We start from the raw sequence: 44705 nt of genomic DNA on the forward strand, positions 1-44705 counted from the left end.
CATATCCGATAACATTGCCAACGTGAATACGGTGGGCTACAAAAAGAAGGAAGCGACCTTCGAGGACTTGCTGAACAACTTGAAGAGACAGCCCGATGCATTCAATCAGCCGGGGCGTCTGACGCCGCTTCACTTCTCGCAAGGTTGGGGCGCCAGAATGACGATGGTGGAACCCAATTTGTCGCAAGGGCCGATGAAGGGTACGGACAATCTGACGGACTTGGCGATTGAGGGCAACGCGTTGTTCGAGGTGGAGGTAGACGGCGCGGGAACGCGCGCATACACGCGCAACGGGGCTTTCCAGTTGACGATGGGCGCAAACGGTGATACGATTTTGGCAACAGAAGACGGTTATCCGGTAGTGGCGAATATACCGGATGCCGACGGGAATATGGTAGAGGGCAATATCGTCATGCCTGATGGTTACTCCCTCCGTGTGGAAGCCGACGGAACGGTGCGGGGAGTGTCTTCGGGCGATACGATTACGTTAGGCAGCATCAAGCTGCTGCAGCCCTCTCGGCCCGCGGCTCTCACTCCGGTGGCAGATAATTTGTTTACGATAGCAGACGGAATTAATGTTGAGGATGTCGTTCAGGAAATTATTCCTGATTCCGAGAATCGCATTGCATTGCGACAGGGCTATTTAGAGCAATCCAACGTCCAGCTTACGGATGAGTTGACCGAGCTTATCAACGTTCAACGCGCCTATCAGCTAGCTGCAAGAGCATTATCATCCAGCGACCAGATGATGGGAATTGCCAACACGATGCGCGCGTAGACCAGGATGAAGGTGATATGTATGACTGATGATCGCGTGGATGCTGAGAAGGATGTCGATACCCGTAATCATCAAGGGGTTATAGCGGAATCAGAGGAAGATGAGGATACGGATCGTCGTCTCCCTACTTGGGCCAGAGTCATATTATGGTTGCTCAGGAAGAGTATAGTGCCCATTATTATGGTCATCATGCTTGCTCTGGGGCTGTATGTCGGATATGTCTATATGGGCAAGATGCCGGAAGGCGATGTGTTCCAGTGGTCAACCTGGAAGCATATGTACGACTTAGTATTTACCGACTCGTAACAATTGGAAGGGGCTGCTCCCGGTCTGAATGACCGGGAACAGCCCCTTCGTTATGTGACCCGTCCCTCAAGACTTAGGCACTTCGCTCTTCCTGATGAATAAGGCGACGACGAGTGCGATGATGGCGAAGATGAGGCCGAATTTGAACGATTCGCTTACCCCCGCGCTGATGGATGGCGCGAATAACGGATTCGTGATCTCGATCGGCGTTCCCGCGGGATGGCCGGCATCTTCCAGGAATCGGTTCTGACCAGACGTCATAATGCCGAAGAAGATGGCAATGCCCAGTGCGCCGGACACTTGCTGAAGCGTATTGTTGATAGCCGTGCCATGTGGGTAATGCGAGCGCGACAACCCGTTAAGACCGTTCGTCTGAGCCGGCATAATAATCATCGACAGAGAGATGCTCATCAGGCAGTGGAACAGAATAATCATGGACTTGCTTGTCTCCAGATCAATGCGGGTGAATAGCCACATGACCAGAACGAGCAGCGCAGCGCCCGGAATAACTAGCGCGCGAGGTCCGAACTTGTCGAACAGCTTACCGGTAACAGGGGACAGGAAGCCGTTCAATATGCCGCCCGGAAGCAGGACGAGACCCGCCGCGAATGCAGTCATGAACATCCCTTGCTGCATAAGAATAGGCAGGAGCAGCAGGGTGGAGAAGAGGGACATCATAACAATGATAATGAGGACGGTAGCGAGAGCGAACATGGGCTTCTTGAAGACGCGGAAGTCAAGCATGGGCTCCTTCGAACGGAGTTGCACCAGTACGAAGAGCAGCAAGCATACGATACCGGCAATGACAGTCAGGTACACTTCCGGGCTTGTCCAATCCTTATCCGGCTTGCCAAGCGTGCTGAAGCCGTATACGATGCCACCGAATGCGACAGTGGATAGAAGGACGGACAGCACATCGATGCGCGGCTTCGTTACGTCCGTCACATTCTTCATGTAGATCCAGGCCGTTACAATGGACAATGCGGCGAATGGCAGCACGATCCAGAACAGCCAGCGCCAATCTAGCGACTCCAGGATTAGCCCCGATAGCGTAGGTCCGATCGCGGGTGCGAACATGATGACCAAGCCGATGCTGCCCATCGCCGCGCCTCTATTCTCCGGCGGGTACAAGACCAGAATGGTGTTCATCATGACGGGAAGCATGAGCCCCGTACCAAGCGCCTGGATGATTCGTCCACCCAGAAGGATGGAGAAGTCTGGCGATATGGCGCATACGAGAGTGCCTAGCGTGAACAAGCTTAAGGCTCCGATGAACATCTGGCGAGTTGTGAGCCAGCCGATAAGCAGCGCCGATATCGGTACTAATATGCCTACGACAAGCATATAGCTCGTAGATAGCCACTGAACCGTCGTATAGGCTACTTGGAAGTCTTCCATCAGCCGAACGTACGCGACGTTCAGCAGTGTTTCATTCAAGATGGAGAAGAATGCTCCTATAACTAATGCGATTAGAATCGGCAGCCGTTTCAAGTTCTCTGTTGCGTTTGGGGACCCGGCGGCCGCAGAAGTGCTGTTCAATTGATTTTCCTCCCTAATTGTGAATAGTCTTATTTCTCTTCTGCCACCGATGAGACATCAGAAGCAATTCCATGCAGCAGGATCGTCAGGCTGTTGCGGAATAAATTTTGTGCTTCTTCATAGTCCATGAGTAGCGCGATTTCCGAGAGACCTCGGAACAAGCTTTCCAGCGTAAGGGCCATGGCCTGGGGATCCATGTTCTTGAATTCTCCATTATCGATTCCCTGCTGAAAGAATTCTCTGTAGTAAGCTCGGTCCTCTTCGGTCTTTTTATGAATTCTCTCTGTCACATAGCTGTTTTTACCCTTTGTCTCACCGAGAAATTCCCCGGCGGCCTTATGTAAGGGATGGTGAAATCCGGCTTTGATTCCTGCTTCCGTCATTCCGTACAGTTGTTCAATAAGTGTGCCATAGCGTGATTTTTGCTGTGTCCAATGCGCCTTCCACTCACAATCGTGCTCATCCATCAAGTGCAGGAATAGCCCTTCCTTGCTTTTGAAATGATAATAAATATTTGATTTGCTGCTGCCAGTAGCAGTCGCAAGCTCCTCAATCGAGGTTGCCGTATACCCCTTTCTGGCGAACAGCTCCTTGGCAGCGGCCAGAATTTGCTGCTTTGTTTCTTCCGCCTGTGCTTGTTTTTTGCTCAATATGGACCAACTCCGTTCACTTAACTGACCGAACGTTCAGTCAGTATTATAGCAGTTTGATTCTGGCAGGGCAACGGGGTTAGTTTTCATTTTCCATACGGTGGTTTATAATAGTTGGGAAACTGCGGGAGTGTGGCTCATGCGAAGCTGTCTGTCAGCGCAGAAAGAGGCTTGACCAGGAATTCATGGCAGAAGTCCTTTCGCGTCAAGCCTCCTTATCTTAACCTCCATAAACTGCAGTTTTTATGAAGGGTATCTATAGTTTGGCTTATTTCCTTGCTTTTTATACTTGTGAATGAACAACTGTCGGAAAACACGCCATAGAAAGGAGCATATTTGATATGCAGCTAGACATTAATGAAATTCAGGAGATTATCCCCCACCGCCCTCCGTTTTTGCTTGTTGACCGTATTTTGGAGGTAGAGCCTGGAGTACGGGCGGTCGGTCTGAAAAACGTGACGATGAACGAACCTTATTTTGTGGGCCACTTCCCGGGATATCCCGTTATGCCGGGCGTTCTGATTGTGGAGGCACTGGCTCAAGTCGGGTCGGTGGCTATGCTTATGGTGGAAGCGAACAAGGGCAAGATCGGCTTCTTCGCAGGTATTGACGGCTTTCGCTTCCGCGACCAGGTGAAACCGGGAGACACACTGACCCTGGAAGTGGAAATTACCCGATTGAAAGGGCCGATTGGCAAGGGCAAGGCAACGGCCACAGTGGCAGGGAAAGTCGTGGCGGAAGGCGAGCTCATGTTCGCTCTGCAAAATCCGTCTTAATCAAGGACTTGGATAGATAATTGAAGGGGTGGAATGGATGACACAGTTGACGTTGGAACAAGCGATGGCCAGATTCGAGGAATGGATGAACGATCCGCTTATTGACGATGCTACAAAAGAGGAATTGCGCGGTATCGCCGGACAAGAAAAAGAAATCGTCGATCGTTTCTATCGCGAGTTGGCATTCGGCACAGGTGGTCTGCGAGGGGTGATGGGAGCGGGGACGAACCGCTTGAATGCTTATACAGTGGGCAAGGCTACGCAAGGCTTGGCGGATTGGCTGCTGGCTCGCGGTGGCGTCGGCTCGAAGCCGCTGTCGGTCGTCATTGCCCATGATTCGCGCAATCTGTCGCCGGAGTTCGCTTTGGATACGGCATTGGTGCTCGCAGGCAACGGCATTCGCGCTTGCTTGTTCCATTCGCTTCGGCCGACGCCGCAGCTCTCCTATGCGGTGCGCGCCTTGCAAGCGGACGGCGGCATTGTCATCACTGCCAGTCATAATCCTCCGGAGTATAACGGCTACAAGGTATACGGTTCCGACGGTTGCCAGCTTGTGCCGGAAGACGCGAACGGCGTCATTGCCGCAATTGGCGCGGTGGCGGGATTGGATCAAGTGAAGCGAATGAATCGCGAGTCGGCGGAGCAGCAGGGGCTGCATATATGGCTGGACGAGTCTGCCGATCGCGACTACGTTGAGACGGTAGCGGCGCAGAGTCTGAATAGTGATCTGATTGGCAGCGACGCATTGAAAGACTTCCATGTCGTATTCACTCCACTGCACGGGTCAGGCAATATGCCGGTCAGAGAGGTGCTGAAGGCAGTCGGCTTCCATCATGTACATATTGTAGAAGAGCAAGAACAGCCTGATGGTTATTTCAGCACGGTGAAGTCACCCAACCCAGAGGAGCGCGAAGCATTCGCGATGGCTATCGATCTGGCCAAGGAAGTGAATGCCGACATTATTATCGGAACCGATCCCGACGCCGATCGCATGGGAGCGGTCGCGCGCAATCGGGATGGAGAATATATTCCCTTATCCGGCAACCAATCCGGCGCTATCATCGTCCATTATTTGTTGAGCCAGCTCCAGGAGCGGGGCGCACTGCCTGACAACGGTGTAGTCATCAAGACGATCGTAACCAGCGAGATGGGCGGCGACATCGCCCGCGCTTACGGCGCGGACGTAGAGAATACGCTGACCGGCTTCAAGTATATCGGCGAGAAGATGACCCGCTACGAGAAGACAGGCGAGAAGTCGTTCTTGTTCGGCTACGAAGAAAGCTACGGCTACTTGACGGGCACTTATGCTCGCGATAAAGACGCAGTTGTTGCGGCTATGCTCATATGCGAAGCGGCGGCTTACTACAGCAGCAAGGGCAAGACGCTGCACGATGTGCTGCATGAGCTGTATGAACGGTTCGGCTTCTATATGGAGGCGCTGGAGTCCCGCACGTTGAAGGGGATTGACGGCATCGCCCAGATTGGCTCCATTATGGAAGATTGGCGGACTGGAGCGCCGACCGAGATTAACGGCGTGAAGGTGAAGGAAATGCAGGATTATGCAGGCGGATTGAACGGCCTTCGTCCGGAGAACGTGCTGAAGTTCATGCTGGAGGACGGCTCCTGGTTCTGTCTGCGTCCTTCCGGTACGGAGCCCAAGATTAAAGTTTACTTTGCAGTGAAGAGAGAGTCCGCAGAAGCATCCGCAGAAGCGATGCAGCAGCTCAAGGCTGCCGTCATGTCGCGGGTGGACGGTATCTCATAAGCGGCGGCCGCCATCAGGCGGCTATTGCCGTTCATGCACGAAGAACGGAGGAAATGAAGTGTTGAATCGTTGGCATCAGTGGAATCGGCAAGCGAAGTTATGGCTCTCGATTGTTACGCTGATTGGCGTTATTGCGGCGTTGCCGCTGGGTGTCCAGAGAATGACAATGGAGAAGTCCGCCCAGAATGTGGAATACGTATTCGATTACCGGGACATTGTAGAAGCGTCTGATCTGCAGCCGCGCCCTCGGCAATTCGTAGAGGATCGCTTGAGAATGCTCAAGGAAGCGGGAGTGACCTCCATGGCGGTCTATGAGAGCTCACTCAAGGAATTGATGCAAGCTGGAAGACTGACTTACTACAATGAGAAAGAAGCCGCACTGCTGCAAGGCAAGCTTGCGGACGAGCGCTCACATAACACGTACATCCTGTTCAGCGGACAACGGGAAGCGGAGCAGATCGGTCCCGTTGTTAGAGATGCCTTCGACCGGATGGGCGTATCTCACCGCGAGTGGTTATTCGATGGACGCGAGGGGCTTATTGTCGAAGAATCGACAGCGGCAGCCGGACTGAAGACGATGGACTTCGATCCCATGGCGCTTGAAGCGATTCATGAAGCGGGATTCCATATCGTTGCGAGGTTCTCCGACCGTGTCGTGCCGTATGACCCGGAGCGGACGGAAGAGCAGCTGGCGCGTCTTCATGAGTATGGTGTTACTCGTCTTCTGTTCGATGGGGAGAAGGTGAAGGGGTTCAGCGATCAGACGGCTAGCAAGAGTCTCGATCACTTCGCGTCGCTGCTGAACAAGTATGAGATCGGCCTGACGACGATTGAGAATTTGAAGCGTCCGCAGCAAGGTCTTAATAAATTGGCTTATTTAACGAACTATAATATAGCAAGGCTATATTCGCTGTCGCCGGAGGATAGCATCGAGATGACGCAGGAAGGCGTGGTGGACCGCTTCCTGCTGGCGGCGAAGGATCGGAACATTCGGATGTTCTTCCTGAATGCGATGACGCTCGGCAATGCGGATACCGGAACGCTGGATCAATCGGTGGACAAGCTGGCGGAGATTATGATCGGCGAGCGCGGCGTGGTGCAGACGCTGGCTGACAATGGCTTCCCGGCTGGACCTGCTCAGCCGTTCCACTATGAGAAGCCTGCGTGGGAGAAGCCTGTGCGCGGCCTGGCGGCGCTCGGCGCTGTCGCAATTATTGCACTGCTGATTGGCGCCTATCTGCCCGCTCTGCTCATCCCCGTGTTCGGAATCGGACTTGTGGGATCGGCAGGCTTGTATGTGCTGAACAGCTCTCTTATGGAGCAAGCGCTGGCGCTCGGCGCTGCTGTCAGTGCGCCTACGCTGGGATTGATTTGGGTAATGAACCGTATATACGCTCGGACGATCGGCGAACGTCGCATGGTTGGCGGCGAGGACTGGACAATTAGCGGAAGCGCCGAAGAGCCGCGCGGGACCAGGTGGATTTTCCCCGATATGCCGATCGGTAAGCGCATCGGTCTGGCCTTGAACTGGTTTCTAGTCGCGACATGCATATCGCTGTGCGCGGTGCCGCTAGTCTTCGGCCTGTTGAACAATATTACGTACAGCCTGGTGCTGGAGCAGTTCCGTGGTGTGAGCGTGCTTCATCTGGCGCCGATATTCCTGATCGCCGTTTATGTGTTTCTCTATGAGGGTAGTAGTACGAAAGGCGTGCTGAAGCGGGCGACGGCCCTATTGTCTCAACCGATCACGGTTATGTGGGTATTGCTAGCTGCCGTTCTTGGCGCGGTGGGCTTCTACTATTTGTCCCGAACGGGCAATGCCGGACAGGTGTCCCAGATTGAGCTGCTGATCCGCGGTTGGCTGGAATCGACATTCGGCGTTCGTCCGCGCTTCAAGGAATTTGTGCTGGGTCATCCGCCTCTGCTGCTGGGCTTGTTCCTGGCGTTGCGCTACCGGGCTGGCTGGCTGCTTATCATTATAGGCGCGGTAGGCCAGCTGACGATGGTTGGCACGTTCACGCATATTCATTCCCCGCTTGAGATGTCCATTGCGCGCACACTGCTTGGACTGGGCGGAGGCTTGCTGATTGGATTTATTCTTATCGTTGTATGGATCGCACTGGAAGGGGCATGGCGCAGATGGGCTTGGCCAATGATTCAGAAGTATTCCGCATCGTAATATCGGGCTACTACGGCTTTCGCAATAGCGGTGACGAAGCGGTACTGCGGTCGATTCTGCTGGCGCTGGAGGCGGAAGGCGCCGTTCAGGGGGTCCGAATCGCGCCGATCGTGCTGAGCATCGATCCCGCCTGGACGAAGGCGATGTACGGCGTGGAGTCTGTGCATCGGATGCGTCCGGCGGAGGTGCTGCGGGCGATGCGCGGCAGCGACGGCCTCATTAGCGGCGGCGGAAGCTTGCTGCAGGATGCCACGAGCGCGAAGACGATTCCGTATTATGCCGGAATCATGAAGCTTGCCCAGCTGCTGGGCAAGCCGACATTCGTCTACGCGCAGGGCATCGGCCCGGTGAATCGCCGCTATATGAACCCGCTGATCCGCCATGTGATGCGGCGCAGCAGCTATGTGTCGGTGCGGGACGCCGCATCCGCCGAGCTGCTCTCGGCGATGGGCGTCCCGCAGGACCGGATCGAGGTCGTACCCGATCCGGTGATGGGACTGCCGCTGCCGGAGGGCTCGGCAGCGGAGCGCGGCGCCGCCGAGACGCCGCCGGTCGTCGGCGTCTCGCTGCGCCGCTGGCGCCAGGACGGCGCCGATATGGGGCGCGCCGCCGAGGCGTTGCTGGCGCTGTCACAGCGCAGAGCTGTGCGGCTGCGCTTCCTGCCGTTCCACACCCCGGACGACCGCGAGCTGTCGCAGTCGGTGATGGAACGGCTCCGCGGCAAGCTCGGCGAGGGCAGCTCCGCCGAGCTTGCCGCTCCCGGCGATGACCCGCAGCAGATGCTGCTGGAGGTGAGTCGCTGCGACATGCTGCTAGGCATGCGTCTGCATGCCCTTATCTACGCGGCGAATCAATCCGTTCCGATGCTGGGACTATCCTACGATCCCAAGATCGATCAGTTCCTGCAGCGGATCGGACTGTCGCCGATCGGCACGACGGAGTCGCTTGATGCGGAACGATTCGCCGATGCCGCCTGCGCCTTGTTGGACGACCCTGTCGGTTGGCGCGATGCACATGGGACGAAGATTAGGCGATTAATCGAGCAATCTCAACAACCTGCGCAACAAATTGTGTCCAAGTTGCGTCATAATAGATCGAGGTGATTTCCCTCATGTCGAAAGAGATTCCAACAGTATCCATATTCGGCGTGCCGTTCTCCAAGATGAATATGGAGGAGACGGTCGGCTATATAACAACAAGAATTCAAGAGGGGAGCCAGACGCATGTCATTACCGCTAATCCTATCATGGTGATGGCGGCGGTGGACAATCCCCAATTCGCAACTGTGCTGAATAGCGCCGATATTGTCGTGCCGGATGGAGCTGGCGTCGTATGGGCGGCCAACTATTGCGGCAATCCCGTCGCCGAGCGCGTCACCGGCTTCGATATGATGCACCGGCTGCTGGAGCAAGCGGAGAAGCATAAGTGGAAGGTGTATCTGCTGGGCACGTCGGACGAGATCATCGGCGCTGCGGCGGAGAAGCTTCAGTTGCAGTACCCGCAGGCAACCATCGTCGGTTACCGCAATGGCTTCTTCGCCCCATCCCAGGATGAAGAAATTGTGGAGGAGATTCGGTCGCTATCGCCTCATCTGCTGTTCATTGCGCGCGGCATGGATAAGGAAGAGTGGAACGTCCGATTCAAGGAGAAGCTTGGCGTACCATTCATAATGGGGGTGGGAGGCAGCTTCGATGTCGTATCCGGCAAGCTTAAGCGAGCTCCGATGCTTGTGCAGAAGCTGCGAATCGAATGGCTCTACAGACTGCTTCAAGAGCCGTCTCGATACAAAAGGATGCTTGCGCTGCCGAAATTCGTCATGAAAGTGATCCGCGAGCGAGAAAACGTGACAAAAACTCGTCCTTAACGGGGAAAACTGCCTCTTTTCCATGAAAATAGGTTGAAAATGGGGTTGGAAATTGTTCATGCAACAGAGTATAATTCTCTCGGTAGCAAACGTTGCTAATGTCCGTCCTTGCGGATGGGCATAAGAACACGTGACGCAGAGAAGGATAAGCAGAGACCACCAGCTTGCGGAAGCGCGTAACGAATGATGGTGAAATCATGCTGCTTATGTTTAGGAAAAAGGAGAGTTGTTCATACATGCCAACAGGCCTTTTGCTTTATTCCATTGGATTTGTAGCTGCACTCATACTGGCGCTTGTCATGACGCCTCTAATCAAAAAGCTGGCATTCAAAGTAGGGGCTATCGATAAGCCGAACCATCGCAAAGTTCATACGCGCGTTATGCCAAGGCTGGGCGGTCTTGCGATATACATCGCTTTCGTGGGCGCGTTCCTGATCCTGCAGCCGTTCATTCCGGAAGGGCTGCTAAGACCCTGGGATATCGATATGATTAACGCCTTGCTAGTAGGCGGCACGATCATCATTATTCTGGGGGCGCTCGACGATCGGTTCGAACTATCAGCCAAGGTGAAATTTCTCGGCCAGCTGCTGGCGGCGTGCGTCGTCGTCTTCGGCTTCGACATTCACATTAATCTGGTCAATGTGCCGTTCGGCGAGACGATGCAGCCGATCGCGGAGTGGATCGGTATTCCGCTCACACTGCTCTGGATTGTCGGCGTAACGAATGCCATCAATCTGATTGACGGCCTGGACGGTCTGGCGGCTGGTGTATCCGGCATCGCGATCGCGACGATTGCAGTCATGGCCGCCTTCATGGGCTATCAGCCCGTTATTCTGCTCAGCACATTGCTGCTTGGGGGCATAATCGGTTTCCTTGTATTCAACTTCCATCCGGCGAAGATCTTCATGGGCGACTCGGGCTCGCTATTCCTGGGATTCAGCCTGGCGACTCTGTCCATGCTGGGCTTCAAGCAAGTGACAATCGTATCCTTCGTTACGCCGCTGCTGATTATCGGCGTGCCGTTGTCGGATACGTTCTTCGCTATCGTCCGCCGCTGGGTGAACAAGAAGCCGTTGTTCGCGCCGGACAAGGAGCATCTGCATCATCGCCTGCAGGATCTCGGCTTCAGCCATCGCCGTACGGTGCTGATCATATGGGGAGTGGCCGCCATGTTCGGCGTGCTCGCCATCTTCCAATCCGTCGTCGTACAATCAACTGCGGCGAACTGGATCACATTCGCCGTCATCTGTCTGCTCATGTTCTTCCTGCAGATTGGTGCGGAGATAACGGGCATCGTGGATAAGACACGGAGGCCGCTTATCAATTTCCTGGGCCGATTGGGGCTTCGCATTACGAAAGTGAACGCGCAATCGCGCGGCAAGTAATCGTACGAATAACATGCTGCCTCGTATCCTTTCAAGGATACGGGGTTTTTTCTTTTTGTCTTTTCTAATCTGTATAAACATATTCGCGGCTAAGACCGATATAAAGGGTACGGAACTTTTTCGCGGTCGGTGCGTCTGAGAACATGAGAGATGCTGTCGACTTGGGAGGCAAGGGAGGAACGATTATCAGCTTGACTGGTTCACTTACAGCTGTCATGGAGAGATTCGGAGCGACTAGGCATAGAGGAGGAATATCGTTGTGAGAAGAGCTTTAGCCGTACTGTTGACTTTCGTATTAATGATTACATTGCTGCCCGTATACAGCACGCCGCAAACAGCGTCGGCAGCAGGGGCTTATTTTTTGTTCCCTAATGAAAACGACACAAGAGCAAACGCAAGAATTGTATCCTCACGTACGATTCAGTTGCAAGGTACGATTAACGGCGTAGTTGGAAATTCAATCAGTTACAATGTCAAGCAAGTTACAGCTGTCGGCTTGGAAGACGATCTTAATTCAACAGAAGAGATTACAACAGGCATACAAACGACAGGGGATAATAATATTACGGTCAGCAGTGTTATTCTGTTTCCAGGTATGAATAAAATAACGTTCAAAGGAATTGCTGGCGCTTCTACGGTGTCAGAGTCCATTTATATTGAATACCGAGACAGTCCGATGCTGTATGATTTAAAGGTGACATTCGAGAACCGGGATTACGATATGCTGGAGAGTCAGCCTACCATGCTATACTCGACAGCGCCTAATGTTCAGAATGAAGGGTATATCGTCATAACGGGCAAAGCTCCCAATGCGTCGAAGGTTAACGTAGATATTAACGGAAGATCCTATGATTTCAACGTTTCTACTGCGGAGAACAACAATCGATTCAGCACATCGCAGCTGACAATCGATAAAGGGATTAACAACATCACCTTTAAAGTATTCAATGGCGGTCAAATCGTTGAGACGACTCGTCAGGTGGCGTTCTACAATGGCGAAGTCACTTACTATAATATGAAACTCAAGGACTCCGACGATAAAACTACAGAGCTGAAGCCGGGTGTTGATTTCTCAACTGGCAGCGCTGCGGGATTGCAAGTGACGGGAACGGCTATCATTCCATTGCCGCTGCATGACCTGAACAATGACCCGAACGTCACGATCGATTACACGGATGCGGTAGCCTTCCAATCTGCGCTTGAGCAATTACTGGCAGCAGAGGTGCAAGGCGGCACTGGAGAAATAGCGCCGATAGCGGGGTCTGTAACATATGCCCCTGCTGTAATAGAAGCAAATACGAAATTTATTACGGTACAGTTTGCATACAATCTGCCTACCTTGGCTTTCGATGTGAAGAAGCAAATACGGTTTAAAGCGCCGAATCTGACCCAGTTTAACCGTACGGGTTGGACGGACTTCACATTGCGAGATAATAGCAAGGCCTACATACACGATATCAACTACTTGTCGGGATTCGATTCCACGATGACAGAAGACATTGATACCGACAATGTGGAAGCCAATAACGATAGCCGTATCTTAAGTCTGCAGGGAACAGATATTCCCGCGAGCGGTGTTGACGTGTATTCTGTTCCAATGGGGATTGAATTGTTAATCGGCAATTACGATTCCATTACGGGCTCAATTAATGGAGGCTTCGCTAACTTAAAAGGGATTGTTGAACTCGATACGATGCCGACTTCGACATTAGTGTCTTACAAAATGGTGATGTCGCAAGGCAATACGGCCACGCCATTAACACAAGTAGTAACACGAACGGTTAACAACGAGCCAATTTCATTTGTTCGCGTATTTCTCGAGATTCAGAAGCTTCCTAAGTCAGGTACGAATGAATTACTATTTAATTTGCTTCATGCGGACGCGTCTACTGCCGTACATGAGATTATTGCGAGGCTCTTGTATGGCCCTTATATGAAATTCGATACCGTAGTCAACGGTATGGATGTAAAGTTCGATACGGTAAACGAAACGTCAGAAAGCTTATTGAATAAGCTTGGTAATTTGAGCGGTCAATTATTCAATGTTGTCAATGACAGCGAGATACGTTATGAGCCTGTTACGACTCCCTCCCCGTTGAGTCAAACCGTGTTCATGTACGTGAATAATGTAGAAGTTCCGTTAGAGCAAGTAGGGACGTCCAAAATGACATTCCAGCCTAAAGGAATCGGTACCGACGCTGTGAAAGAGCAATTAACAGGTATTTTGAATAAAGCGGGCACCAATACCATTAAATTTGTATTTCGATCGGACAGCAATAACTATGAAGCGACATTGAAATTGAACATTGTGCCAACGAATTTGCCAGTCATTCCGGCACCAGATACCGATGGCATTTATCCGTATATTGGAGTATGGCCGCCTCAGCCGAATGATCCTCGATTTACGAAGTCCGGCACCGTATTTACAACGAAAGAAGCCGATTTTAATGTATACGGAACCTTCGATTTTGTAGATCTTGGCGACGAAACGCAGTTCGAGAATAATTTGACCAATCTTGAAAATCGGAATAACTATATTGTAACTATTAGTTCGCCTAACTGGGCGACAAGTGTGGAATGGGATTTGAACAAGGAGTTCCAGCCTGTTTTTGCCGACCGCACGGATGCCGGCATTGTGCAGAATTCGGGTAATTCGCCTATTACCCCTTTCGCAGATATCAGCTTCTATTATGATGTGGATAAAGAAAGCTTCTTCTTTGATATTAAAGGCCAGAAGATGCCGGAGGACGGCAGCACGATGGTGTATGTCATTTCCGTATTCAATGCAGGGGAGTACGGACCAAGAGCGACATACCGGTTGGAAGTGAATCCGATATCCATTCCTTATTCCATCAAATCTCCAATTAGCGAACAACGAATCACGAATAAAAATTTCGTGGAAGTGATTATTAGCTCGCCTGGGGCGGACTCCATTATTGTGGATAAGGAGATAGCGGAGAAAGTGACATTCCGTGATTACACGTCCAATGGAGAAGTGCTGACAGAGGCATTCCGCGCTGTCGTGAAGGATCTGCGTCCTAATCGTGAGACCGAGATTGATTTCACCATACAACGTGGAGAAGATACGATTGATCAAGTACTAACGGTAAAATACGTACCGACGAATATTCCTGGCGCGCAAATGCTGGAGACGATGTCCAAGAAGCATAAGCTGTTCAATAGCGCATTGGAGCTGGAATTCAGTAAGAGCACACAATTAATAAGACCAGGATATAATGACCCGACCCAACACGCTACTCAGGTGTATAATGGGAACGAAATTCTATTCGCGATTGCGAATCCGGATGACGGAATCGTAGATCGTCATCAGTACGAAGGACAACCGCCGAACTATTCGGCTAACAGCCAAGCGGAGGGCAATCTACACATTGGCTATCGGTTCCAGGATCAAGCCAGACAATTTATTAAAGCAAGTCCGTTATTCTGGATAGATGCGGGTCTTGCAGATGATCCAGATCCGACTTCTGGGGGGTACGATCCCATTACAAGCGGAATCGATCCATTCCCATTCCCTAATCTGGTCGGGAAATATGAAGGCTCGTTCGCCAGCCGCTGGAACCAATTCGGCAGAGAGCTTATTCCGAGCGAACCGGGCGAACTGACGATCACTTACGATTCCAATATCGTGCAGAGCGCCGGGACGACGATTACAGTGTTCCGCTTCGATCCTTTCAACAGCACGTGGGAGAATATTGGCGGCGTTGTGAATGACAAGAAGCGAACCGTTACGGTGCCGTTCACGAAGTTCGGCTACTACGTGGCCGTCAAGCTGACACGCGGCTTCAATGATATTACGGATCATCCATATGCTCGAGAGGCGATGGAAGCCATCTTCTCCAAGGGCATTATGAATGCTGTCGATCCCATCGGTATGTTCGGTGGAGACCGCTACGTCACCCGCGGCGAGTTCACGCGCATGATCGTCAGGGCGATGGATCTGCCGTTGAATTACACAGGCGAGGCGCACTTTACTTACTATCCAGAGACGATTACGAATGCGAACAATGCCAGTGCGATCTATGATTATCGCTATATCGAGACGGCGGCAAGAGCGGGAATCGTCAACGGCAAGCGTCCAGGCTTCTTCGATGAAGATGTCGAGCTGACGCGTCAGGAAGCAGCCACGATAATGGCCAGGGCGCTGCAGCTGAAGCTGGAGACGGATTCCGATAAGGCGAAGAAGGCGCTGGACAAAGTGTTCAAGGATTCCGGCAGCTTCGACTTCTATTCCATCCCTTCGGTAATCGCGATTCAGAAGAAGGGCTTCATCCAGGGCAAGCTCATCAATCCGGATGAACCGAAGGAAGGCTCGGTGTTCGAACCGAGAGCGAGGTTGCTTCGCAGCGACGCAGCCATTATAATGGCAAGAGTCATGAATGATATGAAGAAGCTTCCGCCAATCTACAATTAAGCATAGGCGTTAGCAGGGGTGCGACAGCAGCGGCGATTCCGGTGTTGCCGGCCCCTGTTTTTAACGATTAGATACGGTGTGGGGGGCTTGTACTAGATTCATAGGTGTAACATTATCCATGGAAAAAGTTTTGCATCGACGTGACGCCATGAGACAAGCTATACTAATCAAGGGAAAGTAGGAGAATATCCTTCATGAGAAAATACTTAGAAAATTTTTTCTGAGATAACGCAACTTTTCCTTGCAACCAACGTTTAAATACATGACGTTAGCACAATGCGGCATACATAATGGCTCACAGAGCCGGTCTGGGAATGAAATGGAATGAATTCTCAACTTCCTCTTTACGGTAGGGGTAGCCCATTGTATAATGTTATAGTGATGCGACCAATCTAGCATCTATTCTTTCATGGTTTACGAGTTTCTACTACATGAGCTTACTAAGGGTTAACCATGTACGTAGACATCATTTATACATTAGTGCTCTACTCTGGGAAGGGGGTGAATCGGCTATGGGGGAAACGAGCAATTCATTATCCAAACAAAACTCTCAACAACCGAAGCAATTTAGAGGAGGAGAAAAAAAGGTTATGAAGAAAAGTTTATCTCTGTTAGTTGCGATCTGCATGGTCTTCTCCATGTTCGCAACTGTAGTCTCCGCTGCAGAAACTGAAGTTACTGCAGGCGAATATTTGAACGAGCTTGGCGTCATTCAGGGTAACCAAGAAGGCGATCTGAAAGAAGATCAAACTTGGAAGCGTCAAGACATGGTCGTACTTCTTTCCCGTCTGATGGGTGAAGAAGCTGAAGCGGAAGGTACTGAGAAGTCTCACGGCTTCGAGGACGTAACTGACGCTTACTACGACGGTTACATCTCTTGGGCAGTAGAAAAAGGTCTGGTTAACGGCAAATCCGAAACTAAATTCGGTTTCGGCGATGAGCTGGAAACTCGCGACTTCTTGGCACTGCTGATCCGTGTACTTAATCCAGAAGCGAAATACGAAGAAGTAGAAGAAGATGCGATTGCTTGGGGCTTCGCAACTGAAGATACTGACTTCGACGCTAACGCACTTCGCGGCGAGACTTACACTGGCATCGTAGCTGCTCTGAAAACTGAAGTAGGCGAAAACGGCGAGACTCTGGAAGAAATTCTTGGTCTGGTTGAAGGCCCAGCAGTTGACGCTGAGCAAGCAGGCGTTAAGAAAATCTCCGTAAAGTTCAACAAACCTGTTGACGAGTCCAAAGTGGAGTTCGCTGTTAAAAACGGTGTTTCTGCACGTGACGTAGTAAAAGCTACTTTCTCCGAAGACAAGAAAGCTGCTGAACTTGAACTTTCTTCCAAGCTGCGTGCTGGCAATACTACAGTAACAGTTACTGGCGTTGGTTCTGACGATCTTGTATCTGAGTTCACTGCTGAAGATGAGAAAGTTACTGAAATCAAGTTCACAAGCGACAAGCTGGCTCTTGGTACTGTAACAGGATCTCAAACAAACGAAGCTGACTACTCCAAAGTAAGTGTTGGCTACAAAATCATTAACCAGTTCGAAGAAGATGTAACGAATACAAGCGGCGGTTCGTTGACTTTCCAAGTTGGCAAATCCGGCGTAACTGCATCGCCTAGCAATGGCGTTTTGACGCTGACATCTGGCGGTCAAACAAGCAATTTCTTCTTCGGCGAAACAGTATATGTAAATGCAATTCTGAACATGAGCTCTTATGGTGTAACGGCTTCCCAAACATTCACAGTTGATCGTCAAGCGATGGTTGACAGCGTAGAAATTTTGGAAGTGTATAACCAAGACGGCAAGGAATTGATGACTAATTCTACATTCCCTGACTTCTTTGTTCTAGTTGACGCAAAAGACCAATACGGCAACGCTGTGACACTTGATCAATTCAAATCCGGCGTATTCGCATCTGTTGACAATCCTATGTTGTTCATGATTGACAAAGATCAAGCTGTTGATGGCCAAGGTCCGAACAATGACAAGATTGGTATTCCTTTGACAGCGCCACAGAATGGAACTCTTGTGTTCGAAGGTACAAACACAGTTCGCGTTCAAACATTGTTTGGCGGTAAAGTAGACACGGTTGAGGTTCCAGTTAAAAAGGCTGCTACTTTGACAACTTTCACTCTGGAAGCTCCTGATAAAACTGTATCTGCTGGTCAGACTGTGAAGATTCCTTTCACTGCATACGATCAAAATGGTGAACAGCTGAAGAAGTATAGTGCTCTGAATGGTAAGGTTACCCTTAATGCAACTGCTGGTACTATCAGCATGGAACAAAACTATTCCACTAAAGAAGCTTATATTGAGTGGACTGCTCCAGGCGCAAAAGGATTTGTTGTATTGACTTCTTTTGTAACTGGCACGCCTAACAACTCTCAGCTTCAAATTAACGTTGAAGACGCAGGCGTTGCTGAATCTGTTTCCAAGTTGGATGTTAATAAAACAATGATGGTTGACGCTACTGTGAAAGTAGAGCCTAAACACATCATCGTAAAAGACCAATTTGGACGTGACATGAAGCTTGCTGACTTGCTGGGTACTGGTGGTGTATACAAAGCAGTTGTATCTGCTGCAGACGGTACAGCAAATGTAGTAACTGGCTTCGGTACACTGAATGTAAGTGGCGATTCCCTTACTCTGGTAGCAGCTGATAAAGGTAGCGAGCGTGTTAAAGTTGAATTGATCAAGATTGGAACAGGCGGCGCTGCTGACAAAGTGGTTTCTACACTTGAAAACTTCACATTCAAAGTAGTTGATAGCTCTGCAATCGACTCTTACGAAGTAACTGCTATTGATATGATCAGCAATAAAACAGCTAACCATAACAAAACAGTTGAAGTTAAAGGTAAAATCAGCAACAGTGAGTCTGTAACACTTCCTAAATCTGCTTATACTGTTACCGTTACTGCTCCATTGACTTATGATCAAGGATCGAATAAGATTTCTGCTACTGCTGCAACTGTAGCAGGTTCCACTTATAGCTGGAGTAATGACGGTAAGTTACATGGCACTTTCAATGTTACTATTCTGGCAACAGGCGAAAGCATTGTAAACGACATTACTGTAACTGACGAGGCTTTGGTGCCTAAGACATTCAAACAAAAGGATGCAGGCAGCCTGAAAGCAGCTGATGGAGTAGTTCAAGGGCCATCTGCAAATGTTGCAAGCCTTAGCGATGTATTTGCTACTGTAGAAGTTAAGGATCAATTCGGTGTGGTTATGACTGCAGCTGATCTGGGTCAATTCACTGCTACAGTAACTAATCTTGATAATGTAGCAGGTTCAGACATGGTTGTTAACAACAATGGCGGAACTGTACAAACTGTTACGGTTGCCAATGTTCAAGAAGGTGACAGCTATTCTGTAGTGTTTATCTCCAGATCGAGCGGAGAGAGATACTCAGTTAAAGTTGTAGCTAACAGCTAATTGTAAGTTATATCCAAGAACCTCCCGATTTATCGGGAGGTTCTTTTTTAGCTATTTCACCGCGAACTTGAAACAATTTGGGGATTGGAGCGTCTAATTATGTAACGATACTTTCAAAGGAGAGACGATACATGAAAAGAACGATAAAAGTGTCGGCATCGATTATGATTGCTTCCAGCGTAGCGATATCGACCGTGAATGTACCGCTGGCCTTAGCCGATCAAGCAAAGCCAGCTACGACGCAAGCGCAGACAAACAAGATGACAGCCTTTAAAGGTGCGGATTTTAAAACGTTTAAGCTCTCTTCAAATAGTTATATTAAAATAAAGGATATCTACTTCCAATATAGCAGCAGTCAAAAACGAGTGTTTTATACGTTAACTGTACATAATGGCGACAATACGAGCATCAATTTCATGGATTATTGGGTCGAACTGTATTCAGGTTCAGGTGCTAAATATCCTGTTAAGCAACTGAGTGGTGAGAATAAATCGACGATTGTGTCGGCAAAAACGTCGAGAGACTTTGTATTTTACTCTGATATTAATTCCTCATTGAGCTATTCCGATTTGCTGTTCAAGGTTGTGAAGTGGGACTTCTCCTTGCCGAATTACACGCGAGTCATTGGGCAATCAAAAGTAACAAAATATGCAAATGCTGTACCGCAAAACGCTTATTATGTCGATACGCGAGATAATCACAAAATCAAGACATTTTTGAACTCTGGTTCGAAATTCACGATGGGGGATTACAATCAAATCCAGATTGCATTCCAAATGGAAAACCAGGGGATGTATGAATATGTGCTTCCGGAGTATCAATTTTACTTAAGAACGAGCAAAGGGCTGGTCGTGAAGCTTGCAGCTGAGAAACTGGGAGAACCTAATCTGGCGGCAGGGGAAAAAGCTGCTTATTCCTTGCGCACGTCACTTAAAAAATCGATAGATTTAACAAACTCGCAAATTCTAGTCTCAACGATAGAATCGGAAAGTAAAGTGGAAATGCCGATTGGCATTTACAATATTCGATGGGGCCAACAGAGCGATTTTGTTGTTGATGAAAAAGCTGCGGCAAAGCTTACGGTCAATAGCATTCCTGTAGAGGCTTCCATAGTAAATATTTATAATTATCAAAATGGATCACAAAATGAAATTATTTTGACGACAAGTTGGTTAAATAAAGGGCAGGAAGCTGTTGAACTTCCCGGTTATAAATACGAACTGATGACTGCTGACGGAACCAGATATCCGATATCGGCAGGTGATACGGAATCTGCGTCGCAATTAGTCCCAGGTGTCGAACAAGAGCTAAGTCTGCAAGCTGCTATTCCTGATAAGGTGAAGGAAGGACTAACATTGCTCGTCAAGCAGCCAAAAAGTGAAACGAATTCGTACGAGTATGTCTTAGCTGCCTTTAAACTATCCAAGCTAGAGGAAATGGAAGGTGTAACGAAAAAATCATATAAATCCGATAAAGGATTATATGAGGTCGACATTGAAAAGGTAGAAAGATTGCCGTGGGGGAACCAGGATATTCTCAATATACATGTCGATGTTGAAAATATCGGGAAAGAATATCAAGCTATTCCCCAGTTGAATGCGATCTTGCGCTTGAATGGCCTGCTAATCAACAAAGAGAATGTACAGCTTATTGAGTTAAACAGTGAAGGTATTATCGGACCGCAGAATTCAGCACGTTATGTCATTACAACGAAGGTGCCTTATACGTATCAACTCAGTGAAGTGAGTGTTAATCTGTCTGACCAGGTGAATGACAATTCGAAGCAAACCATCGGTTTGTTCAAATTTGATGAGGTGAACGAATTAGAGGAAGTTGGTCCACTAGACAAGTATAAGATTGATTCTATGGGGAGAAGAGCATCAGTTGACTTCATGAACTATTTCTTGTTCGAGGGCAAAGATAACGATATGTTATATGCCGAGTTCAACTACACGAATGAAGAAACACGTTACAGCACACTTCCAGCACTGAAAGCTTATTTTAAATCAGGAGACGGACAATTCATCGATGCGGAGCTGGCTAACGTAAAGACACGTATCAAGCCGGATGGCAGTGGGATCATTTCGGTCATGGCTCCAGTGCCTAAAACATTCGTAGACGAAGGGGACACCCAATTATTGATTGGTGAAGCCGTTCAAGACGGAAAATACAGTACTGCGGAAGGGACGCCAGACAGCTTCATCTCCGTCAAAGCATTCAACCTGCCGAAGATTGATAATCCGGTGCAAGATGTTTTACATGATCTGAAGCTGGAGCCGTATGAGTTTACTCTTCATAAGCTCAATACGATGTTAATCGATGTGTCTAATGTAAAGCTGCAATTTAACTATACTTTGTTCCAATCTGGAGCTTATGATGTGAATGAACAAGAGAAGAAGCTTTACTTTGAGGTAACGAACGGATCGCATTCATATGGTACTTCAGTCACGATCGAACCTGAATCAGGTGAAGGATTAGAGGTTGGAAGGGATAAAGAGCTCATTGTTCCTATTCAAGGTACACAACTTGCCAACATGATGTACGGTGGGTATAGCGTGAGTATTTATGAAGAGATTGACGGTTATAAGCGCCTGCTTGGAACGAAAAGATATGGTCAATTCCAAATCTCAAATAATTAGGTATTAAGAGAAGGAGTACGAGAGAGCGGTGAAAGGAAAACTAGTAAAAATCGCATCAGTTACTACTGTTTTAGGCGCAGGTATTTGGATCGGGTCTTTATGGCCTTCAATTGTAGAAGGCGATGGCAGCTCGCTAATTCCAGGTTCCGCCGAAGATCCTGTTGTGACGAAGAGCTATGTGGATGAGCAGATCGCGAAGCTGAAGGGCAGCTCGTCGAACAGCGGCAATTCTAATGGCGGCAACAACACGAACACAAGCGGTGGTAATACCGCCAGCATAAAGCTTGAAGTCGTTAAAGTACCCGCCGGACAGATCCTGATGGCGGATGCCGGAACTGAGGTTGTTGTCCGTGTAGGCGACGCAGTCGCTTACAGCTCCGATACGAACGGCATCTCCGACGTAACGGAGGGCAAGGACATTAAGAGCGGATTGCCCGTTCCCAGGAATCATCTGATCTGGTTCCCGCGTGAGGGCAGAGGCATTCAAGCAGCTGAAGGCTATGCAGAGCCTTTGACTGTGCTGGTGAAGGGCCCTTACACGATTAGCGAGTGATGTGTCATATTTTGCCCGGATTGACAATAGGTTATACGCTTGAAAGCACCGGCGTGGAGAAACATTATAGATGTAATCTTATCTTCACGGAGGTGCTTCAGGATGAGTCGTTCCAATCAGAAGGTCGTTCCGGGCTGCAAGGCAGCCCTTGATCAAATGAAATATGAAATCGCTGCAGAGCTGGGTCTCATGAGCAGCAGCTATGCAGGAAGTGGCGCGGATACGGAGTTCGGAGGCGAACTGGGTGCTGCGGCATCCGGAACAACTTCAGGTCATGTCAACTGGTCGGCAATTTCTACCCGCCAGGCAGGTTCAGTTGGAGGAGAGATCACCAAGCGACTCATTGCGCAGGCCGAGCAAGCGATGGGTGCGGGGTTTTCGCTGTAGCTGGAATAAGCGGTATCCATTGACACTAAGCGACATTTTCGGTATCATGTGTTTTGTACTAATATCGGCCATATATATCAATGTGAAACGTGCTTGTGCCGCCATAGGACGGTGTAAGCCGTTTCTGTTTGTTGTAGGGTAATTTTATAGGTTATTGGAGGTTGATACGGATGTCGGTTAAAGGACGCCACTTATTCACATCTGAGTCAGTTACAGAAGGCCATCCGGATAAGATCTGCGACCAGATCTCCGATGCGGTTCTGGACGCATTTCTCGAGGCAGATCCCAATGCGCGCGTTGCGTGTGAAGTATCTGTAGCGACAGGTCTCGTGCTTGTTATTGGTGAGATCAGCAGCAAAGCGGATTTTATTGATATCTCTGCGATTGCTCGCCGCAAAATCAAAGAAATCGGGTATACACGCGCAAAGTATGGCTTCGATTCCAGCACATGCGCTGTGCTGACCTCGTTGAACGAGCAGTCTGCGGATATCGCCCAAGGCGTTAACGCAGCTCTGGAGTCGCGAGACGGCAAGGATATCAAGCAAGAAAACGAAGATATCGGTGCAGGAGACCAAGGCTTGATGTTCGGCTTCGCAACGAACGAGACGCCTGAATTGATGCCATTGCCTATCGCGTTGTCTCATCGCATCGCAAGACGCTTGTCAGAAGTCCGGAAGGATGATACTTTAGATTACTTACGCCCGGATGGCAAGACGCAAGTAACGATTGAATATGTGGATGGCAAGCCGGTCCGTGTCGACACCATTGTCGTATCTACTCAGCATGCAGAAGAAGTAACGCTTGAGCAGATTCAGAAGGATATTATGGAGCAAGTCATTCTCCCTGTCGTTCCTCAAGAATGGCTGGATCATGAAACGAAATACTTCATCAATCCGACTGGACGCTTCGTGATCGGCGGACCGCAAGGCGATGCAGGTCTGACGGGTCGCAAAATCATTGTCGACACGTATGGCGGCTATGCGCGTCATGGCGGCGGCGCCTTCTCCGGCAAGGATCCGACGAAGGTTGACCGTTCCGCTGCTTACGCAGCTCGCTACGTAGCGAAGAATATCGTGGCAGCGGGTCTTGCGGACAAGTGTGAGATTCAGCTTGCATACGCGATCGGCGTTGCTCAGCCTGTCTCCATTAACGTAGATACGTATGGTACGGGCAAGGTAGCCGAAGAGACGCTCGTCGAGATCATTAAGAGCAACTTCGATCTTCGTCCTGCGGGCATTATCAAAATGCTGGATCTTCGTCGTCCGATATACTCGCAAACTGCGGCGTATGGTCACTTCGGCCGTACCGATATCGACCTGCCGTGGGAGCGTGTGGACAAAGCGGATAAGCTGAAAGCGGACGCTGGATTGTAAGTTTATCATTGTTCAAATAAACGCAACATAAACGCCGTTTCTTCCGTCATTTGCCATGATGGGAGAAACGGTGTTTTTTATATTGCCGTTGTAGGGCTAATGAAGCAAAATCAACAAGAACCTAAATTTTTGAAGCTTTGAGACCGAAAAAGAAGGTACGAGTGTAATTTTTGAGGAGTGAAAAATGATGTATCGTATCCGGAAGCTGTCAATCATCATTGCTTTAATTATGGTACTTCAGTTAGGCCTGTATGGATGGTCGGCACCGACAGGCATATCGGCGGCTACTGGAGGGCCAGTGGCGTCAGGTTATTCACCGGCGGATAATCTGACAAGTGTACCGCTTAATTCGGATCTGAAGATAACGTTCGACGAGAAGGTGAAGAAGGGGCCTCATATAGCCCATATCGCCATCTACCAGTCCGGAACGAATAAATTGGTAGAAAGCATTAGCGTGACTTCGAGCCAAGTGTGGATCAACTCTTCGGATCAGCGCGAGGTGACGATCAACCCTTATCTGAGTGGAACGAGCGGCAAATTGGAGCTGAATACGGATTATTATGTGCTGATTGATGCTGGCGCATTCCTGAATGTATCCAACAGCGCTGCATATGCCGGTATTCAGAACGCTACGACATGGAACTTCCGAACGGTCGCTCAAGAAGATAACCAACGCCCGTCCCATGTGACGCGGCTGCCGGAAGGCAACAATGTGTCGATCACATCGACGCTGTCGCTGTCTTTCGATGAGATTGTCTATGTAGCGGAGGGCTCGATCCGAATCAGCTCAACGGATGACACCAGACATATCGCCGTTACCTCGAGCAGCGTAACAGGCAGCGGTTCATCACAGATTACGGTACGGCCCGACAGTGCGCTGCTTCCCAATACGACATACACGGTAACGATCGCAAGCGATAACTTCCAGGATGCATCGGGCAATAGCTATCCGGGCTCCTCATGGAGCTTCACGACAGCGCCGGCGCCTGTGAATATGGCGAGTGCTTCGCCGCTTAACCCAGCAGACGATGCCACACTCGTACCGATCGATGCGAACCTAACCATACGATTCGATCAGAATGTGCAGGCCAATAGCGGAAAGTATATCGAGATACGCAAAGTAAGCGATAATAGTCTGTTCAAGCGTATGCAAGCAACCTCTACAGAAATTACAGTGAACGGCAGCGCGGTGACGATTGATCCTGGCAATCATTTTGCGGCCAATACGGCCTATTATGTGCTAATCGAACCAGGAGCCTTCTCCAAGCCGGACCCTAACGCCAGCGAATGGTTCTATGGCATACCTGCAGCAACGGTCTGGAATTTCAGTACGGGCTACGGCAATGACAATTCAGCGCCTTATGTAACCAAATACGAGCCGGGCAGAAGCAGCACTGCGAATAACGCACAGTCGAAGCTTGTACTTACGTTCAATGAGCCTGTCTATCCCCATACAGGCAATATAGAAATTCGCCACTCCACAGGAGGCGAATTGTTCCGCAGCATTCCGATGACGTCAGAGCGGGTGAAGGGCGGAGGGACGAAGGAACTGGTCATCGATGCCACCTCGGCGATGGGAGGCGAGTCTGCGAAGTCGTTCATCAACAATACAAGGTACTATGTGACGATCGGCAACCGTGCGATTCGGGACGGCGCAGGCAACTACTACAGCGGCATCTCCAGCACGTCCGGCTGGATCTTCACCGTATCGAAGGATACGGACAGACCGCAGCTGGATGCGTTAAGCCCGGCCAATAATGCCACGGCTATAGCGGTTCGGGCGCGCTTCGCGGCAACCTTCAATACGCCGATCATTGCGGGGGCAGGGAAAATCTATTTCCACCCGATAACGTCAACGGCATCCGTCCCTTCCGTAGAGGCTAACTTCTGGGTAGATGGCGGCAATGCGAAGCGGATGTTCATTCAGCCGAGCCAGGATCTCCAGCAGGACAAGGATTACTATATCTACATTGAAGAGGATGCCATTACCGATCTGGTGGGCAACAGCTTCGTCGGCATACAGAATCAGTATCAGTGGACCTTCAAGACGATTGGCGGGGACAAGACGGCGCCGACTGTCTCCAAGTCGGAAGTTAGCGGTTCCGTTATCCGGCTTATCTATAACGAGCCGCTGAATACCAATCTGAGGCCGACTCCGGCCAGCTATTATGTAACGGTCGCAGGCGCGCCAAGGAATGTGACCAGCGTCAAAATTGAAGGGAATATGGTCCTGTTGACGCTGGCCAGCTCTGTAAGCAACAATCAGAAGGTCATCTTATCTTATTCGAAACCGGCAACGGGGCTTGTGCAGGATATATCCGGCAATGAAGCGGCATCCCTCTCCAATATGGATGTATCCAATGGATATACGAGCACGAATCCGGTCGTCTCCAGCGGCTCTGTATCCGGCAACACGGTCCAGCTGAACTTCAACGAGTCGCTAATGGCGGTCAGTGAGTACGCCCATACGCAATTCACTGTCAAGGTCGGCGGCAGCAACTATTCCATTCTATCCATGTGGCATAGCGGCTCTGTCATCCAGTTGACATTGTCCAACAACATACCGAGCGACAAGAGCGTGTATGTGACTTACTCGCCGTCGAGCTATCCGCTTACCGGCACGTCCGGCAATCGTGTGAGTGGCTTCAGCAATTATAATGTACGCGAGGGCAACAACGGTAATGGCAATAATAACGGCGGCGATTACTATGCGCCGTATGTACAGTTCATAACCGCAAGCAACAATGCGATATTGATCAAATATAACGAGCCGTTGAACTCGACCACAGCACCGGGAAGCTATCAATACAGCGTAACGGTCGACGGACAGCTTCGCAGTGTATTGAGCGCAAGCGTCTCGGGGGACACCGTGGTCTTAACGGTTAATGAGACGATCGATTCGGGGGCCATCACGAAGGTGTCTTATATTGGCTCCAGCTATGCGCTGAAGGATTACAATGGCAATCCTGCCGCTTCCTTCGCGAATATTGTCGCGAACAGCGGTGCGGGAACGGGGGAGACAGGCACTCTGCAAGGCGCCATACTGAAAGGGAACATTCTGACGCTCACGTTCAATCAGGTGTTGAATCAGTCTTCCATACCGACAACAAGCCAGTTCATTGTCAAGGTCAAGAATACGATTCGCTTGGTCAGCAACGTACAAGTAACGGGCAATACCGTTATTCTGACTCTGGCTTCCGCTGCGAATGCCGGAGATGCTGCTCAGTTGTCTTATATTAGCAGCAATACCGGTCTGAAGACGATCGGCGGCGGGCTTGTCAATGGCTTCACGAATATGAATGTCGCCAATCAGACCTCGTTGCTGGATTCCTTGTCCGGAGACTTCGAGGCGGCGGCGGGCGGAGGCGTCGGCATCAAGACGTCGGCGGCGACGTCGACGACGGATCAGTCCCCGTCGGGGCAATCGACGAAGCGCTATGCGATTAAGAACGACAAGTTCGTTATGGCGGTAGCCAAAGCAAGGGAAGCGGGCATAACGGTTCCGCGTATCGTGTTCAAGGTGCCGGATTATGAGAAGGCAGCAATGGCAGGTGTCTCGATCGCGGCATTGGACATGGCCAGCAAGCAAGGAGATGTCATCTTCGTCGTCCAGCACGGGGATATGACCTACGAGCTTCCGCTGAGCGCAGTCGATCTGTATGAGCTGTCCATGATGGCGGCCGGGAACAACGTCAATACGCAGCTGGTGATCTCGATTGATAAAGGCACGACAACAGCTGCGTCTTCGCTCAAGACAGCGATCTCGTCCAGCAAGGCGTCAATTGTGAACGGACCTGTTCATTATGAAGTCATGATCGTCAACGGAACTTCGAAGCAACAAGTGACGGCATTTGAAGGCTACCTGACCCACACGCTGCAAACAAGCTATAGCGTGGATGCCAGCCAGCTGGCGGCGGTATGGCTGGATCCTGTAACCAGCACATTGTCCTACGTTCCGACTTCGATCAAGAAGGAGAACGGCAGGACGATTGCAAGCTTCATGCGGCAAGGCAGCAGCGCATATGCGCTCGTCCGTCATGACAAGAACTTCACCGATCTGAGCAAGCATTGGGCGGCTCGCGACGTGGAGATGATGGCAAGCAAATTTATCGTCGATGGGCATAGCGTCACGAAGTATGCGCCTGACATATCCATCACGCGCGGCGAATTCGCAACTTACATTGCGAAGGGCTTGGGGCTTGGCGGCAATCGGGAAGCTGCGGCCAAGTTCAAGGATGTCAACAAGGATACCGCGATGGGCGCCTACATCGGCGCTGCGGCTGCAGCCGGCATCGTGAACGGCACGTCGAATGATACGTTCAAGCCTAACAGTTACATCAAACGTCAGGACATGGCGGTCATGATGATGCGTGCGGCCAAGGTAGCGGGACTTCAGGAACAATTGCCACAGTCGGTAGAATCCTATCTGAACGCCTATCGGGACAGGGGAGAGCTAGGTGATTATGCGCAGAAGGATATGGCGCAGGCGATTCACTACGGAATCATCAACGGCAAGTCCGAGACGAGACTTAGCCCGACGACGAATGCCTCACGCGCGGAGGGGGCAGTCATGATTATGCGATTGCTGGAGAAGGCAGGTTTTCTCACGCCATAGGATAGACGACACGGCGCTCGCTTTTATAGCGGGCGCTTGTGTGTATAGGGCCATCGGCCTACATAATATTTTTCTTTCAGAAATTGGATGACGATAGTAGTCTTTTATGAACGTAACTTTTCTCTCATTCTCGTAGTCTAATGTGGTAGATACATAGAGATGGGAGAGTTGTTGGAATCATGCGGATGGAAGCAGACAGCAAGAAGAAGCATCATCACAAGGTTGGCAGAGCAATTGGAAGAAAGGTGCTCGTCGTCGTCATTAGCGGCAGTATGCTCGCAGGACCGATAGCGGGGTTATTGCCGGAACGAATGCAGCAATCCATGATCGAATCAGTATACGCCTCGTCCGCTCCGGTATTGAAGCTGCAGAGCGAGTCGATGATGACGTCGGGCGCGAAGCGGCTGGACTATATGTGGCATACGACGCGGAAGGGCCAGTCAGTGAAGACAGCGGTGCATGTCATTGAAGTGGACCTATCGAATCCGCATATCTCGTTGAACGCGATGAGCGGCGTCAACAACAGTACAGGACAGAAAAATCACTTGATGAATATGACCAAGGACAATGGCGCGGTCGGCGGCATTAACGGCGACGTGTTCGTCATGACCAATGAAGGGGCGCCGTTAGGGGCGCAAGTTACTTCCGGCACGCTCATCTCCAGCCCGTCTTCGCTCAAAGGCATGTATGCCTTTGCCGTGACGAAGGAGCGGGAGCCGATGGTGGACGCATTTGCTTTCACTGGAAGCGTAACGGCAGAGAATGGCGGCATCTTCCCGCTGGAAGGACTGAATCAATCTTCATACTTCTCCGAGAGAGAAGGCGAGACGTACAGCCATGTTAATAAAATGTTCATCTACACCAGCGCATGGGGAGGTGCAGAACGTCCTGCTAATTCTGCGACAAAACCCACTGAGGTGCTGGTCCGGGACGGCATGATCGAACAGATTACGAGTGAAGCGCCTATCATCGATCCGATACCGGAGAACGGGTATATATTGCGTGCCCATGGCGAAGCAGCCAAGTTCGTCCTGACTAATCTCGCCATTGGCCAGCCGCTTCAGGCGGAGTACACCTTGAAATCGCAATCGACTGGGCAGGTGATCGATCCAGCTTCTCTGGATATGCTCATTGGCGGGCATACGCTGTTGGTGGACAAGGGAGCGCCATCCATCTTCACCAGAGATATAGCAGGGGTGAGCGGTACATCTTACACATCGCGCTCTGCAGTCGGGTACTCCAAGGACGGAAAGAAGGTCTATCTGATTACGAGTGAGAGAGCGGATGGCCATACGGGCCTCAGCCTGAAGGAACTGCAGCAGGTGATGGTCCAGCTCGGCGTCTATAAAGGGCTTAATCTGGATGGCGGCGGATCGACGACGATGACGGAGCGGCCGCTGGGTCAGAGCGGCATCAAGCTGGCGCACTCCACGCAGCAAGGCTCGCAGCGCTATATTGCCAACGGGATCGGCGTATTCACGTCCGCGCCTGCAGGCGAGCTGAAGGGCTTGGTCGTGGGCGGCCCCAATGTGATGTTCAAGGGGCAGAGCGCTCAGTATTCGGTCAACGGCTACGACACGTACTACAACCCTTACCAGGTGGACAAGTCTTCTCTGGAGTGGGGAGTCTCCGGCAAGGCGGGAAGTATGGAGAATGGAGCGTTCACGGCGACGGCGACCGGCAAGGCTGTCATTACGGTGAAGTCGGGCGATGTCAAGACAGAATATGACATTCATGTTATCGGCAAGGAGGATATTGCGTCGATTAAGGTGAATGCGTCGGCAGGCATGCTGATTCCAGGCTCCAAGCTAAGCGTTCCGGTTACAGTGAAGCTGAAGAACGGCAAAGCATATAAGCTGTCCGGCGATTCGCTGGAATGGGAGTTTGTCGGCTTCGAAGGCTCGTACAGCGACGGGGCTGTGACTGTAGACAGTGTGAATAAGGATGCGAAAGTAGGCTATGCGATTGCCCGCTATGACGGAGTCAGTGCGATGGTGCCTTGGGTCAAAGGAGAAAAGGTGACCGTCGTCGAGGATTTCGAGGTGTCCCGCTACGCCATTACGTCGCAAGTAACGCCGAAGGAGACGACGAAAGGCGGCGTGAAGCTCGTCAGCGACTTGCCTGGCCAGAAGAAGGGCAGAGCGCTGCAGATTGCTTACGACTTCTCCGAAGGAACGGGAACGAAGGCGTCATATGCGGTATTCGGCAGTGATGGACGTACCATCTCTGGCTCGACAAGTACGATGAGTATGGATGTGTATAGCGACAACAGCAACAACTGGCTACGCGCGGAAATAATCGGGGCGGACGGCGCCGTTCATCTGGTGGATATCGCCAAAGAGCTGAACTGGGACGGCTGGAAGGAAATGCATGTCAATCTGTCCACTGAAAAAATTGCCTATCCTGCCAAGCTGAAGCGGGTCTACGTCGTCACGATCGATCAGAATAGCGACAAACGTAAACCTGTGGGAGCTGTGGCCATTGACAACATCGAGCTGCGAACTTCCGCATCTGTGACGGAGCCGCCGAGGGCGCAAATTACGATGACGGTCGGACAGACAAAAGCACTGGTCGACGGCAAGGCGATCAAGCTGGAGGCGAGTCCGATTCTGCTGAACGGCTCCTCTTATGTGCCGGTGCGGTTCGTCACTGAAGCGATGGGCGCCGAAGTGCTGTATGAACACGAGACGCGAAGAGTGACCGTGCTGCGCGGCAATCAGATGCTGGAGATGAATATCGGCAAGAAGGGTTACATGCTGGACGGGGTGAGCTATCCTTCCGAGGTGGCTCCGTTCACTCGCAACGGAAGAACGTTGATTCCGGTAAGGTTGTTCTCGGAGAAGCTGGGCTTTGACGTCGATTACGATGATGAGAAGCGCATGATAATTATTCAGTAAATGTGTTAAAGTGTGGTATGATAAAAGGGTATATCTTTTGTCGAAGAGAGGGTGCCATAATCGAAGTGGATCACCTTACCATGGATATCAACAGGGTTATTGCCAATGCCATTAGCGTAATGGAAAACAGCAAGTATCAAATATTTGAAATATGTGAGACAGCGCGTACCGAACGGGAGGCTCTGGAGCAAGAGCTTGATGGGGTCATTGAAGAAACGGTCGGCACGATCGAGAAGGTGGACCGGCTTGAACGGGAGTATCGACTGGCCCGGATTCGATTGACGGAGGTTAGCCGAGATTTCGTACGCTTCAAGGAGGAGGACATCAAGTCCGCTTATGAGAAGGCTACAGGCATTCAACTGGACTTGATGGTGTATCGTGAGAAAGAAAATTATTTGAAAGCGCGAAGGGATGACTTGCAGAAGCGTGTCCGCAATGTCGAGCGATCAATCGAGCGGGCCGAGGTCATCAGCTCCCAGATGAATGTTGTACTGGAATATTTGTCCGGCGATCTGAATCAGGTTACTCGGATCTTGGAATCGGCGAAGACACGTCAACTGCTGGGACTGAAGATCATACTTGCGCAAGAGGAAGAACGCAAGCGTATTGCGCGGGAGATTCATGACGGACCTGCGCAATCGCTGGCTAACATTGTATTGCGTACCGAGATTGCGGAGCGGATGCTGATGAAGAAGGATTTCGATCTCGTTCAGGAGGAGCTGATCGACCTGAAGGGCCAAGTCCGGTCAGGGCTGGAGGAAATCCGGAAAATCATCTTCAATCTCCGACCCATGGCGCTGGATGATCTGGGGCTGGTGCCGACGCTGCGCAAGTTCACCCAGGACTTCGAAGAGAAGTCGAGGGTGCATACCGCCTTCGAGCTGTCGGGCAAGGAATTACGCTTGCCGTCGGCGATGGAGGCGGCCATATTCCGCCTCGTGCAGGAAGCGTTCTCCAATGTGCTGAAGCATGCGAACGCGTCGCATGTCGTATTGGAGATCCGCTATAACAAGGACAATATTATACTCTCTATACTGGATAACGGCGCGGGATTCGTCGTCGGCAACGTCGAACAGTTGACAAGCCGCAATGGTCACTTCGGCCTGGTCGGTATGAGGGAACGCGTAGAACTCATCGAAGGAAGGATGGATATTGACTCGAAGCCTGGTCAAGGCACCAAAATAGTGATCGATATTCCGATGACATCAGAAGGAAGAAAGGAGACTGAAACTAATGAATCAGACATCGTCTAATGGCTCCGGCAAAATCAAAATTCTGCTGGCGGATGACCATCAATTGTTTCGTGAAGGCTTGAAACGAATTTTAAATATGGAGAACGACCTGGAGGTTATCGGCGAATGCGGCGATGGCATTCAGGTGCTGGAATTCTGCAATCATACAGAGCCGGAAATCGTTTTGATGGACATAAACATGCCGATCGAGACAGGTGTCGTAACGACGGAGCGATTGAAGGAAATGTTCCCGAACGTCAAAGTTATTATCTTATCTATTCATGATGACGAGAGCTATGTGTTCGAGTCGCTTCGCAAGGGGGCGACAGGTTACCTGCTTAAAGATATGGAAGCGGAATCGCTGATCAATGCGATACGTTCCGATCATCAGGTCCACTCCTATATTCATCCAAAAGTAACAGGCAAGCTGATCAACCAGCTGCGAAGGATGACTTATCTGGATGAGATGGGTGTTGCCTCGGGCGCAGCCGCTGCCAGAGAGACAGGTGCGAAGTATGTCTCGACGGAAGACAGCCCGCTTACTCGTAGGGAGGCCGAAGTGCTACGCCTGATGGCAGAAGGCAAGAGCAATAAGCTGATTGGCGAATATCTATTCATTAGTGAGAAGACGGTCAAAAATCATGTCAGCAGCATTCTGCAGAAAATGGAAGTGGATGACCGCACGCAAGCTGTCATAAATTCTATCAAATTCGGTTGGGTAACCATCTAATCAGAAAGCGCATTGGAAAATCAATAAGAAGCCCGTGGAGCGTTGTTGCTCCACGGGCTTCTTATTGATTTATGAATTGCTGCGGTTGCGACGCTTCAGAGCCAGCAGACCGGATATTGTGAAGAAGGTCCCTAACAAGTAATAGGGAGTCGGGCTGGACTCGCCGGTCTTGGGGAGTGTCTCCAGCGGCACGGATACTTCCTCATCCGGCCCTCCACCGGTAGGCACATCCTCGTCCTCGATGATGATAACTTCAGGCGTCGGTGATGGCGACGGAGCCTCAGACGGCGGCGCAGACTCAGTAGGAGTAGGCGACGGAGCCTCGGACGGCGGCGCAGACTCAGTAGGAGTAGGCGACGGATCCTCAGACGGCGGCGCAGACTCAGTAGGAGTAGGCGACGGAGCCTCGGACGGCGGCGCAGACTCAGTAGGAGTAGGCGACGGATCCTCAGACGGCGGTGCAGACTCAGTAGGAGTAGGCGACGGATCCTCAGACGGCGGCGCAGACTCAGTAGGAGTAGGCGACGGATCCTCAGACGGCGGCGCAGACTCAGTAGGAGTAGGCGACGGATCCTCGGACGGCGGCGCAGACTCAGTAGGAGTAGGCGACGGATCCTCGGACGGCGGCGCAGACTCAGTAGGAGTAGGCGACGGTGTCGGCACACATTCACTAAGGGTATGAAGGGCGAAATTGCGCAAGGTCAAGTGATCATGGCCATACCCTGGATTCAGCGTGATTTGCATCGGACCTGCATACAGATCCAGTTGCATTTTGCCACAAGGCGGCAAGTTAATTGTTAACTCATAGCTGCCGGCTGTATCGTATTTCATGGATGAAGAAGCAAAGTGTAGTTGATCTTCATAGGGCTTCGGAGTGTTTTCATAAGTATAGACGGAGAAGTTGACCTCCACGCAATCTTCTACAGTTGAAAACTTGGCTGTTGCCGTAGAACCGCTTATAAAAATATAAGTGCCCGGGTGGTCAGGATGAAATTGGATCCTATCATACCGCTGGCTGTATGCCGTACAACCACCTGTCTCTTCAGCAGGTTGTTCAGCGGTGTCTTCTTGAACGGGGTCTGAATCCTCATCGGCTCCTTCAGCCCATACCATAGTGCCAAGCGAAAGTGATAGCAACATTAAAATAGCTAATAAAAGCGACAGAGCTTTCCTCGGTTTCTGCAAGCGATCACACTCCTTATTCAGCAGATGGTTTCTATTTGTGGTTATAAAGTCCCTTTCTAATGGGAGATTAACAGGGGGATTAGGTCAAGCGGCCGCTATTAGCCCTACATATCGATTATATGTTTAATGATTTAGAAAAATGATAACACATACCAGGAATCCAGCAAGGGTGTAAAATTGTGTAATATTGTTGAGTGATTGGGCATTTTGTCGATTCATTACGTAACCGCCTCCAAGAGCCGTAACCGATAAGTGCGGTAGCGCATATAGTGTCACCAAGAGGAGGTGGCCGACATGTTCGAGCTTCTGCTGATGATCATTGGAAGTTATGCAATGGCGGCTATGTTGGTGCATCTGGTATTTTGGATGGGGCGTAGGCGCCGGCAAGTCAGCAAGCAATTCATATTCATTGCTAATCATAACGAGAATAATATGGAATGGTACTTAAGATCATTGATGAGATTCTCCAGATGGATGGGAAGAGATGTCCGGCTGACGTTAATAGATCGAGGCGTAACGGATGAAATGAGGGGTATTGTGGATCGATGGAAGCGAGCGGGGCATGCCTTGCATGTGCAGAAGTACGAGGTTTCTGGAGAAGATTGTGCCATGTCACAAAGGAAGCGCTCTTATAATGAGGAAGACAAAGCGTTCCATATGATGTGGATGCTCCAGTCGGAAGGCATTGTGACGGAAGTGGATCATGCAGTTATTGTAGATTTACAAAATCCAGCAGACTTGTCTAAAATGCCATTTTAGCTTATAATTTTTGGTAATTGAATAACTGTTGAAATGAAAGAGTGAAGCACACTCGGATACGCTGGTCTAAGAGCCAGTATATTCGGTGTGCTTTCTTTACGTTCGGGAGGGATGAGAATGAGGGCAAATGTGTATGTCGTGCTGACGAATGAAGGCTGGCAAGCTGGATTGACCATCCATGCGAGTGTTGATTATGCGTATTGGTTCCAAGATGCGTTCGGTATAAGGGATGCCGCTGTCGCCTGGCAATGGCGGGAAGCGCTATCATTCGGTGAGGCATGCGGATTCATAGAACGATGGCGGCGGGAAGCGGAAGGGAAGGAGGAGAGCGAGGCATGGGCGCTGGAGCGTATGGCTTGGTTCATCGACGGGGAGAAGCGGTCTGGAAGCGGAAGAGTAGAGGAGCGGGATGGCGAAGGGCGACGTAAGAGCAGCTTTGGCGGGATGCAAGGCAGAGTGGAGCGATGGACAGGAGAGAAGCGAGACGAGAGAGAGCGAACGGGACGAAGCCGCGGGATGAGCGGGGCGGAGTCGGCGAGGGTAGTGCGAGACGAGAGGGAGCGAATGGGACGAAGCCGCGGGATGAGCGGGGCGGAGTCGGCGAAGTTGGCGGCGCAGGCGAAGCTCGCCGCCGAGCTGTTGCAAGGGCGCGCACTGCTAGGCAGCGAAGCGCGCGCCTTGCTGGGCGCCCACGGCCCCGCGGATGATACAAGCTGGAGCGCAGCGATACAGCTTGCCTCTCTGCAGGGGCGTGTGCGCCTCGGCGGAGCGGTCGCCGCCGATCGAGGCGGGCGGCCGGACGCGGCTGCGCGGCGCAGCCGCTGCCTGCGGTGCGGCAGCGGGGAGGCGCGCCTGAAGCGCACGTATTGCGAAGCTTGCGGGCGGGAGTGCGCTTATTGCGAAGCGTGCCTGACAATGGGGCGGAGTCGCGAGTGCGAGATGTTGATCATCGGCGTATATCACCCCCATGCAGGAGCACTGCGAGAGCATGAGCAGATATTGGAGCCGTTAGCGAACAGACTGAAGAAGTGGGGGCTTAGCCCGGCTCAGACCGCAGCAACTTCCAAGGCGTTATCCTTTGTAGAAAATAAGCCGCGTATCGGCAAAAATAAGGAGCGAAAAGCGATGAGCATGAGCAAGCCAATGGTTGTGTGGCGCAAGCTGTGGAAGAGTGGGCAACGTAAAGGGGATACATACTTATGGAACAGCGACAGATCAGGGGAGATCCGGAATCAACATGGCACGGAATCCCGGAAGAGGGACAAGCTTGCGAGCAGCAGCCGCTGGCCGGGGCTTGTATTGGATAACGGCGCTGCAGAGGGGCTAGCGGGAATTGCGCAAGGCATCCGCCAAGCGCTGACACGTGGACAAAGTCGCACATTGCAGCCGATTATGGCTTATGAGACAGGACCGTTAGGCGGAGCTGACGATGGGCAATGTCTGGCTGGCTTCCCTGAAGGACAATTATTGTAGCACAAAGGTGCATATGCGGGCGAGTCGCCTATAGGAGTTAGAATAAGTGGAGACGGGATTAGAGTACGGCAGAAGCAGCAGATTGGCGGCATATTCAACCAGTTGCAAACCAAAACAAACAGACCGTTCCTGTTGTGGGCGGTAACAGGAGCAGGCAAGACTGAGATGGTTTTCCCACTAGTGGAATCGGTACTGAGTAGAAAAGGAAGGGTGCTAATCGCATCTCCGCGTCGTGATGTGGTCATCGAACTAGACCCTAGAATCCGAAAAGCCTTCCCGGACGCTCAAGTGGTCACGTTATATGGAGGAAGCAGGCAGAAATGGGAGCAGGGACAGATTACGTTGTCTACTACGCATCAGTTATTCCGCTTCCAGGAAGCGTTCGATCTGGTTATTATTGATGAGATTGACGCTTATCCCTATCACGGCGACCCTATGCTCTATTACGCTGCGGACAAATGCTGCCTGCCGGGCGCTCCCAAGTTGCTGCTCTCGGCTACGCCGCCGAGAGAATTGCAGCGCGAAGCGAAGCGTGGGAAGCTGGAGCATGCCCGGGTGCCTGTCAGGTATCACCGCCATCCACTGCCGGTACCTAAGCTGCTTCGCTCTCCGAAGACGCATGAGCTGTTAAGCACCGGGAAGTTGCCTGCTACTCTCTTAGCGCTGCTTCGTTCATCGTTAGAGCGAGGCGCGCAGATCTTCCTGTTCGTATCGCGCATCTCCCATGCGGAGCCGCTGGCCAAGCTGCTTATGAAGAAGCTGAATACTTCCTTGATTGAGGCCACTTCATCACACGATACGCAGCGCGCAGAGAAGGTGAAGCGATTCCGGAGGGGCGATTGCCGATTACTGGTAACTACAACGATATTGGAACGAGGCGTTACGATTCCGAAGAGCGATGTATTCATTCTGAATGCGGACAGTTCCCTCTTCGACGAAGCTTCGCTCGTTCAGATGGCCGGACGGGCGGGACGATCTGCAGACGACCCGAATGGGAAGGTATACTTCTTCGGCAGCGAGCGCAACGGTTCGCAGTTGCAAGCGCGCAGTCACATTCGAACGATGAACTCGATTGCCCGCAAGCAAGGTTTTCTACTGCCTGATCCGGGCCGCAAGGAGAAGAGATGAAGACGACACTGTCCTGTAAAGTATCATCTTGCCTGCAGGACGGGTGGGAGAGATGATGGGGACTCATGTCATCGCATATGTCAAGGATCTCTCCAAGCAAGCGTTGCAATGGCTTTCCCCGCGGCACGCATCATGCGCGGTATGCGGGGGACTGCTCCGCGGAGTTAATGCAGGGACGCCGTCTTTCGCTAGAGAGCTTGAACGGATGATTTGCGGGGCTTGCTTGCAAGCCATTCCCTGGCTGAATCGAATTACTTGCCGATATTGCGGTCGGGGCATCTCATGTCCCGATTGCTCACAGCATCATGAGCGGTCATTCCGCTTGAATCGAAGCTCTGTGCGATATAGCCCTGCCATGCGGGAATGGCTGGCACGATATAAGTACCGGGGAGACGAGGCACTGGCGCCGCTACTTGCAGGCATGCTGGAACCTGCCTTTCGTGCGATCACGCATGAAGCTATGAGACAAGCAGACGCTTCAAAAGCGCGAGATGCAGGACGTGATAGGGAGAAGCCGCGTTCTGCCAGCGTTAAGGGCTTCATGAGCCGTGTATGGGATAGAGGCTACGATGTAGCTCTTCAAATGAAAGAGCGCTATTCTAGCCGAGAGGCGTCACATCTCTGGCATGCCATCACTTACGTACCGGTAAGCAAGGAGCGTGCAGAGGAGCGGGGGTTTAATCAAGCGCGGCAGCTGGCGGAGCTGTTGGCGGACAGGCATGGAATGCCGTTGTACCACTTGCTTCGACGCATAAGGCACACGAAGAAGATGAGCTTTAAGACTCGGGCCGAACGGCTTCGCGATGCGCATACGCTATTTGCCGTCAACGAGCGTCAGATACAGCTGCTAGCAGGCAGCAGACAGGACTCGGCGACATCAGGGCTTCGCATATTGCTCATCGATGATATTTATACGACGGGCAGCACCGCTTCCGCATGTGCCGATGCTATGAAGAAGGCGTTGCCTTGCCCGGCAGACATATATATTTTGACATGGGCTCGCTCGTAAGAGCACAAGAAGAAGATCGTATATCATGGATTACGGTCTCTTCATGCTGGGTATTCATGAAAGTTTGTTGAAAAGCGCTGGAATAGTAATGAAAATACAGACAAATTCCGTTAAACTATATATAAAGGTTTCGTTGAGCAGAGGGGAGAACCGATATGATGAATCTGGACAACTGTCCGCGATGCGGCAAGCTATTCGCTAAAAATATTAGAGACGTATGCCAGGTGTGCCTGCGGGACATCGATAAAGAGTATGAAAAGTGCGCAACTTATCTGCGGGAAAATAAAGGCGCGATGATTACGGAGCTGTCAGATCAGACGGGCGTATCGATCAGACAGATTACGAAGTTCATCCGTGAAGGGCGGATCTCAATGATGGACGCTCCCAATCTGTCCTATCCGTGCGAGTCGTGCGGCGTATTGATTCGTGAGAGCCACTTGTGCGACGCTTGCCGCAAGCGGCTGACGAAGGATACCCGGCGCATGCTGGATGATGAGCAAACGAAGAAAGATACGGAAACAACAAACGCTGCAGAGATTTATAAAGGGATTGAACGGTACAAGAAATTATAATTCCAATCATTTGCACCACTATAAAATATGACTTGACCGGAGCCGATAATACTTGTAAAGGTTATCGGCTCTTTTAGTTTCTGCAAATAACGAGGTGATGAAAGTGAAAATTAACGATATAAATCGGATAGGCGGCATGAATCCCTATCAGAAGCAAAATGAATGGCGTACGGAAGGGGCTAGCAAGGCTCGCCGCAAGGATCAGGTGCAAATCTCTCCGGCGGCGCAAGAGATGCTGTCCACGAGCAAAATGACCAGTGCAGAACGCGCGGATCGCATTCACGAATTGAAGCAATCTGTGACGTCTGGCACTTATCATGTGGATGCGGGCAAGATTGCGGAGAAGCTGCTTCCTTATTTGAGACCGGATCAGTCAAAGTAAGATTGGAGGCCGTAATATGTCGATAGCAGCAATTGTAACGATAATGGAGCAGCAATTGGCTTTGTATGAAAAATTGCTTGTAATAGAAGAAGACAAAAAGCGAATGATTATGGGTAATGAAGTTGTCCAGCTTAACGTTCTCACGCAGAAGGAAAGACTTTTAGTCGCCAAAACGGAAGAACTAGAAACGCAACGACTGCTAGAAACGGCCCGATACTTCAAAAATATAGGCTTTCGCAATCGGTCAGGATTGCTGTCAGATCTCATTAAATCTGTTCATGTGCCTCTAGAAAAACAGCAATTAATTCAACTGTATGAGCAGTTGACAGGCATACTGGCAAAATTGAAGCATGTAAACGAAGCCAATCAGTTACTAATTCAGCAATCGTTGGATTTTATTAACTTTTCTATTGGCCTAATGGTTGAGGACCCAAATGAAGATGTTGTGTATAAGCACCCTATGAATCAATTGAACGGTTCAAAAAGAATGACAATGTTTGATTCCAGAGCATAACAAGGAGCTGACGGCATGAGATCGACATTCCACTCGCTAGAAACGGCCAAACGAAGTATATTTACTCAGCAGGCTGCAATCAATACAGTTGGACATAATATCTCCAATGCAAATACTGAAGGGTATTCCAGGCAAAGAGTGACTATGGTAAATTCCAGGCCAATCGAAGCCTTTGGCATGAATCGATCCACAGCACCGGGGCAATTGGGAACGGGTGTTGAATTCACTTCGATTACTCGTATTCGAAATGCATTTCTGGATGAGCAGTATCGAGAGCAAAGTCAAGGTGTAGGAAGCCTGGAGATACAAACTGATACATTAAGCAAGTTGGAAGGCTATATTAATGAACCATCCGATACGGGTATACGAACAGTTCTTGAAAATTTCTGGAATTCATGGTCTGATTTGAGCAAGGACCCGGAGAATGTAACTGGTCGTGAAATATTGCAAGAAAATGCGGTAGCATTAGTAGAGACATTCAATGAGCTAAGCAGACAGCTAACTGATCTGGACAATGATCTGACTTCCAATATTGATGTGAAAGTATCGGAAGCTAACTCCCTGTTACAAACGATCTCCTCCCTGAATGCGGAGATTAGAAAAATTGAGTCACTGGGTGATCATGCAAATGACTTAAGGGATCAACGCGACCTAATGACAGATAAACTTTCCAAAATTGTCAATATAAACGTTACAGATACAGATCAAGGCTATACAATTTCACTCGGAGGAGCAACTTTGCTTCAAGGAGAGACCATATCTCCACTGACATCAGCAGGTTTGGAAACGGCATACACAACTGGCGATCTCATTGGCGGAGAGGTTCATGGCATGATTGTTTCGCGAGATAATTATGTTGCTGGCTTCCAGCAGCAATTGGATACTTTGGCCAATACGCTTGCTAACGGAGAGTTTCAGGTGACTATTCCCGCAGGCTGGGTAAAGCCAGGCACAACTGTTCCTACAACCACGGATGAAGTAGTAACCGTGAAAGGGATTAACGGCCTTCATAAGCTAGGCTATACATTAGCTGATCCAGCTACGGCAGGTGAGGATTTCTTCACGTTCAAAACAGGTGCAACAGGAATAACAGCAGCTAGTATTCAACTAAATTCATCCATTGCCGCGGATTCTAATAAAATTGCCACTTCTCTTCGCACAAAAACGGACGCCTTTGGGGTTACTACTGTAGTGAAGGGTAATAATGGATTGTCGTTGTTAATGTCTGAACTGAAAGATATAAAGTTTGCTTTCGACGAAACTGCAACAGGCGGAGGGGTGACTACGGCTACTGTAAATGATTTTTATGGTGCAGTTGTCGGCGCGCTTGGGGTACAGAGTCAGGAAGCTGACCGGTTGTATAAAAATACTCAGACTCAGCTGGATCAAGTTCAAAGCAATCGGTTGTCGGTTAGCGGGGTTTCTTTGGATGAAGAAATGGCTGATTTAATCAAATATCAATATGCATACAGCGCTTCAGCTCGCTTCATGACAACTTTCGATCAGATGTTAGAGAAATTAATAAACGGAACAGGAATGGTAGGACGTTAATGAGCGGTGAACACAAACTAAGGAGAGTGGAAAAATGTCATTGCGCGTAACTCAAAGCATGATGCATTTGCAGCTAACACGAAATTTGAATCGCAACTTAACTCAGATGGAACAGCTGCAACAGCAAACAACGACGGGGCGCAAAATCAACAAGCCATCGGATGATCCAGTTGGAATTACCTATTCCTTGCGTTACCGCACGGAAATTGCTGCTAATGGGCAATACAAGGAGAACGTCGACTCGGCATTATCGTGGCTTGATTTTACGGATTCAGTGGTAAATCAGGCTGGAGATGTGCTTAAGCGAGTGAAAGAGCTGGCCATACAAGCTGCTAATGGAACAAATCCCGATCTTGCATTAGATAATGTAAAAAGTGAAATGGAACAGCTAAAAGATCAGTTAATTGATATTGGAAACAGTAAGATGAATGGGAAGTACATTTTTAATGGCGAGAATTTCGAACAGATGCCGTATGGCCCTTCACTAGAAGCTCGCGAGGTAACAACAGATACTGGCGCTATTATGTACACAGTAGGTGTCAATACAAAGTTGGATATTAACTTTAATGGCAATCAAGTGTTCGGCGCCGGAGATCTCGCAGGAACGGGCGATAATGTGTTTTCCACGCTCGATCGCGTCATCGCCGCGTTAGGTAGTGGTAATCATAGCGATGTAACTGCGGAATTAGGCAATATTGATAAAGGTATTGATCGTATGTTGAATGTCAGAGCTGAGATTGGTGCACGAGTGAATCGGGCTGAACTGGTGCAAAATCGGTTAGCAGACCTTGAAATTAATTTAACCGAAATGCAATCGAAGGTAGAAGATGCGGATTTCGAAAAATTATTAATTGATACACAGATTAACGAAAATATATATCAAGCTTCACTTTCAGTCGGCGCAAAGGTAATTAGTAAGTCTTTGGTTGATTTCTTGCGATAAGCAATGAGGATACCACAGATTTCAATCCATTCAACATCGGCTGAAATGGGTATAAAAAGCAAACTGGGGCATTTTGAGATCAAGCAAAAGCAAGCAACTATTGCTATTCATTCCGTTGACGCTGTTGTTTCCATTCAATCAGAGCCTGCAGTTGTCTTAATTGATTTATCGAAAACTTGGGATGCTTTGACGGGAGGTAAGCCTATTGCCTTCTGGAACCGAATTTATGGTCAGTCCAATAAATATGTACTCGATGCTATCCGGCATACTGTTCAGGAATATAACCAGATAGGAGATGTTTTGTCTGACGGCAATCCTCTTGCTGAGGCAGCAAAGCAAAGCCTGTCCCGAGAGCGGCCAAAGCTGCAAGTGTACGGCTCAGCTTCTCCTGCTAACGTGGATTTTAAAGCTGTGCTATCAGATCCTGAGATTCAAGTGAGTAGAGGATATGTGAATGTTGATGCAAAAATAAATCGACCACAGATTGCCTACCAGAGAGGTTATGTAAACACATTCATGAAGAAATATCCATCTGTAGAAGTGTCAGTGCCGAAAATTGATATCAAAATGTAATCATGAGATAATCATGTAGAGCTGTAGAATCGAATGCGATGCTATAGCTTTTTATTTTAATGTGGAGTGTGATAACCGTGATTATCCAAACAACTCAGCTTGGCAAAATCGAATATCAACATAAAGATGTTATTACATTTATTAAGGGAATACCAGGATTTAAAGAACAAAGGAAATACGTAACGGTTAAAATCGAGGATAGCCCGTTCATGTATTTGCAATCAGTTGATAAAGAAGAACTTGCCTTTATTGTTGTTTCTCCTTTTGAGTTTTTTCCCGATTACGAATTTGAGCTTTCGGCAACAGTCAAAGACGATTTGAATATACAGCAAGAAGCGGATCTTCTCATCGTTAATATTGTTACTATTCGTGACGATCTAGCCAAAGCTACAATAAATTTGGCGGCACCAATTATATTAAATGTAAAAGAGCAATTAGGTATGCAATATATTATTTCAGATAAAATGTATTCAACTCGTCAATTGCTATTCGCCAAAAAGTCTGGCATGGGAGGGGGATAGCATGTTAGTACTTTCGAGAAAACGAGGGGAGTCCATCCTAATTGGTGATGGTGTAGAAGTCACTATTCTTGAAGTCACGGGGGACGGAGTTAAAATTGGGATAACTGCTCCAAGCGATGTGGGAATACTTCGTAAAGAACTATATGTTTCTGTGGAGGAAATGAATATAAAAGCAAAGCAACATAATATTAGTGCATTAGAGCTGAAAAATCAGCTTGGAAAAATGAAAAAATAATCGGCTATCTATTCATTCGCCTAGAGGATTTGCCGATATACAAACTAGAGCTGATAAAGGGCGGCCGACCTGATTCAGCATTCCACATGGAAGTGGAGACTACACTCAATTTCAGGGAGGAAATAACAATGCGTATTAATCACAACATAACGGCTTTAAACACACACCGCAACATGGGTCTGAACAATGCCAGTGCAGGTAAGGCGATGGAAAAACTATCTTCCGGTCTTCGCATTAACCGTGCTGCTGATGACGCAGCTGGTCTTGCAGTGTCGGAGAAGATGCGCGGCCAAATCCGTGGCTTGGAGCAAGCGCAAAAGAAC

34 protein-coding genes (1 of these 34 cut by a window edge) are annotated in these 44705 nt (G+C 50.0%); 31 read left to right on the forward strand and 3 right to left on the reverse strand.

The features are described 5' to 3' along the window. A protein-coding gene (locus ACFQ2I_RS00560) for a flagellar hook-basal body protein (protein WP_377561493.1) crosses the window boundary here: on the forward strand, nucleotides 1–778 show its 3' portion. Its footprint begins 62 nt before the window's first position; 778 of the gene's 840 nt are visible here — the last part of the coding sequence; its start codon lies off the left edge, out of view; the stop codon is at nucleotides 776–778. A 21-nt stretch (nucleotides 779–799) separates the two neighbouring features. After that, nucleotides 800–1084: a DNA-directed RNA polymerase subunit beta gene (locus ACFQ2I_RS00565; RefSeq protein ID WP_377561494.1), complete on the forward strand. Its 285-nt coding sequence runs from the start codon at nucleotides 800–802 to the stop codon at nucleotides 1082–1084. 66 nt (nucleotides 1085–1150) lie between these two features. Here the strand turns inward: ACFQ2I_RS00565 and ACFQ2I_RS00570 are convergent, their stop codons facing one another. Both ACFQ2I_RS00570 and ACFQ2I_RS00575 read right to left on the reverse strand, forming a co-directional pair. Then, nucleotides 1151–2623 (reverse strand): DHA2 family efflux MFS transporter permease subunit, encoded by a 1473-nt coding sequence (locus ACFQ2I_RS00570; RefSeq protein WP_377561495.1) that lies wholly within the window; start codon nucleotides 2621–2623, stop codon nucleotides 1151–1153. 29 nt (nucleotides 2624–2652) lie between these two features. Further along, entirely contained in the window at nucleotides 2653–3273 is a 621-nt protein-coding gene (locus ACFQ2I_RS00575) for a TetR/AcrR family transcriptional regulator (protein ID WP_377561496.1), read from the reverse strand. Nucleotides 3274–3605: 332 nt separating this feature from the next. On the opposite strand from ACFQ2I_RS00575, the gene fabZ reads away from it, so the two are divergent. From fabZ to ACFQ2I_RS00655, 16 genes are all read left to right on the forward strand, one after another. Beyond that, entirely contained in the window at nucleotides 3606–4049 is a 444-nt protein-coding gene (fabZ, locus tag ACFQ2I_RS00580; protein WP_377561532.1) for a 3-hydroxyacyl-ACP dehydratase FabZ, read from the forward strand. Between the two features lie 37 nt (nucleotides 4050–4086). Next, nucleotides 4087–5814, forward strand: a complete 1728-nt coding sequence (locus ACFQ2I_RS00585; protein WP_377561497.1) for a phospho-sugar mutase — start codon at nucleotides 4087–4089, stop codon at nucleotides 5812–5814. Between the two features lie 58 nt (nucleotides 5815–5872). After that, entirely contained in the window at nucleotides 5873–7993 is a 2121-nt protein-coding gene (locus ACFQ2I_RS00590) for a DUF5693 family protein (protein WP_377561498.1), read from the forward strand. Then, nucleotides 7954–9096, forward strand: a complete 1143-nt coding sequence (csaB, locus tag ACFQ2I_RS00595; RefSeq protein WP_377561499.1) for a polysaccharide pyruvyl transferase CsaB — start codon at nucleotides 7954–7956, stop codon at nucleotides 9094–9096. The genes ACFQ2I_RS00590 and csaB overlap by 40 nt, the downstream gene beginning before the upstream one ends. Before the next feature lie 8 nt (nucleotides 9097–9104). Next, nucleotides 9105–9857, forward strand: coding sequence for a WecB/TagA/CpsF family glycosyltransferase (locus ACFQ2I_RS00600; protein WP_377561500.1), 753 nt, complete (start codon nucleotides 9105–9107; stop codon nucleotides 9855–9857). 236 nt (nucleotides 9858–10093) lie between these two features. After that, nucleotides 10094–11242, forward strand: coding sequence for a glycosyltransferase family 4 protein (locus ACFQ2I_RS00605; RefSeq protein WP_377561501.1), 1149 nt, complete (start codon nucleotides 10094–10096; stop codon nucleotides 11240–11242). A 259-nt stretch (nucleotides 11243–11501) separates the two neighbouring features. Continuing rightward, nucleotides 11502–15674: an S-layer homology domain-containing protein gene (locus ACFQ2I_RS00610; protein WP_377561503.1), complete on the forward strand. Its 4173-nt coding sequence runs from the start codon at nucleotides 11502–11504 to the stop codon at nucleotides 15672–15674. A 512-nt stretch (nucleotides 15675–16186) separates the two neighbouring features. Then, nucleotides 16187–19111 (forward strand): S-layer homology domain-containing protein, encoded by a 2925-nt coding sequence (locus tag ACFQ2I_RS00615; protein ID WP_377561504.1) that lies wholly within the window; start codon nucleotides 16187–16189, stop codon nucleotides 19109–19111. Between the two features lie 131 nt (nucleotides 19112–19242). Further along, a complete protein-coding gene (locus ACFQ2I_RS00620) occupies nucleotides 19243–21750 on the forward strand; it encodes a hypothetical protein (RefSeq protein WP_377561505.1) in 2508 nt (835 codons plus the stop codon). A gap of 28 nt (nucleotides 21751–21778) precedes the next feature. Continuing rightward, complete coding sequence (locus ACFQ2I_RS00625) at nucleotides 21779–22303, forward strand: hypothetical protein (RefSeq protein WP_377561506.1); 525 nt, start codon at nucleotides 21779–21781, stop codon at nucleotides 22301–22303. 102 nt (nucleotides 22304–22405) lie between these two features. Further along, entirely contained in the window at nucleotides 22406–22690 is a 285-nt protein-coding gene (locus ACFQ2I_RS00630; protein ID WP_377561507.1) for a small, acid-soluble spore protein, alpha/beta type, read from the forward strand. Nucleotides 22691–22860: 170 nt separating this feature from the next. Continuing rightward, complete coding sequence (metK, locus tag ACFQ2I_RS00635; protein WP_377561509.1) at nucleotides 22861–24063, forward strand: methionine adenosyltransferase; 1203 nt, start codon at nucleotides 22861–22863, stop codon at nucleotides 24061–24063. A gap of 187 nt (nucleotides 24064–24250) precedes the next feature. After that, nucleotides 24251–28678, forward strand: a complete 4428-nt coding sequence (locus tag ACFQ2I_RS00640) for an Ig-like domain-containing protein (RefSeq protein ID WP_377561510.1) — start codon at nucleotides 24251–24253, stop codon at nucleotides 28676–28678. A gap of 179 nt (nucleotides 28679–28857) precedes the next feature. Next, nucleotides 28858–31575 (forward strand): stalk domain-containing protein, encoded by a 2718-nt coding sequence (locus ACFQ2I_RS00645; protein ID WP_377561512.1) that lies wholly within the window; start codon nucleotides 28858–28860, stop codon nucleotides 31573–31575. 65 nt (nucleotides 31576–31640) lie between these two features. Then, nucleotides 31641–32828 (forward strand): sensor histidine kinase, encoded by a 1188-nt coding sequence (locus ACFQ2I_RS00650; RefSeq protein WP_377561513.1) that lies wholly within the window; start codon nucleotides 31641–31643, stop codon nucleotides 32826–32828. Next, complete coding sequence (locus ACFQ2I_RS00655) at nucleotides 32809–33537, forward strand: response regulator (protein WP_377561514.1); 729 nt, start codon at nucleotides 32809–32811, stop codon at nucleotides 33535–33537. Before ACFQ2I_RS00650 ends, ACFQ2I_RS00655 begins: the two co-directional genes overlap by 20 nt. A 69-nt stretch (nucleotides 33538–33606) precedes the next feature. Here the strand turns inward: ACFQ2I_RS00655 and ACFQ2I_RS00660 are convergent, their stop codons facing one another. After that, on the reverse strand, nucleotides 33607–34722 hold the full coding sequence (locus tag ACFQ2I_RS00660) for an LPXTG cell wall anchor domain-containing protein (protein WP_377561515.1): 1116 nt from the start codon (nucleotides 34720–34722) through the stop codon (nucleotides 33607–33609). Between the two features lie 294 nt (nucleotides 34723–35016). Here ACFQ2I_RS00660 and ACFQ2I_RS00665 point away from each other — a divergent pair, with 294 nt between their 5' ends. The 13 genes from ACFQ2I_RS00665 to ACFQ2I_RS00725 all read left to right on the forward strand — a co-directional run. After that, nucleotides 35017–35481, forward strand: coding sequence for a hypothetical protein (locus tag ACFQ2I_RS00665; protein WP_377561516.1), 465 nt, complete (start codon nucleotides 35017–35019; stop codon nucleotides 35479–35481). Between the two features lie 117 nt (nucleotides 35482–35598). Continuing rightward, entirely contained in the window at nucleotides 35599–36954 is a 1356-nt protein-coding gene (locus tag ACFQ2I_RS00670; RefSeq protein WP_377561517.1) for a hypothetical protein, read from the forward strand. Between the two features lie 30 nt (nucleotides 36955–36984). Continuing rightward, nucleotides 36985–38082: a helicase-related protein gene (locus ACFQ2I_RS00675; protein ID WP_449290074.1), complete on the forward strand. Its 1098-nt coding sequence runs from the start codon at nucleotides 36985–36987 to the stop codon at nucleotides 38080–38082. A gap of 52 nt (nucleotides 38083–38134) precedes the next feature. Continuing rightward, nucleotides 38135–39091, forward strand: a complete 957-nt coding sequence (locus tag ACFQ2I_RS00680; RefSeq protein ID WP_377561518.1) for a ComF family protein — start codon at nucleotides 38135–38137, stop codon at nucleotides 39089–39091. A gap of 158 nt (nucleotides 39092–39249) precedes the next feature. Then, entirely contained in the window at nucleotides 39250–39663 is a 414-nt protein-coding gene (locus ACFQ2I_RS00685) for a TIGR03826 family flagellar region protein (RefSeq protein ID WP_377561536.1), read from the forward strand. A 103-nt stretch (nucleotides 39664–39766) separates the two neighbouring features. Continuing rightward, nucleotides 39767–40045: a flagellar biosynthesis anti-sigma factor FlgM gene (gene flgM, locus ACFQ2I_RS00690; RefSeq protein ID WP_377561519.1), complete on the forward strand. Its 279-nt coding sequence runs from the start codon at nucleotides 39767–39769 to the stop codon at nucleotides 40043–40045. 16 nt (nucleotides 40046–40061) lie between these two features. Then, nucleotides 40062–40559 (forward strand): flagellar protein FlgN, encoded by a 498-nt coding sequence (locus tag ACFQ2I_RS00695; RefSeq protein ID WP_377561520.1) that lies wholly within the window; start codon nucleotides 40062–40064, stop codon nucleotides 40557–40559. A gap of 15 nt (nucleotides 40560–40574) precedes the next feature. Next, nucleotides 40575–42110 (forward strand): flagellar hook-associated protein FlgK, encoded by a 1536-nt coding sequence (flgK, locus tag ACFQ2I_RS00700; protein ID WP_377561521.1) that lies wholly within the window; start codon nucleotides 40575–40577, stop codon nucleotides 42108–42110. Nucleotides 42111–42144: 34 nt separating this feature from the next. Continuing rightward, the gene (flgL, locus tag ACFQ2I_RS00705; protein WP_377561522.1) at nucleotides 42145–43053 is read left to right on the forward strand and encodes a flagellar hook-associated protein FlgL; all 909 of its coding nucleotides are present in this window, start codon (nucleotides 42145–42147) and stop codon (nucleotides 43051–43053) included. Between the two features lie 3 nt (nucleotides 43054–43056). Then, nucleotides 43057–43626: a DUF6470 family protein gene (locus tag ACFQ2I_RS00710; RefSeq protein WP_377561523.1), complete on the forward strand. Its 570-nt coding sequence runs from the start codon at nucleotides 43057–43059 to the stop codon at nucleotides 43624–43626. Between the two features lie 77 nt (nucleotides 43627–43703). Continuing rightward, nucleotides 43704–44147: a flagellar assembly protein FliW gene (gene fliW / locus ACFQ2I_RS00715; protein ID WP_377561524.1), complete on the forward strand. Its 444-nt coding sequence runs from the start codon at nucleotides 43704–43706 to the stop codon at nucleotides 44145–44147. Between the two features lies 1 nt (nucleotide 44148). Then, the gene (csrA, locus tag ACFQ2I_RS00720; RefSeq protein WP_377561525.1) at nucleotides 44149–44382 is read left to right on the forward strand and encodes a carbon storage regulator CsrA; all 234 of its coding nucleotides are present in this window, start codon (nucleotides 44149–44151) and stop codon (nucleotides 44380–44382) included. A gap of 128 nt (nucleotides 44383–44510) precedes the next feature. Further along, on the forward strand, nucleotides 44511–44705 hold a 195-nt coding region (locus tag ACFQ2I_RS00725; protein WP_449290073.1), incomplete at its 3' end, for a flagellin N-terminal helical domain-containing protein.

This window comes from Paenibacillus chungangensis (assembly GCF_042675905.1).
GTDB classification, from domain to species: Bacteria; Bacillota; Bacilli; order Paenibacillales; family Paenibacillaceae; genus Pristimantibacillus; species Pristimantibacillus chungangensis.

What these genes read in the sequence shown, in the direction of transcription:
- csaB (WP_377561499.1), top strand. Translation starts at nt 7,954, where the DNA reads ATGGGCTTGGCCAATGATTCAGAAGTATTCCGCATCGTAATATCGGGC.
- ACFQ2I_RS00685 (WP_377561536.1), top strand. Translation starts at nt 39,250, where the DNA reads ATGAATCTGGACAACTGTCCGCGATGCGGCAAGCTATTCGCTAAAAAT.
- ACFQ2I_RS00655 (WP_377561514.1), top strand. Translation starts at nt 32,809, where the DNA reads ATGAATCAGACATCGTCTAATGGCTCCGGCAAAATCAAAATTCTGCTG.
- ACFQ2I_RS00665 (WP_377561516.1), top strand. Translation starts at nt 35,017, where the DNA reads ATGTTCGAGCTTCTGCTGATGATCATTGGAAGTTATGCAATGGCGGCT.
- ACFQ2I_RS00710 (WP_377561523.1), top strand. Translation starts at nt 43,057, where the DNA reads ATGAGGATACCACAGATTTCAATCCATTCAACATCGGCTGAAATGGGT.
- flgL (WP_377561522.1), top strand. Translation starts at nt 42,145, where the DNA reads ATGTCATTGCGCGTAACTCAAAGCATGATGCATTTGCAGCTAACACGA.
- ACFQ2I_RS00630 (WP_377561507.1), top strand. Translation starts at nt 22,406, where the DNA reads ATGAGTCGTTCCAATCAGAAGGTCGTTCCGGGCTGCAAGGCAGCCCTT.
- ACFQ2I_RS00600 (WP_377561500.1), top strand. Translation starts at nt 9,105, where the DNA reads ATGTCGAAAGAGATTCCAACAGTATCCATATTCGGCGTGCCGTTCTCC.
- ACFQ2I_RS00615 (WP_377561504.1), top strand. Translation starts at nt 16,187, where the DNA reads ATGGGGGAAACGAGCAATTCATTATCCAAACAAAACTCTCAACAACCG.
- ACFQ2I_RS00640 (WP_377561510.1), top strand. Translation starts at nt 24,251, where the DNA reads ATGTATCGTATCCGGAAGCTGTCAATCATCATTGCTTTAATTATGGTA.
- flgK (WP_377561521.1), top strand. Translation starts at nt 40,575, where the DNA reads ATGAGATCGACATTCCACTCGCTAGAAACGGCCAAACGAAGTATATTT.
- ACFQ2I_RS00680 (WP_377561518.1), top strand. Translation starts at nt 38,135, where the DNA reads ATGATGGGGACTCATGTCATCGCATATGTCAAGGATCTCTCCAAGCAA.
- ACFQ2I_RS00605 (WP_377561501.1), top strand. Translation starts at nt 10,094, where the DNA reads ATGCCAACAGGCCTTTTGCTTTATTCCATTGGATTTGTAGCTGCACTC.
- ACFQ2I_RS00620 (WP_377561505.1), top strand. Translation starts at nt 19,243, where the DNA reads ATGAAAAGAACGATAAAAGTGTCGGCATCGATTATGATTGCTTCCAGC.
- ACFQ2I_RS00695 (WP_377561520.1), top strand. Translation starts at nt 40,062, where the DNA reads ATGTCGATAGCAGCAATTGTAACGATAATGGAGCAGCAATTGGCTTTG.
- ACFQ2I_RS00585 (WP_377561497.1), top strand. Translation starts at nt 4,087, where the DNA reads ATGACACAGTTGACGTTGGAACAAGCGATGGCCAGATTCGAGGAATGG.
- ACFQ2I_RS00565 (WP_377561494.1), top strand. Translation starts at nt 800, where the DNA reads ATGACTGATGATCGCGTGGATGCTGAGAAGGATGTCGATACCCGTAAT.
- ACFQ2I_RS00645 (WP_377561512.1), top strand. Translation starts at nt 28,858, where the DNA reads ATGCGGATGGAAGCAGACAGCAAGAAGAAGCATCATCACAAGGTTGGC.
- metK (WP_377561509.1), top strand. Translation starts at nt 22,861, where the DNA reads ATGTCGGTTAAAGGACGCCACTTATTCACATCTGAGTCAGTTACAGAA.
- ACFQ2I_RS00670 (WP_377561517.1), top strand. Translation starts at nt 35,599, where the DNA reads ATGAGGGCAAATGTGTATGTCGTGCTGACGAATGAAGGCTGGCAAGCT.
- csrA (WP_377561525.1), top strand. Translation starts at nt 44,149, where the DNA reads ATGTTAGTACTTTCGAGAAAACGAGGGGAGTCCATCCTAATTGGTGAT.